Origin of the sequence: Caballeronia sp. BCC1704 (assembly GCF_902833455.1) — a bacterium.
Lineage (GTDB): Bacteria > Pseudomonadota > Gammaproteobacteria > Burkholderiales > Burkholderiaceae > Caballeronia.
Genome location: NZ_CADFFT010000001.1, coordinates 512,745 through 568,824, shown reverse-complemented (window position 1 = coordinate 568,824; position 56,080 = coordinate 512,745). Strand labels below are relative to the sequence as shown.

At 62.3% G+C, this 56,080-nt stretch carries 53 protein-coding genes and 2 pseudogenes (1 of these 55 running past the window's edge); 21 read left to right on the top strand and 34 right to left on the bottom strand.

Annotated features, from left to right (window positions below; genetic code table 11):
- Window positions 1–822: 822 nt before the first annotated feature.
- Window positions 823–2,082: a type II restriction endonuclease gene (locus HWX53_RS02645; protein ID WP_175939173.1), complete on the bottom strand. Its 1,260-nt coding sequence runs from the start codon at window positions 2,080–2,082 to the stop codon at window positions 823–825.
- Window positions 2,083–2,286: 204 nt separating this feature from the next.
- Between HWX53_RS02645 and HWX53_RS02640 the strand changes: the two genes are divergently transcribed.
- Window positions 2,287–4,728, top strand: a complete 2,442-nt coding sequence (locus tag HWX53_RS02640; protein ID WP_175939171.1) for a heavy metal translocating P-type ATPase — start codon at window positions 2,287–2,289, stop codon at window positions 4,726–4,728.
- Window positions 4,729–4,803: 75 nt separating this feature from the next.
- On the opposite strand, the gene HWX53_RS02635 is transcribed toward HWX53_RS02640, so the two are convergent.
- Window positions 4,804–5,460 (bottom strand): isoprenylcysteine carboxylmethyltransferase family protein, encoded by a 657-nt coding sequence (locus tag HWX53_RS02635; protein WP_175939169.1) that lies wholly within the window; start codon window positions 5,458–5,460, stop codon window positions 4,804–4,806.
- Entirely contained in the window at window positions 5,444–5,698 is a 255-nt protein-coding gene (locus tag HWX53_RS02630) for a DUF2933 domain-containing protein (protein ID WP_175939167.1), read from the bottom strand. Before HWX53_RS02630 ends, HWX53_RS02635 begins: the two co-directional genes overlap by 17 nt.
- Window positions 5,699–6,255: 557 nt before the next feature.
- Between HWX53_RS02630 and HWX53_RS02625 the strand changes: the two genes are divergently transcribed.
- The 6 genes from HWX53_RS02625 (at window position 6,256) to HWX53_RS02600 (ending at window position 12,980) form a co-directional block, all read left to right on the top strand.
- Entirely contained in the window at window positions 6,256–8,229 is a 1,974-nt protein-coding gene (locus tag HWX53_RS02625; protein WP_175939165.1) for a copper resistance system multicopper oxidase, read from the top strand.
- A gap of 443 nt (window positions 8,230–8,672) precedes the next feature.
- On the top strand, window positions 8,673–9,353 hold the full coding sequence (locus tag HWX53_RS02620) for a copper resistance protein B (protein ID WP_244139984.1): 681 nt from the start codon (window positions 8,673–8,675) through the stop codon (window positions 9,351–9,353).
- Between the two features lie 508 nt (window positions 9,354–9,861).
- Complete coding sequence (locus HWX53_RS02615; RefSeq protein ID WP_175939163.1) at window positions 9,862–10,134, top strand: metal/formaldehyde-sensitive transcriptional repressor; 273 nt, start codon at window positions 9,862–9,864, stop codon at window positions 10,132–10,134.
- A 13-nt stretch (window positions 10,135–10,147) separates the two neighbouring features.
- On the top strand, window positions 10,148–11,422 hold the full coding sequence (dmeF, locus tag HWX53_RS02610; protein ID WP_175939161.1) for a CDF family Co(II)/Ni(II) efflux transporter DmeF: 1,275 nt from the start codon (window positions 10,148–10,150) through the stop codon (window positions 11,420–11,422).
- A gap of 141 nt (window positions 11,423–11,563) precedes the next feature.
- Window positions 11,564–11,902 carry a response regulator gene (locus tag HWX53_RS02605; RefSeq protein WP_175939159.1) on the top strand — a complete coding sequence of 113 codons (339 nt, stop codon included), beginning with the start codon at window positions 11,564–11,566 and terminating at the stop codon, window positions 11,900–11,902.
- Window positions 11,903–12,689: 787 nt separating this feature from the next.
- Complete coding sequence (locus HWX53_RS02600) at window positions 12,690–12,980, top strand: RNA chaperone Hfq (protein ID WP_175939157.1); 291 nt, start codon at window positions 12,690–12,692, stop codon at window positions 12,978–12,980.
- A 167-nt stretch (window positions 12,981–13,147) separates the two neighbouring features.
- Here the strand turns inward: HWX53_RS02600 and HWX53_RS02595 are convergent, their stop codons facing one another.
- Window positions 13,148–13,819, bottom strand: a complete 672-nt coding sequence (locus tag HWX53_RS02595; RefSeq protein ID WP_175939155.1) for a hypothetical protein — start codon at window positions 13,817–13,819, stop codon at window positions 13,148–13,150.
- A gap of 767 nt (window positions 13,820–14,586) precedes the next feature.
- Here HWX53_RS02595 and HWX53_RS02590 point away from each other — a divergent pair.
- Complete coding sequence (locus HWX53_RS02590; protein ID WP_175939152.1) at window positions 14,587–15,327, top strand: hypothetical protein; 741 nt, start codon at window positions 14,587–14,589, stop codon at window positions 15,325–15,327.
- A gap of 296 nt (window positions 15,328–15,623) precedes the next feature.
- Here the strand turns inward: HWX53_RS02590 and HWX53_RS02585 are convergent, their stop codons facing one another.
- The 6 genes from HWX53_RS02585 to HWX53_RS02560 form a co-directional block, all read right to left on the bottom strand.
- Complete coding sequence (locus tag HWX53_RS02585) at window positions 15,624–17,399, bottom strand: reverse transcriptase domain-containing protein (protein WP_175939150.1); 1,776 nt, start codon at window positions 17,397–17,399, stop codon at window positions 15,624–15,626.
- A gap of 1,048 nt (window positions 17,400–18,447) precedes the next feature.
- Window positions 18,448–18,990, bottom strand: a complete 543-nt coding sequence (locus tag HWX53_RS02580; RefSeq protein ID WP_175939147.1) for a hypothetical protein — start codon at window positions 18,988–18,990, stop codon at window positions 18,448–18,450.
- A gap of 41 nt (window positions 18,991–19,031) precedes the next feature.
- Window positions 19,032–19,457 carry a putative phosphothreonine lyase domain-containg protein gene (locus HWX53_RS02575; protein ID WP_175939145.1) on the bottom strand — a complete coding sequence of 142 codons (426 nt, stop codon included), beginning with the start codon at window positions 19,455–19,457 and terminating at the stop codon, window positions 19,032–19,034.
- 33 nt (window positions 19,458–19,490) lie between these two features.
- Window positions 19,491–19,874 (bottom strand): hypothetical protein, encoded by a 384-nt coding sequence (locus tag HWX53_RS27535; protein ID WP_244139983.1) that lies wholly within the window; start codon window positions 19,872–19,874, stop codon window positions 19,491–19,493.
- Window positions 19,875–19,907: 33 nt separating this feature from the next.
- On the bottom strand, window positions 19,908–20,591 hold the full coding sequence (locus HWX53_RS02565) for a hypothetical protein (protein ID WP_208454772.1): 684 nt from the start codon (window positions 20,589–20,591) through the stop codon (window positions 19,908–19,910).
- Between the two features lie 147 nt (window positions 20,592–20,738).
- Window positions 20,739–21,095, bottom strand: a complete 357-nt coding sequence (locus tag HWX53_RS02560; protein WP_175939141.1) for a hypothetical protein — start codon at window positions 21,093–21,095, stop codon at window positions 20,739–20,741.
- A gap of 205 nt (window positions 21,096–21,300) precedes the next feature.
- Here HWX53_RS02560 and HWX53_RS02555 point away from each other — a divergent pair, with 205 nt between their 5' ends.
- Both HWX53_RS02555 and HWX53_RS02550 read left to right on the top strand, forming a co-directional pair.
- The gene (locus HWX53_RS02555) at window positions 21,301–21,612 is read left to right on the top strand and encodes a helix-turn-helix transcriptional regulator (protein ID WP_175939139.1); all 312 of its coding nucleotides are present in this window, start codon (window positions 21,301–21,303) and stop codon (window positions 21,610–21,612) included.
- A 320-nt stretch (window positions 21,613–21,932) separates the two neighbouring features.
- Window positions 21,933–22,532 (top strand): annotated as a pseudogene (locus tag HWX53_RS02550) (ATP-binding protein); the annotation flags it as partial.
- Between the two features lie 363 nt (window positions 22,533–22,895).
- On the opposite strand, the gene HWX53_RS02545 reads toward HWX53_RS02550, so the two are convergent.
- Window positions 22,896–23,480: a hypothetical protein gene (locus tag HWX53_RS02545; RefSeq protein ID WP_175939135.1), complete on the bottom strand. Its 585-nt coding sequence runs from the start codon at window positions 23,478–23,480 to the stop codon at window positions 22,896–22,898.
- A gap of 157 nt (window positions 23,481–23,637) precedes the next feature.
- On the opposite strand from HWX53_RS02545, the gene HWX53_RS02540 reads away from it, so the two are divergent.
- Window positions 23,638–24,177, top strand: coding sequence for a TlpA disulfide reductase family protein (locus HWX53_RS02540; protein ID WP_175939133.1), 540 nt, complete (start codon window positions 23,638–23,640; stop codon window positions 24,175–24,177).
- A gap of 48 nt (window positions 24,178–24,225) precedes the next feature.
- Here HWX53_RS02540 and HWX53_RS02535 read toward each other — a convergent pair whose 3' ends face one another.
- The 6 genes from HWX53_RS02535 to HWX53_RS02510 all read right to left on the bottom strand — a co-directional run bounded on the left by HWX53_RS02535 (window position 24,226) and on the right by HWX53_RS02510 (window position 31,515).
- Window positions 24,226–25,566 (bottom strand): sigma-54 dependent transcriptional regulator, encoded by a 1,341-nt coding sequence (locus HWX53_RS02535; protein ID WP_175939131.1) that lies wholly within the window; start codon window positions 25,564–25,566, stop codon window positions 24,226–24,228.
- 21 nt (window positions 25,567–25,587) lie between these two features.
- Window positions 25,588–27,489, bottom strand: a complete 1,902-nt coding sequence (locus HWX53_RS02530; RefSeq protein WP_244139982.1) for a sensor histidine kinase — start codon at window positions 27,487–27,489, stop codon at window positions 25,588–25,590.
- A 104-nt stretch (window positions 27,490–27,593) separates the two neighbouring features.
- Window positions 27,594–28,880: a dicarboxylate/amino acid:cation symporter gene (locus HWX53_RS02525; protein WP_175939127.1), complete on the bottom strand. Its 1,287-nt coding sequence runs from the start codon at window positions 28,878–28,880 to the stop codon at window positions 27,594–27,596.
- Window positions 28,881–29,312: 432 nt separating this feature from the next.
- Window positions 29,313–30,317, bottom strand: a complete 1,005-nt coding sequence (gene lipA / locus HWX53_RS02520; RefSeq protein WP_175939124.1) for a lipoyl synthase — start codon at window positions 30,315–30,317, stop codon at window positions 29,313–29,315.
- Window positions 30,314–31,117 (bottom strand): lipoyl(octanoyl) transferase LipB, encoded by an 804-nt coding sequence (gene lipB, locus HWX53_RS02515; protein WP_175939122.1) that lies wholly within the window; start codon window positions 31,115–31,117, stop codon window positions 30,314–30,316. Before lipB ends, lipA begins: the two co-directional genes overlap by 4 nt.
- Before the next feature lie 71 nt (window positions 31,118–31,188).
- Window positions 31,189–31,515: a DUF2917 domain-containing protein gene (locus tag HWX53_RS02510; RefSeq protein ID WP_175939120.1), complete on the bottom strand. Its 327-nt coding sequence runs from the start codon at window positions 31,513–31,515 to the stop codon at window positions 31,189–31,191.
- A gap of 123 nt (window positions 31,516–31,638) precedes the next feature.
- Between HWX53_RS02510 and HWX53_RS02505 the strand changes: the two genes are divergently transcribed.
- Window positions 31,639–32,598, top strand: coding sequence for a transcriptional regulator GcvA (locus tag HWX53_RS02505; RefSeq protein ID WP_175940574.1), 960 nt, complete (start codon window positions 31,639–31,641; stop codon window positions 32,596–32,598).
- Here HWX53_RS02505 and HWX53_RS02500 read toward each other — a convergent pair.
- The 10 genes from HWX53_RS02500 to HWX53_RS02455 all read right to left on the bottom strand — a co-directional run bounded on the left by HWX53_RS02500 (window position 32,582) and on the right by HWX53_RS02455 (window position 41,761).
- Window positions 32,582–32,896 carry a DUF493 family protein gene (locus tag HWX53_RS02500; RefSeq protein ID WP_175939118.1) on the bottom strand — a complete coding sequence of 105 codons (315 nt, stop codon included), beginning with the start codon at window positions 32,894–32,896 and terminating at the stop codon, window positions 32,582–32,584. The genes HWX53_RS02505 and HWX53_RS02500 overlap by 17 nt on opposite strands.
- 10 nt (window positions 32,897–32,906) lie before the next feature.
- Window positions 32,907–33,824, bottom strand: coding sequence for a D-amino acid aminotransferase (locus tag HWX53_RS02495; RefSeq protein ID WP_175939116.1), 918 nt, complete (start codon window positions 33,822–33,824; stop codon window positions 32,907–32,909).
- A gap of 31 nt (window positions 33,825–33,855) precedes the next feature.
- On the bottom strand, window positions 33,856–35,088 hold the full coding sequence (locus HWX53_RS02490) for a D-alanyl-D-alanine carboxypeptidase family protein (protein ID WP_175940573.1): 1,233 nt from the start codon (window positions 35,086–35,088) through the stop codon (window positions 33,856–33,858).
- Between the two features lie 460 nt (window positions 35,089–35,548).
- Complete coding sequence (locus tag HWX53_RS02485) at window positions 35,549–36,175, bottom strand: alpha/beta hydrolase (protein ID WP_175939114.1); 627 nt, start codon at window positions 36,173–36,175, stop codon at window positions 35,549–35,551.
- An 11-nt stretch (window positions 36,176–36,186) separates the two neighbouring features.
- Complete coding sequence (locus tag HWX53_RS02480; RefSeq protein WP_175939112.1) at window positions 36,187–36,516, bottom strand: NAD(P)H-dependent oxidoreductase subunit E; 330 nt, start codon at window positions 36,514–36,516, stop codon at window positions 36,187–36,189.
- A 358-nt stretch (window positions 36,517–36,874) separates the two neighbouring features.
- A complete protein-coding gene (locus HWX53_RS02475; protein ID WP_175939110.1) occupies window positions 36,875–38,053 on the bottom strand; it encodes a VanZ family protein in 1,179 nt (392 codons plus the stop codon).
- 49 nt (window positions 38,054–38,102) lie between these two features.
- Complete coding sequence (locus tag HWX53_RS02470) at window positions 38,103–38,729, bottom strand: ABC-type transport auxiliary lipoprotein family protein (RefSeq protein ID WP_175939108.1); 627 nt, start codon at window positions 38,727–38,729, stop codon at window positions 38,103–38,105.
- Window positions 38,730–38,763: 34 nt separating this feature from the next.
- Complete coding sequence (locus HWX53_RS02465; RefSeq protein WP_175939106.1) at window positions 38,764–39,723, bottom strand: MlaD family protein; 960 nt, start codon at window positions 39,721–39,723, stop codon at window positions 38,764–38,766.
- Window positions 39,724–39,753: 30 nt separating this feature from the next.
- Complete coding sequence (locus tag HWX53_RS02460; protein WP_175939104.1) at window positions 39,754–40,629, bottom strand: ATP-binding cassette domain-containing protein; 876 nt, start codon at window positions 40,627–40,629, stop codon at window positions 39,754–39,756.
- A gap of 4 nt (window positions 40,630–40,633) precedes the next feature.
- Entirely contained in the window at window positions 40,634–41,761 is a 1,128-nt protein-coding gene (locus HWX53_RS02455) for an ABC transporter permease (protein ID WP_175939102.1), read from the bottom strand.
- 116 nt (window positions 41,762–41,877) lie between these two features.
- Here HWX53_RS02455 and HWX53_RS02450 point away from each other — a divergent pair, with 116 nt between their 5' ends.
- From HWX53_RS02450 to HWX53_RS02440, 3 genes are read left to right on the top strand one after another with little or no spacing between them, the layout of a single operon-like run.
- Window positions 41,878–42,786 (top strand): biotin--[acetyl-CoA-carboxylase] ligase, encoded by a 909-nt coding sequence (locus tag HWX53_RS02450; protein WP_175939100.1) that lies wholly within the window; start codon window positions 41,878–41,880, stop codon window positions 42,784–42,786.
- An 11-nt stretch (window positions 42,787–42,797) separates the two neighbouring features.
- Entirely contained in the window at window positions 42,798–43,610 is an 813-nt protein-coding gene (locus tag HWX53_RS02445) for a type III pantothenate kinase (RefSeq protein WP_175940572.1), read from the top strand.
- Window positions 43,611–43,638: 28 nt separating this feature from the next.
- Window positions 43,639–43,881: a hypothetical protein gene (locus tag HWX53_RS02440; protein ID WP_175939098.1), complete on the top strand. Its 243-nt coding sequence runs from the start codon at window positions 43,639–43,641 to the stop codon at window positions 43,879–43,881.
- 12 nt (window positions 43,882–43,893) lie between these two features.
- Here the strand turns inward: HWX53_RS02440 and rfaE2 are convergent, their stop codons facing one another.
- The 7 genes from rfaE2 to HWX53_RS02405 form a co-directional block, all read right to left on the bottom strand.
- Window positions 43,894–44,376: a D-glycero-beta-D-manno-heptose 1-phosphate adenylyltransferase gene (rfaE2, locus tag HWX53_RS02435; protein WP_175939096.1), complete on the bottom strand. Its 483-nt coding sequence runs from the start codon at window positions 44,374–44,376 to the stop codon at window positions 43,894–43,896.
- Window positions 44,377–44,519: 143 nt separating this feature from the next.
- Entirely contained in the window at window positions 44,520–45,395 is an 876-nt protein-coding gene (locus tag HWX53_RS02430; RefSeq protein WP_175939095.1) for a ferritin-like domain-containing protein, read from the bottom strand.
- Between the two features lie 408 nt (window positions 45,396–45,803).
- Window positions 45,804–46,820, bottom strand: a complete 1,017-nt coding sequence (locus HWX53_RS02425) for a MerR family transcriptional regulator (protein ID WP_244139981.1) — start codon at window positions 46,818–46,820, stop codon at window positions 45,804–45,806.
- Between the two features lie 260 nt (window positions 46,821–47,080).
- Window positions 47,081–47,848, bottom strand: a complete 768-nt coding sequence (locus tag HWX53_RS02420) for a PhaM family polyhydroxyalkanoate granule multifunctional regulatory protein (RefSeq protein WP_175939091.1) — start codon at window positions 47,846–47,848, stop codon at window positions 47,081–47,083.
- A 52-nt stretch (window positions 47,849–47,900) separates the two neighbouring features.
- Window positions 47,901–48,728, bottom strand: coding sequence for an enoyl-CoA hydratase/isomerase family protein (locus HWX53_RS02415; protein ID WP_175939089.1), 828 nt, complete (start codon window positions 48,726–48,728; stop codon window positions 47,901–47,903).
- A gap of 16 nt (window positions 48,729–48,744) precedes the next feature.
- Window positions 48,745–49,905: an ABC transporter substrate-binding protein gene (locus HWX53_RS02410; RefSeq protein WP_175939087.1), complete on the bottom strand. Its 1,161-nt coding sequence runs from the start codon at window positions 49,903–49,905 to the stop codon at window positions 48,745–48,747.
- 126 nt (window positions 49,906–50,031) lie between these two features.
- Complete coding sequence (locus HWX53_RS02405; RefSeq protein WP_175939085.1) at window positions 50,032–51,018, bottom strand: fumarylacetoacetate hydrolase family protein; 987 nt, start codon at window positions 51,016–51,018, stop codon at window positions 50,032–50,034.
- A 75-nt stretch (window positions 51,019–51,093) separates the two neighbouring features.
- Between HWX53_RS02405 and HWX53_RS02400 the strand changes: the two genes are divergently transcribed.
- The 6 genes and pseudogenes from HWX53_RS02400 to metH all read left to right on the top strand — a co-directional run.
- The gene (locus HWX53_RS02400; protein WP_175939084.1) at window positions 51,094–51,909 is read left to right on the top strand and encodes an IclR family transcriptional regulator; all 816 of its coding nucleotides are present in this window, start codon (window positions 51,094–51,096) and stop codon (window positions 51,907–51,909) included.
- A gap of 86 nt (window positions 51,910–51,995) precedes the next feature.
- Window positions 51,996–53,222, top strand: coding sequence for a DUF3108 domain-containing protein (locus HWX53_RS02395; RefSeq protein WP_175939082.1), 1,227 nt, complete (start codon window positions 51,996–51,998; stop codon window positions 53,220–53,222).
- 64 nt (window positions 53,223–53,286) lie between these two features.
- Complete coding sequence (locus tag HWX53_RS02390) at window positions 53,287–54,075, top strand: alpha/beta fold hydrolase (RefSeq protein WP_175939080.1); 789 nt, start codon at window positions 53,287–53,289, stop codon at window positions 54,073–54,075.
- A gap of 123 nt (window positions 54,076–54,198) precedes the next feature.
- Window positions 54,199–54,456 carry a DUF3567 domain-containing protein gene (locus HWX53_RS02385; protein ID WP_175939078.1) on the top strand — a complete coding sequence of 86 codons (258 nt, stop codon included), beginning with the start codon at window positions 54,199–54,201 and terminating at the stop codon, window positions 54,454–54,456.
- Window positions 54,457–54,706: 250 nt separating this feature from the next.
- Window positions 54,707–55,774: a homocysteine S-methyltransferase family protein gene (locus HWX53_RS02380; protein WP_175939076.1), complete on the top strand. Its 1,068-nt coding sequence runs from the start codon at window positions 54,707–54,709 to the stop codon at window positions 55,772–55,774.
- A gap of 44 nt (window positions 55,775–55,818) precedes the next feature.
- A pseudogene (gene metH / locus HWX53_RS02375) lies at window positions 55,819–56,080 on the top strand (methionine synthase) (its annotated part continues 2,465 nt past the right edge of the window); the annotation flags it as partial.

The window sequence follows — 56,080 nt, the reverse complement described above, 5'->3', positions numbered from 1 at the left end:
GCTTCCAGAGTCTGCGCTTATTTTCTCTTTCGGGAGTGGTGGTCTGGACTAGCGGAGCGCATTTTTGGCGTGAGCGGTCCAACAGACCGCTGCTCTCCCAATGAAAACACTGCCATTTATGAGATGGCTTGGATGTCGAAAGTAGCTTCAGTAGGAAAGATGAAGCTAAAGAAATCTGTAGAGAAACGAGTTTATACATCGCACCTGTATCACGCCTGGCCAACATTGCATCGTCCGCGTCGGACTCGGGCTCAGTTGTTCCTGTCAAGGCGACCGGCTATTAGCGACAGTTAGTGCTGCCGGCGCTTGTGCTGTCGGGTTTGCCATCCGCAGGCGCATGTGACGAGAAGATGATGGAAACTTCATCTGCTCATCACTTTCATGTCGCCTTGGTCTCGTAAGAATGGACTTATAAGCAAGCAGTCGTGCGTCGGGAGGAACCATGCGGCGCCCAGCTATGATTTACGCAGTAGTGGTTGTTCTTTCGGGCTGCGTCTTAGCGCAGCCGGCGCTCTCGCAACCAGCGAAGTCCAAGGAAGACGCGAACAACGAACTCGAAAAGGCTTGGGAGGAAGGATGGCTACCGCATCGGCGCTACGAGTATCCGCCGACCGTGGCAACGCTTGAGCGCGCGAGGAAGCGGTATGCCGCCAACCATCGAAAGGACGCACCCGTGTCCGCAAGCGCAACAGCACCGTGGAAGCAATCCCCACGTGATGAAGCCGAAGGCGAGAGCGAGCCCGGCCAGCGACACTAACAGTTATCCAGGCTTACATCTTGCATCCGGGAACTGGGTACCAACGACTTGCAAGACCGCGCGATTCATAGTGATGTGGCGATGGCCTCGATGGGCTTCATGCCACTGCCAAAGCGGGCAATACTTTCCCTGTGTTCCTTGAGGGCGCCGTACGGGAGGTACCTGATGCCCAGTTCGCTCACACGAGAAAACGCGGGTCGCGCCAACTGGCTGCGCACGTCTTCTTGCCGGCTGTCGGGTGCAACCAGGTACAGGTGGCGCTGGGCTGCAGTCACGGAACCAAGCGCCAGGTCCAAGAGGCGAACGATGCCTGAGAAAATGGAGGTGGTGTGCTCAACTTCGAACGCCGCTGTCACGGACTGGTCGGGATTCAGCCAGATGACGTCAATCAGCGGTACGGTGTCCGCGCCACTGATTTTCAGCGAAGCGGGAAGTTCGCTCAGGCAACCGTCGGCCAGTTTCCCATCTCCGTATGGCCGCGAACGGTCATTGGTAGCAATCCAGACTTGATAGCCAAGGGACTTCCCAAGGTCGCGCAGCCATCCCTGAACTTCGGTGTGTGTCGCGTCCTGCTGGCGGCCGGCCTCAAGCTGTCGTGCGAGTGTCGCCGACTGCTCTCGAACTGCATCTAAGTCTTGGCGCCATGCTTCGTTGGACGCGGCATCGTCCATCGACGGAGGCAATGGGTATCGGTCCATGCCGACGTCGAAGAGGAAGCCAGCGACCGCGCCTAGGTCGTTGGACAGCAAAGCGCGGTGTTCATGATTTAGCTCAAGTATTCCTCTGCGCATTGCGAGATAGTGGTCCCAGCGGCCGAGCTTCACGTTGGCCTTGGTTATCGCGTTGAAACCCTTGACGATGGCTGTATTGAACGGAGAAACGAGAGTCGGGTGGATGAAGTAGAGCAAATTGGCCACCGCTGGCCCAAGGCCCTTCACCGCATGGGTGTCAAGCGTCCGGATAGCCGCTAGTACGGCCTCCGCGTCATCACAGCAATCGCAAGTATCAAGTAGTTTGCCGAACGCCCGCTGGTTTGCCGGATTCTCATAGATGTCGGGGATTCGGAGCTTGGGTTTCCACAAGAACGCGTGGTCGGCGCCTCGGAAGATTTGCCGCTGCTCGGCGATGGAACTCACAACCGTTTCGAGAGAAGAGCCACGGTAGGCATTTCCAAAGGTTCCGCCATTGATTTCCCTGACGACCTGCCGAATGCCCTGTCGGATAGACCGAAAGTTCTTGAGTCGCTCGGGCCATAGGAACCACGTCTGAAACGTGCCAGCCGGGTCTTCTTTCCAATGCTGGATAAGAGTGTGCAGGGTGTTCATTATTGTCTTACGTTTTATTGTTCGCGAGTCTATCACCTAGACAACCGGCACCGGCCACTGCGTTGACTTTCCCACTGCTGGAAGGTTGACAATGGAGTCTGCGCTGACGCTTGGCTGTCTGCGTGCACCATTTCCTCGATGGTGGAGCGGAACGACGCGTCGGCAAGAATTTTTGCAAGGCATGACCGAGAAAGGAGCGCTTAAATGAGGGTGCAACCTAGCGGTAAGGATGGCCTCCAGTCGTCGAAAGCAGATGGAGCGGAGCTCGGGCACCACCACGACGACGGGGCAGTCACCGGCCACAGCATCGAGCATCACCATGCATGCCAGCACGAGCGACACATTGGCGACGGGAGCGAATTCAATGCCGTCTCCCTGAAAGACCCAGTGTGCGGCATGTCTGTCGCTGCAGACTCCGAGTTCCAGCTTGAACACAACGGGCAACGATATCTCTTCTGCAGCCAATCCTGCGAGAGTAAGTTCGCAGCGGACCCAGCGAAGTACGTCAGCCCAAGGCCGCCGGAACAAGTGGGGCCGGCACCCGAAGGCGCCATCTACACGTGCCCGATGCATCCGCAAAATCGGCAAGACCATCCCGGCAATTGCCCGATATGCGGCATGGCTTTGGAGCCGTTGCTGCCAAGTCTCGAGGACGAGGAAAACCCCGAACTCGCGGACTTTCGTCGAAGATTGTGGTGGACCCTCCCGTTTACAGCCGTGGTGTTTGTCCTCGCTATGTTCGGCCATCGCCTTGGGTGGATGGAGGCCTCTACGCTGAACTGGGTCGAGTTCGTCCTTTCGACGCCCGTCGTCATCTGGGCGGGGTTACCCTTCTTCGAACGCTGTGTTCAGTCATTCAAGAATCGCAGCCCGAACATGTGGACGCTCATCGGTCTTGGGACCGGAGCGGCCTATGCCTACAGTGTGGTTGCCGTCGTTGCGCCAGGTGTCTTCCCCGCAACGTTCGTCGCCCACGGTCGGGTCGAAGTCTATTTTGAGGCAGCGGCTGTCATCATATCTCTCACGCTTCTCGGTCAACTGCTCGAGTTGAAGGCGCGCTCCCAGACTTCAGCTGCCATTAAGGCGCTCTTGGGTTTGGCGCCAAAAACTGCCAGAAGAATCAAGGCCGACGGCACAGAAGAGGACGTCCCGCTCACGCATGTGCATGTCGGTGACCTGCTGCGCGTGCGCCCAGGAGAAAAGGTGCCGACAGACGGTTTAGTCACTGAAGGAACCAGTTCTCTGGACGAATCGATGATTACAGGGGAGCCGATTCCTGTTACCAAGCGACCGGGCGACCGTGTAATCGGCGCCACCATGAACGCCGCTGGCACCCTCGTTATCCGGTCCGAGAAGGTCGGCTCCCAGACAGTATTGGCGCAAATCGTCCAGATGGTTGCGCAGGCTCAGCGCTCGCGTGCACCCATGCAGCGGATGGCCGACAAGGTAGCGGGTGTGTTCGTCCTCGCGGTCGTAGGCATTGCTCTGCTTACGTTCGTCGCCTGGGGCTTGCTCGGCCCACAACCCAGTTGGGTATTTGGCCTCATCAATGCCGTGGCTGTGCTCATCATTGCATGTCCCTGCGCGCTGGGCCTTGCAACGCCGATGTCTATCATGGTCGCGAGCGGTAAGGCTGCGTCGAACGGTGTGCTTTTCCGGGATGCGGCTGCTATCGAAAATCTGCGCAAGGTCAACGCCCTTATCGTTGATAAGACCGGCACCCTCACGGAGGGTCATCCGGCCTTTCAACGCTGCGTTGGCGTCAACGGCTTCGCCGAACAAGAGGTTCTCCGACTTGCAGCAAGCCTCGACCAAGGCAGCGAGCACCCGCTCGCCGCGACCATAGTCGATGCAGCTCGCGAACAAGCCCTTGCACTCGAGAAGACTGACGAGTTTGAATCGAGCACAGGAATTGGCGTTCGAGGCAGCGTGGGCGGTCGCAAGCTTGCCCTAGGCAACACTGCCTTAATGAAAGCCGAAGGCATTGACGTTGGATTGGTAGCAAGCGACGCCGACGCGTTAAGGACTCAAGGCGCGAGCGTCATGTACTTGGCCGTTGATGCGAAGCTAGCTGGACTCCTAGCCGTCTCGGACCCGATAAAGGCGACGACGCCAGAGGCGTTGGCGCGTCTGGCCCAGGACGGTGTTCACGTGGTGATGGCGACAGGCGACGGTGTCATAACCGCGAAGGCCGTGGCCGGCAAGCTTGGCATTGACGAGTTCTACGGCGAAGTTAAGCCTGCCGACAAGCTGGCGCTCGTCACCCGATTCCAAGAATCAGGCAAGGTGGTGGCGATGGCGGGCGACGGTATCAACGACGCGCCGGCGCTGGCCAAGGCCGACGTCGGCGTCGCGATGGGAACGGGCACCGACGTCGCAATGAGCAGCGCGCAAGTCACTTTGGTCAAAGGCGATTTGCGTGGCATCGCGCGAGCCCGAGAGCTCTCGGAGACCACGGTCCGGAACATGAAGCAAAATCTGGGCTTCGCTTTCGTCTACAACGCTCTGGGGATTCCATTGGCAGCAGGCGTGCTTTACCCGTTCACGGGATTACTGCTGTCGCCGATGATTGCAGCGCTCGCCATGAGCCTCAGTTCTGCCTCCGTTATAAGCAACGCGCTGCGCTTGCGCAACGCGAAGGTCTAGTCAGTGGCGCGTTATGGCCGTAGGGCGGTGCGGCTCAATCAGCGACACCGCCCTGGACGAACTGCGCGGCAGTGGCTAGTGGACCGGCGCCGTATCCGCCCCGGAAATCCCAGGCACAAAGCGCGGTGTTCGAGCAGCGTACTCAACCCACGCCTGCCCAAACTCCTTCTCGCTATCTCGTTCCTCGTGTCGTGCAAGTTGCACATACATCAGGACAAGTATGGGAAACATGACTAATGTGACTAGCGTTGGCCATTGCAGAAGGAAGCCGGCCATGATGAGCACGAACGCAACATACTGCGGGTGCCGGATGCGTGCGTATGGTCCCGTGGTTGCAAGTTGCCGGGCACGCTGTGCCGTGTATAACGTATGCCACGCCTTCGATAAGAGATAGAAGCCGCCGAAGATGAGTGCGATGCTCGCCAGATGCGGAAGGCCGAAATGGGGGTCCCCGTGCCGGCCTGTCAACATCCACCAAAGATGGCCTGCATCGTGCGAGTAGAGGTTTGTCTGCGGAAACCGTGTCTGCAGCCACCCAGCGAGCAAATAGATGGTTAGCGGGAAGCCGTACATCTCCGCGAAGAGGGCTACGACAAAGGCAGAGAAGGCCCCGAAGCTGCGCCAATCGCGAGCAGTGTTGGGCTTGAAAAAGCTGAAAGCGAACACAATGAAGATGAGGGAGTTGACCACAACAAGACCCCACAACCCATATGCGCTAGTTGGCTCGTTCATCTTGGCCTCCTTGGACATCAGCGGGGCGGGTACCGCCGCCGTTTTGGTGACCGTGCCCGTGATGCATGAACAAGTGCATGAGCGGACACGCCAGGAATAGCAGATACGGCAAGACACCCAGAAAATGAGCTCGGTGTTCGGAGAACATGAAGAACGCGGCAATCGCGCCAAAGCCAAGTAAGGCAATAGCGCCCCGCGATTTCCAGAAGGGTGACGCATCGTGAGACGTCGTGTTCATATCTGGCTCCCTGGCCTGTGGACGATTCGGTCCGTAATCCGTTCGTTCGGCGCTGAGGCGCGGGAGCGCACGGCGTTTGCCTTCCCCCGCCCAACATCGCCTTGATTCTGATTGACTCTAGGGAGCCAACGAAGAAAGGGGTTGATGTAGCGCAAGAAATCGTCGATTACTGTGCCCTTCACGGAGTCGGCCGAGTGACGGTCATACGGGATTTCAACCTCTCGATTAACGCGTTCGCGAGGCTTCGTTACTCGCGGCAGGCGAAGTGACTCGCTGGTTGCCCCTAGTCGCAGTGGGTTGCATGACAGCTTCGTCATGAGCCCGTCATGTTGCAGAAAAAAGCGCAACTCATGTTGCTCGCGAGGCGCTCGGGCAAGGTATCTTAGCGAGGCAGCAGCGCGATGCATCCCTTCTGCAGGCCCAACGAAAAGAGCCGCTCCCGTGGGTCGCAACCGGAGGTCTCGCAGCATGAGCAATTCGAGAGGTCTCGGAGGTGTCTATCCGCAGCAGCGGCTTCGCACGACACTCCTTAATATCTGCAAGAGGTGAAGAGCGTTATGTCGAAGAAGCAGAATGTAGCTCCCCGCCTAGCGAACCGCCGTCGCTTCATGCAAGGCGTGACCGCCGGCGGAATTGCTGCAGGACTCGGTGCTTGGCCGCTCTTGAGTCAAGCTAACGTATCTATCAGTCGTGGCCCTTCAGTCCTGACAGGTACCGAGTTCGACTTGACTATCGATGCGACTCCGGTCAATTACACCGGACGCGTTCGACCAAGCACGTCTGTGAACGGCTCCATTCCTGCGCCGGAATTGAGGTGGCGGCAAGGTACCGAGGTGACCATGCGTGTCACCAATCGCCTTGCAGTGCCGACTTCAATTCATTGGCACGGGATACTTGTCCCGTTCGAGATGGATGGCGTACCTGGCATCAGCTTTCCCGGAATCCAGCCGGGCGAGACGTTCACCTACAAGTTCCTGGTACGGCAGGCGGGCACGTTCTGGTATCACAGCCACAGCAGGTTTCAGGAGCAGACCGGGCTCTACGGTCCGCTGGTCATTGAGCCAGCCGATGGAGAAAGCGTCCGCACTGACCGAGACTATGTGGTCATGTTGAGCGACTGGACCGACGAAGACCCTGAGCGCATTATGCAGAAGCTGAAGGAGTCGAGTGACTACTACAACTACCAAATGCCCACGGCACCTGAGTTCTTCCGTGACGTCAGAACGATGGGTTTGAGCGCGGCGCTCAAGAAGCGGCAGATGTGGAATCAAATGCGCATGAATCCAACGGACTTCCATGACGTCTCGGGCGCCACGTACACATACCTCGCCAATGGTGCAACGCCTGCCGATAATTGGACAGCTCTTGCACGCGCGCGTGAAAAAGTAAGGCTCCGGTTCATCAACGGCTCATCTGAGACGCTCTTCGACGTCCGCATTCCCGGGTTGAAGATGACGGTGATAGCGGCCGATGGGCAGGAAGTCGAGCCAGTTTCGGTTGATGAATTCCGCATCTCTGTCGCCGAGACCTACGACGTCGTAGTGGACATGCCTGATGACAAGGCCTACACCATCTTCTGTCAGTCGATGGACCGGAGCGGCTTCGCTCGGGCGACGCTCGCTCCCCGCCAAGGCATGCAAGCCGAGGTCCCACCAATGGACCCTAAGACTTGGCTCTCGATGAACGATATGGGCATGGGCGGCATGTCTTCTATGAAGGCCCAAGGCGACATGATGGACAGCAATGGCATGGGTGATATGCGCGGCGCGGAGCATATGGGCGATATGGAGCATAAGCAAGGCACGGGCGATATGCGAAAAATGCCGAACATGCAGGGCATGGATGCCATGCAACACGCGAATGACATGCCGAACATGCAAGGGATGGAGGGGATGCAAGGTATGCAGGGCATGCAAGGTATGGAGGACATGCAGGGCATGCAGGGCATGCAGGGCATGGAGAAGCCGCAGAATAGCCCGAGCGTCGACGCAAAGCACACCATGAATTCTGGTGATATGAGTGAGATGGGGCGCGGTACCGGCCCTGAGGTAGACATGCGGCCAATGACCGTCTCACGGTCATTGAAGGACCCCGGACCGCGTCTGCGCGGAAATGGACGACAGGTACTTACTTATGCCGACCTGCACACGGTCGGCGGCACGCTTGATAGCCGACCGCCGTCGAGGGAGATAGCGATTCGGCTAACTGGAAACATGGAACGGTTCGTTTGGGGATTCGACGGCCAGAAATTCTCGGAAGCAACGCCAATCCTTTTCCACTATGGCGAAAGGTTACGGGTCACCCTTATCAACGACACGATGATGAATCACCCGATTCATCTTCATGGCATGTTCATGGAGCTCGAGAATGAGGACGGAAGCTTCCTTGTTCGCAAGCACACAATCAACGTGCAGCCGACGAAGCAGGTAACGTTCCGTGTGACGGCTGATGCACCGGGCCAGTGGGCCTTCCATTGCCATCTGCTTTATCACATGGAAGCGGGTATGTTCCGCAAGGTGGTGGTCGCATGAGCGCAAGAGAATTGTTTGCGCCCCTTGTGGGAGGGAGCCGACCTGGCGTTATTGCGGGTCTTGTCGTCGCCAGCTGCATGGCATCTCACTCTTTGACCGCCGCTGCTCAAAGCATGCCTATGGACACCATGCCCGAAGCCGGCGATATGCGCGGTTCTAACGCGGCTCCCGGGGCCCACTCTAACTTGCATCCCGCTCCCTCGCAGGATTCCACGCCAGTTGATGAAGCAGCGCCGAATCCGGGAATGGCAACAGAGACCGGCCGGGCGGACGGCGGTATGTCACCCGGGAGCTCGCATGGCGCCGAGCATGACTCGACCGACCGACCAGCGGCGCATGCACACGAAGCTGGGAACGTGGAAGTTAGTGGCACGCGAAGCCCCAAGGGCGGTCCTCGCAGCGGTCCCAACCGAATCTTACCGGTTGAGGAGCCACCGATTCCAATGGCGAATCCAAGCCAAGGCATCCCTGTCAAGGGCATGGACATGGCGGACGACGAGATGTACCACCAGATTCTCATCGACCAATTGGAGTACGTGAAGGCCGCCGGTGGACAAGGCTGGTCGTGGGACGGCGAAGCTTGGCTGGGTGGCGACATCAACAGGCTTTGGCTGAAGAGTTCCGGCGAGCGCCTATATGGAAAGACAGACGACGCACGTGTCGAGGCCCTGGTTTCCCATGCCTACTCGACCTATTGGAATGCACAGATAGGCGTACGCCACGACTTCGGCAACGGTCCATCGCGGGACTGGGCTGCGATTGGCGTCGAAGGACTGGCGCCCTGGTTCTTCAACGTTGAAGCCACCGCGTACATCGGAACGTCCGGCCGCACTGCATTCAGGGCCAAGACGTCTTATGACGTGTTGCTCTCGCAGAAGCTGTTCCTCACGCCCGAAGCCGAAATCAATGTATACGGGAAAGCCGACCCCGAACGGGAGATTGGTAGCGGCATCTCGGACATAAGGCTTGGCTTGCGCCTTCGGTATCAGTTGCGCCGTGAAGTTGCCCCCTACGTGGGCTTCGTCTGGGGACGACGTTTCGGCCGCACTGCGGATTTCTCCCGTGAAGATGGAGAGCCCGTGTCTGACAAGGAACTGGTAGTCGGTGTCACCCTTTGGTATTGACATTGGTTTTCCGGCCGCGTGCCCGGTCAGTTCGCGCCAACGGCCCAGCCGCGCTTCTTAGACGGCTGAGCCGTTGGTGTTGCCGAGACGCTAGCGCCAAGAGGTGGTTCCGACGCGCTCAGTTTCACGACCTCGACTTTCCTTGGTTCGAGTTGGGGTCCAGGAACAAGCCATTTGTCACATCACCGCTCCAAGCATCGAGCGGCCACGCCCTGAGGTGCCGACGGCCGTAGTTTTAGCGCTCCAACATTTGCTGGGAACGCCGTCGCCTTTCGCGCACCGAGTGCAGGCGCGGGCGACCGCCTTAACGAATCGCTGAAGTAGCTAGACCGAACGTAGGCGCATGGCCATCCGCCCCGGGGGAGACTCTTAAGACTGATGAGAGGGCCCACTCTCCTAACTAATGCCCAACGACGTTGACGCCGACGGCACGTGTGTCCGCATTGAACATATCCTACGCGACTCGGGCGGTGTTAGTATACCCCCCTAGGGTATACAGAGATTGCTTATGAGTCACACCATCCGCGACAAGCAGAAGCTGCTTAACCGTGTCCGCCGAATCAAGGGACAGGTAGAGGCCATCGAGCGTGCGCTCGAAGAGCAGCGCGATTGCAACGATGTACTGCAACGAATCACCAGTTGCCGAGGGGCGATGAACGGGTTACTGGCAGTTGTGCTGGAGGACCACATCCGTACGCATCTCGTAGATGCCGAACCCGCTGGTGAACACGGCAGCGGTACAGAACAGCTGGTTGAAGTCGTACGCAGTTATTTCAAGTAAGAGCAGAGTCGAAATGAGCAACTGGAAGGACGCCGGGTTCGGCGCAGGGCACAACCACGTCTTCCTCGGAGAAGCGCACGAGCAGAACGAGCGCAAAACGTGGATGGTTATCGCGCTTTGCAGCGCGATGATGGTGGCAGAAATAGCTGGCGGCAGCCTCTTTGGCTCTCTCGCACTTATCGCCGACGGCCTTCATATGTCGACGCACGCCGGGGCGATGCTCATTGCTGCTTTGGCTTATACGTATGCCCGCAAGCATGCAACGGATTCTCGTTTCGTCTTTGGCACCGGAAAGCTAGGTGACCTAGCAGGATTCACAAGCGCAGTCGTGCTCGCAATGATTGCGTTGCTGATTGCATATGAGGCGGTGTTGCGTTTCTTTTCGCCGGTGCCAATCCACTTCGGCGAAGCGATTCCCATCGCTGTCGTCGGGCTATTGGTGAACCTTGCGAGCGTCTGGCTGTTGAGCGGTGACCATCATGGGCATAGCCACGGTCACGGCCATGGCCATAGCGACGCCCACGGCCATGCAGACACCCACTCCCACGAGGACGAAGTCAAGCGCATACTTGCCCACACAGGCGGCTTCGAACTGTCTATTTACGAAGACGGCGTGCCACCTGTGTTCCGCGTCACGCCAGAAGCCGGAACACAGCCATTGAGCGCAGATGCTGTATCTGTCACGACAGTCCGGCCAGACGGCTCGCGTCAGACGTTCTCGTTTGTCGACAGAGGTGGTTATCTTGAATCTATACAGCAGGTCCCGGAACCGCATGCTTTCAGGACTATTGTCCGCCTACCGGGTGAGGAGCACAGCGTCGACTTCGTCGAACATGACCATGAGGCTCATGCAGGCACTGTGCGCGACCACAACATGCGGGCTGCGTATGTGCACGTGATGGCTGATGCTGCCGTCTCAGTGCTCGCAATAATCGGACTCGTTTTGGCTCGCGCATTCGGTTGGAACTGGATGGACCCGCTCGCAGGCGTTGTCGGTGCCCTCGTAATCGCGAACTGGTCATATGGTCTAATCCGCGATACAGGCGCCATCCTCCTGGACATGAACCGAGACGGACGGATGACCGTAAGAGTTCGACAGATAATAGAGGGCGCCGGCGACCGAGTCCTCGACCTTCACGTCTGGCGTGTCGGCCCAGGACACTTGAGCGCTATCATCTCTGTAGTGACCAACTCCGAGCGACGCCCCGATTACTATCGTTCTGCGCTGGCGCACATTGAGGGCCTCTCACACCTTACCGTTGAAGTTAATCCGTCGTCGAATAAGTAGTGGTGGACCGTGGCAACCGGTCGTTGCCCCGTTTGAGACAGTCTTCCCACCGTCGCATGACTGGTTGCCCTGTTGACGGCATGACAACCATGCACCGACCGCACTGCCATGCATTGCGTCCGGTTATATGGAGGAAATGTGATGAGCAGCGTTCTGTTTGTTGACGACTTAGAAGATACGGCTGATTCGCTCGCCGAGATTGCTTCTGCGTTGGGTCACCAGAGCGCGGTGGCGTACAGTGGTGCATCGGCCTTGGAAATCGCCACGCTCGACGTTTTCGACGTCATTTTCTTGGACCTTACTTTACCGGACGGTGATGGACGCGACGTGTGCCTTCAACTGCGGCGAGGCCGTTGTGCCGGTGCTCGTATTATCGCGCTGACTGGCCTCGCTGACTTGGCCGACGCGGACATGGAATGCTTTGACGGGCTGCTCCCAAAGCCTTGTCGCATTGACGACCTGGAACGGCTGCTGGCTTGAACCAAGTCTTGCTGCCGACTTCGCTCAGCGGCTGATGTGCGGACGTCGCGCTTGTCGCAGTCACGAGCGAGAAGTGGGTTTGCAATCGCTACGTCGCATCTGACTGCGGGCTCAATACGCGCTCGCAAGCCGCCTTGGCATCGCTATTTGCGGGCCAGTAGCGACTGCAGGCACCGGTGATATATCGCTCGAGTTCTAGCAGACGAGAAGTCGAGACGTAGATTGCTGTCAAAGATTGACGCTAGAGCGCTGCCGTTCAGCGTCAGGCCGGTCTCAGCTTCGATGGCGGCGGCGATTGGTCGTGCACGACTCGCCAGCATAACCCTGGCGACGACGTCTTCATCGCGCTGCATTGCCTTCGACCAGTAGGCGCAAGACTCGACAGTACTCCCCGTTGACATCCAAGCACCGGTCGCGAATTTCGTCGCAAGGTGGGAGATGACTAGGAAGGTCAGTATCTCTGCATCAACCGGCAAGTCGGACCGAACGGAAGACGCCATTGGCAGTCACCGGTGAAAGCACAATGCGTTGATTGTAGGACTTTGCCGCCCGAGTTCAAGTCTCCCGGGAGGAAGACGTCGCGCCAATCTTGGGCCATTCCGCGATGACTAGCAGGCGGCGATACCCGGCAGTTGGTTACAGCAGCCGGCATCCGAACAGATGCGCCGGTAAGGCTCGCACGACATCAAACCGCTGTGAGAGGCAATCCGCTACGACTATCGTCGAGTAACCGGTCAGCAGATTTTTCCTAAGATGTAGTGACCCGACCGAGAAAAGGATGTCCGCCATGGCTTCACAGAACGACAACATGCAAACAGCCTTCCTAGAGGCGCTTGTCAGTGAAAGGAAAACCGTGTGGATTTTCCTGGTGAACGGCATCAAACTGACGGGGCAAGTCATCACCTGCGACAGATTCACCCTTCTCCTAGAGTCGCAAACCGGCATCCAGGCGATTTTCAAAAGTTCAGTCTCGACGGTATGCGAGCCCCATTCGCCCGGGCCGAAGGGGTCCAGCGAACGCCCGTCGACAGCTCGGGCACAACGGCGAGTTCATAGCGGTGTTCAGAGGGGCATATGAAGCTGACCAGGTACTGGCGACGATTGAAGTCAGCAACCGGGCGGGCCACCGCCCGACGGATAAAGGACGCATGACCGGGGCGTGTTCGGAACCTTCGACGAACGCCGGGGCTCTTCGTCTTCCTTCCGCACGAACTCGACCGATGCCCACGGGGGTGCCCACAACTGTCAGGATGGGTTTTTCGACATGTCAGCGACGTACCACTGCTTATGGAACTCGTTGAAGTCGTCCATCTGCTTCCCGAACACGCCAAGCCAGCCGCCTTCCCACCTACTGAAGGCATGCGACCCGTCAAGGTTCATGACGTTTTCAGGCAGCGTCCTGATGGTGTAAATGGGATTTTGTGTGTCGAAATCGGCTCCGAGCTGATGGAAGTACTTTCCATCGAGCTTGAATTTCGACACGCCTGCGTGCGCAAGTGTCACATCGCTGTACTCCCGGTCTCGGAGCGTCGCCGAATACTGGAGCAACACCCGGGTTACGTCAGCCATCGAATTATTTGAACCCACGTCTTCAAGGTCAAAGACAATGGACGACGGCACGACGTAGTATTCGTAATGTGCGGTCGCCGAAATCCCGTGATTTCGACTGTCTCCAGCAATCACCACTTGGAGGGGCCTTGCGAGGCTGAGGTAGTTCGTGACCGCTATCGCCCCGAAAAGGGCGAGTACGACGCCGGGTACCGCCAATTTGTTTTTTTGCATCATCACGTTTGAAGTTGATTTTAGTCCGGCCGCGGGTCGCGCCTTGGCGACCGACTCTACATCGCCCTGGCTTGCCCGAGGCCGTCGGACCTTGTCGCTGCATTCAATCGCGCCACCTCTGTCCGATGTGACCATACCGCTGTTATATCGGCAGGACGGCAACGAACTTGAGCAAGTGCTTCCCCCAAGCGTCATGCGGGAAGTCGACACCACTACGTCGTGCGGTCCATGCGAAATGTGCTTCGGCACTTGCGTGAGCTCTTAAGAATGCCGAGAATGGGGCGACCAAAAGTAAGACGCGCGCGGACCGTATGGTTAGAAACGGGTTCGCTCCTATCTCATAACGTGAAAGCGACAGCAACGATAAGCTGCATAGGGGGCAGTTAAGTGACGCCACAGGAGTTAGTCGGGCATAAACGGGTGATGAAAGTATTGTCGACCTTTCCGACATTCAAACCAATGAAGCGGAATAAGTGGCCGAAACCCTTCCATCGCATGGGCGGTCCAAGGGTCCAAGCAACCGAAATAATCTCGGTCTCGGATACGCACCGAGTGATGTTTTTGTGGCGAGATGGGGAGCTACGCACTGACTCTTGCTTCTACGCATATCTGCTGTGTGAGCTTTCGGGCGGCGCTCTCGGGCCGGTCCTTGAGTTTCACTTGCACCCGAGCCATAAGGGAATCCACTGTAAGGTTCCGTGTGGGACGTCGGATGACTACACGAACCGACTGCTACCGGGGGCGCCCGAGCTCAGCATCGAGCGGTCGACCACGCTCGACCCCAGGAATGATAGCGACCGAACGAAACTTATCGCCGCCTTCTGCGATACATGCGGTATTAGCCTGCGCCCTCAGGCGGCAGATGAGCGTCAACACGAGCTCTGGGGAACCTGGAGCTGACGATGGACCTGAAGAAAGCAATATGTTCTCTTTTCGAGGTGTACCCCGAACCAAACGGCGTGCAGCGGGTCGTCACGCCGATTGAGTACGCTGGAACTGGCGACCGCATCGTTGTTCGCGTACGGCAACGCCATGAGGGCTTCACGGTCGATGAGAATGGCGAGGCTTGCTTTCATGCGAGCATGGCAGGTGGGGACGTCGAATCGGAAGTGGTCTCCCGATGGGCAGAAGACCTTGCAGCGGCTGGAAAAGTAAGGCTGCAGGAAGATGAGACCTTGTCCGCTGTCACCACCGACCCGCAAGCTATTGCCCCGCTGATTTTTCGTGTCGCAGAAGCAGCGCAACAGTTGCATGCCATTGCGACGGCCCGGACGGAACGGCAAGCGAGCGACTTCAAAGCTCGTCTGGCTGCGATAGTCAGCGCCGTAGCGGCCGACTTCCAATTGGGACACGAAACGGACGTTCAGTTGCCTATCGCTGGTGGGATGGTCGCAGACCATTTGTTGCGGAGCGCGACTCCGTTAATCGTCGTCGCGGCGACGAGCGCAACTCGGTTATTGGAGGCAGAGGTCATCCACATGCAGTATCGAATGGAACGGAAGGCTGGATTCGTTCTCGCTGTGGTCGAGAACCAGAATGTCGTGGGCAAGCGTCAGTTCGAACGGGCAAACTACTATACCGGCAAGACGGTCACTTTCAATGAGCACGATTTTGGCTCGTTGCTCTCGTCGACTCTCAACTGAACGCGGTGGTCGAGTAGACACTTGAGCCTGCCTCGCAGCGCCAATCCTCGTCCGGAGTCAGAGAGGGTGACGCTGAGAATCGCGATTGCGAAGTTTGGGAAACGTCGATAAAGACCTTCTTGCTAACTACCACCTCAACAACTACATTTCGCCACATTGAAAACTTCGCTCGATGTGGGACACAAACCCGACCTCTGTTCAAGTGAGAAGCGAAACCTCACGTCTTCCGCCCGACGAGCTGATGAATATGGTCGAGCACGCCGGGACCCTTCACCGTTGATGGTCCGCGGAGCCGCTTATAACAGGTCTGACGCTTCCGGCCTGTGGCCGCCGCCTAGGCTCCGAGAAAGCTCGCTGAGCGTATCAAAAATAGCTTCGAACCCTGCGAACGAGGGGGCGTGAAACGGTTCAACGCGCAAGTCGACAGCATCGGCGAATTGCTTCTTGCTCATGACAACGGGTTTGCCTCGCAAGCCGCCATACCCGACAACGTCGGAATCGACAATTAAGGTTCCGGCTTTTGGATGGCGATAGAGAACTTCCAGCCCCCCAATATGGTGGCCGTCCAGGTCAAAATCTTCACGGGGAAACAGCCGACGACCCTGAGCGTCTTTCTGCCATAGGAACTCATCTCTATAGAGATGCTCAATGCAAACTTGCTGTCGTCCGTGACGATGCTCGGGGATAGGCAAGACCAGCGAGTACACGTTGTTCCCGTGGTGTTTCAGCTTCCCGTACTTGTCCTCGGCCTTTTTTGCGAAGTCACTGTCTCGGTCGAACAAGTAGACCTGTATCTGGTGCCGAAATTCCTCTCGCCTCGAATCATTGACGCAGTTTTGCCACAGCTTACCCTCCCCGCGTGGTCGGTCCGAGTGGTCAGCCCAGTCGACGTTGAGGTCCACATATCGGCCGTCCCCCTTCATTCGTGACAGCGCATGTCGCAAATGGATGGTGTCTGTGACGCCCTCGGTATAGACCATCAATCGTGGCGACATGGCTTGGAGTTGCTCTGCTGCATCAAGCTGGAAGCCATCATCTAATTGCGCCAGCTTCTTAGCCAAGGTCAGATACGTCGTATCATCTCCGCCCTTGACGAAACGGACAAACGTCATCCTCCCTCGAATCACCTCGCGAAAATCCGCCGGTTGACTTTTCCAGTGAGGCCGGTTGCGTTTGTAATGGTTCGCGAAGAACCATGACGCCGCAGCTTCCTCTCCATGCTTCCTCCATGCGTGCAACACCGCTCGCAGTCCGCGGATGTACTCGCGACTGACGTTGACCTTCTCATTGACCGTTATGCCGGTCACCTGCTGGCGACTGCTCTTGCTGAAGATTCGGGTCTTGGCATCGTTGACAACAAAGCCCTGCCTCTCGACTACAGCGCGTAATCCATCACCAACGACCGCTTGGACAGAGATACCGTCAGCCGCCAAAGGGGAACATACTTGGGGGCTAAGCCGCTTTTGGCTCGTTGAAAAAACGAGGTCATCCGCGTACCGGGTGTAGAAGCATCGGTGCGCCTTTGCCATACGCTTAAGTTCGTAGTCTAGCGAGCGGCAAATGAAATTGGAGATGATTGGGGACGTCGGAGCGCCTTGCGGCAGTTCGTTCCCATCCATGACGAGCTGTGCAAGTAGGGTAGCTATCTCGTGGTTGAAATCGAACGGATGACCCCGAAATAGGCCTTTAACGCGCCCAAAGTTAACGGACGGGAAGAAGTCCTTCAAATCGACTCTGGCAACCCATTTCTGCGCGACATGTACGCGTGCCTTCTGAACAATGTTTTTGTTCTTCGTGTACCCGTACACGTGCTGCCGAGGACGATATTGCTTTGCTAACTCGCCTGCGATGATTTTCTGAATCTTCTTTAGCGGCGGAATCGGCTCTCGTATCCTTCTTTCCCCACCGTTACGCTTCTTGATTGCATGAGTCTTATAGCGCCGCTCACAGGGTAGTCCGTAGAGAAGGAAGTTCAGCCTCGTTGTCGTGATACCAAGAAACTGACAGAGCTGCACCTTGCTCGTCAAGCTGGTGAAGCTATTGAACATCGACTGTTGATTATCAGTGCCCATCCGGTTCAACCTATCGTACGCTGCCGCCATCGCTGGATGCAACCTGGCTGCCTGGTCGGCTCACCTTCTGGAGTCCACTGAGTAGTCTTGGGAGCAAGTTCAAGAACCGTGACGAATGCATCACAGAAAAACAACCGGATGGGCGCAGCGATTATACGGACTTTTTTTCAAGCCCGCGCCAAATTGTTGGCGAGCTGCTCTTAGAGCAGCCGCACTCGGAGCTGCGCTTGGGGCAGTTCGGAAAGTCATTATCTAGCAGCGTTGTAGCCGAAAGTTTATGCGAGCGCCGCGCTCGGCAGAGGGCGTCCTATCCTATCGACGCCGGGAACCCGGTCACACGCAAGCCGAGGGCTGGCCTAACCAATCTGACGACGGCCGAATGTGTCGCAAGAACTCTCTCAAACCATAACTACCGGACCAAACGCCGGGAGAAATCGCTGGAGAATTCGAAGGCCAGAAAGAGCGCGGCATGAGGGAGCACAGTACTAGGAACAATACGGGGCCTTTCGATGAGAGCCTTTTCCGCCGCCAAAATCTCGCCCTGCGAGCCCGCGTCGGCGGTACTGCCAATGCGGGGCCGCGCGACGATTAAAGCAAGGATTCGCGCACGGAACCTCCTGATTGTCGTGGTCGGCGACTCTGCTGACGTCATGGCGTGACTGTCGTGTCAGCCGCAGCCCCCGTGTCGATTTCGCTAGGTTGGCCATCCAACGAGGCGGAGCATCGAAAGCAATTCCTTCACTTCCGGGCACGACCGCTCATGCTTTCGTACGCCACAATTCTGGTACCAACCTGTACACGACGATTGATGCGACGTGTACCTGTCGTTACGGTCAGCTGAGCCGCAAGGTCTTAACAGGCGTCGTAACGCACCCACAGTTCCTCGTCGATTGGAGCGCTTCTGCAGCGACCATCCACTTCGCGAACCGAGAGCTTTGGTTGGACCCTGGTTATCGCACCTGGGTCCGGCTCGCTCGGAACATCGTCAGGCACACATCGGTCCGTCATTCCGTGCTCCATCGCTGCGGCAGATACTTGAATCGATTTTTCAAGTCGCATCTCCACTGGATGTAGCTGGGGCTCTTGCTGAGCGAGACTTGCGCTTGGAGCCTTGCGTTCGCCGCCGAACGGCCTCTGGTGGCACGATTTCGGTTTCCGGACAAGCCCTCACTAGTCCCTGCAATCTCGCAAGTTGCCGCTTGTACTCAACGTCATACATAGCGGCGACCGCTGGATACTCATCACGAAACACCTGGTCGTTTTCCATTTCCATGAGTCTGTCGGCGCCGACAGTAGCTTCGTGCACGACTGCTCGAGCCTCGATGAGGTGGAAGCCTGTGTGCCTGACCAATGACATCACCATGTCGAAAGTCAAGGTTTCCCATTCGTCGCGCGTTACGGAACACAACCACGAGACATACATTCCAATGATTATCTGCTTGAAGCCGCTATACCACGCCTTCTCGCCATCCATCTCCGTGTACGGCAAACGGTAGTATTCCCCGCAGATTTCAATTTCAACGGGATACTTCGTTACCGCAGCTTCCGCGCGAACGTAGGGCGGCACGTAATTACAGACCAAGGGTTCCATGCAAGCCCCATCGGCAGGTATGTGAAAATATTGTCGCCTGGCTACGCACGTAGGTACCACTCACCAGAGCCGTTAATCCTGTTCCGTGTATCAATGTCGCGCTTGTAGCCGAGTTCCTTCACGAAGCCCAGCGACTGCAGCACTTCGCGGACGCGCATGAGGTCCTGCCTATCGGCCCAGTCACGCGTGTAGAAACAGATGACGTGCCCATCGCGACCCATGCTGCGCAGAGCGGTGGATACCTTGGCGCACATTAGCTGGTTGCTCTCGATAGCGCCGCTGTTTTTGTTCCATTCTTGGTCAACGTCGGCGGGGCTCACGAAGATGCACCATTTCGCAGTCGCATCTGTAGACACGAAGTCGTTGTAGCTCGGGGACTTCTTGTAGTGCCAGTTGCAACTCAGGTCCTCGGAAGGCTTTTCCGATTTTCTGAACAGACGCTGTTCCACATCAATTCCTTCCTTCATTGAAGCCTCCTCGCGTCTGGCGCATCCCCCTCATCAAGCCCTTTTGCCAAGCCTCGCGCGACACTGCTCCAGCTCTTTGATGAGCGCGTCTATTCGCGCTTGCATCCCCTCCGCTCGTTTCAGTAGCTGTGCAACTTCGTACCAGTAGGCATATCCGAGGTCCCCATCCTCCAGGCCTAACTCTTGGAACTTGCGGAGCGCAATTTCTAGGTCGATATGGCTGTGCGAACTCACGTCTTCTTCCTCCGATGCCGCGCCTGGTGGCTCGCACTGCCGCGGAGGCATGCGCCTAAACAAAACGCCTTGATTCACATATCTGTTTTTGACGCGCAGCAAGACCAAGATGACTGCGAACGCGACGACCGGTCCGACAACAAGTATCAGGTTTTGAAGAGCGAAGTTCAGCAGTTCTTTCACGGCCAGCAGACGTTATAAAGTGATGTCTCATGCTTAGGAGAACAGCCGCGCGAATTGTTCTGCAAAGCTGCTAGCTTCTTTTACTACCAGCTCGACGTCTTCGGCCGCTAGTCGTTGAAGCGGTGTCGTCGAGCCAAGTGACTCAATCGGGGTTGTGAAGAAGTCGAACATGGCCCATCCGTCGGTTTTTCCGAGAGCGCGTATGACGTTTCTGAAGTCGTCGCGGAAAATCGAGGGCGATAGGAAGAATGCTGGATAGTACGCGTCCGGTCCAAAGAAGACGGGAAAGACTCGCTGTGACTTAACGAGCTTAGCCAGCTTCTTTTCCGTGACGCCGGCCGAGTTGCAGAAGTCATGCTTCCGCAGTACTTTCCCTTGAAGCACAAGAGGGTAACGCGCAACGTTCGCGTCACGGTATCTTGGGGAAGATTTGTGTTCCGGCATTCGCCTCGATTCAGGTCTGACGCGCTTGCGAAGCTTATCTTCCTCTTTGCGAATCGCAGCGAGGTCGATTCCGTACACCATGGCCTGACCGACGGCTTTGCAAAGATGATTCTTCAGCATGCGGCCAAGCGCTGCATCCGGTATTTCCAGCAGCGCTTCAGCGCCCTTTGGGTCGCAAAGAATGACCGCAACCGCGGCGCGATGAAAGATATGGTCCAGCCACTTTTCACTGAGCGCCGCCTGATTACCCGTATTATCTGCCGACCGCGGCATGGTCATTCCTTTCGTTAACCGGCGCGAGAGCCCCTTTTTGCGCCGAGCGAATGACGAGTAACTGAGTGACGACGTCCCTCGCTCACAGGCCTTCAGATTTTCAACGTGCCCTTCCAATGCTTCCCATCGATGCCGAACTTGTAAGCGCTAGGCGTCGCGGCAATCTTCAGGTCTCTTGCGCATCTCTTCTGTAACGTCTTTAACCGCGCCGCCCACTCCTCCGGTGATGGTGTCGAACCACGCGTCCCACGTGTCGACGACGTCCCAAAAGAATCCCGGCTCGCCGAGCAGTCGATAAGTCTGACCGTCGTTCGTCTGTGCGCGCAACGCTTTCTGGTCAAACGTGACGAGACTGGAACTCACGCGTCCTTGGTCGGCGCAGTCGTAACCAACGAGACGCATCAAACCGTCATCTGTCGCGAAGATTCGCCAGCGCGACAGAGGCATTTCGGGCTCTGAACTCACGGTAGAAACATTCCAGTTGAGAAGGAAGCGCAAAAACAAGGAGCATGCCTTCTGGGCCGCAAGGCGAACGTACTTCTGCCGTCCAACGGCTAGCTACTGCTGACCTTTTTTACGCTATACACGCTGCGACGACCCTCCCGTCACAGAACACGACACAAGCATCACGCGAGAAGTGTAGATGAAGGGTTTTGAATAGTAAACTATGTAGAATTATTTGCTGTAGAAATTTGTTCTTCACTGCCGGATGCTCCTGCTACATATGGCAGAGAACATCAACGAGCGCGCGGCCGAACTTCGTATGCGTCTCTCAATCAACTTGAAAGTCCTTCGCGGAAAGCTCGGCATGTCCCAAGAAGCTCTCGCGGAGCGTGCTGGTATCCATCGCACCCACATAAGCCAACTCGAGCGCAGGATTCTGAACCCGGGATTAGACACGCTGGTCGTAATAGCGGCCGCGCTCGGTGTCGAAGAAGTCGACCTTCTTGCGGTACCCACCGAAGCACCCGAGCCTGTCCACAGAGGACCCCCCAAAGCGGGTTCCGGAAGCCGAAAATAGACTCCGAAGACCAACTGAGCGTTCCGCGGGATGAGGTCTGGCGTAGCTGTGGCAGAAACAAATGCACGCTGGGCGCGACATGCGCATTCCAGAATCGGAAAACATGACCGACAGACCCAGTGCACTGGCGAATGATGTGTTCCCCGTGTGCACAACTTCGCTGCCCACACCGCAAGGGTGTGGACAGCCGCCTGGCGGCGGTTCCGAAGTTGAACACACTCGAGGCTGACGCGCCGGCAGAGCCGGCTTGCCCAAAAGAGAAGGACCTAACGACACGGTCGATTGACAAGTATCAGGGGAAAAATGCTGCAGAAAGCTAACTTCCCGAATTCGATCGCAAGGTGCTCGAAACGCTGCGCGAACCGCTCGAAGCCGGCCGCATCACCATTTCGCGGGCCGCGCAGCAGGCCGACTTCCCCGCCGCCTGCCAACTCGTCGCCGCGATGAACCCGTGTCCGTGCGGGTGGCGCGGCGACCCCTCTGGCCGTTGCCGATGCTCGCCGGAGATCGCCGCGCGTTACTTGCGCAAGCTGTCCGGGCCGCTCATGGACCGCATCGACATTCAGATCGAACTGCCCGCGCTCTCGCCAGCGGAATTGTCGGCGCGCAGCGCGAAGCGTGGCGAATCGAGCGCGCAGGTCGCGGCACGCGTGGCGGTCGCGCGCGAGACGCAGTTGCGCCGGCAGGGCAAGACGAATCGCGAGCTGGATGGCCGCGAAGCCGACGACGTTTGCCGCCCCGATTCTGCCGGCGAGGCGCTGCTGCGCTCGGCGGGAGAGCGGTTCGGCTGGTCGGCGCGGGCGTACTACCGCGTACTGAAAGTGGTGCGGACCATCGCGGACCTTGCCGGCGTGGACACGCCGGACGCGGCGCACGTCGCGGAGGCGGTCCAGTATCGGCGGGCGCTCGGCATCGCATGAGCCTGCGACGGTTCGCGTCAGCGCAAAAATGCTTGTCAAGTCTTGACTTATGCACACCGACGCGATCCACGCCGGACTTTCATCGGATTTGACGCTGGCTGAACGCCGATTCCGCAGGCCATTGATTTTATTGAATTAATTAAATTGCCGTGATCGCAGGCAAAGTAACGACAGCCGCTTGTTTCGGGCTTTTGGGGGCCAACGCACATTCTTCTCCACAAAGTTATCCACAGAACTTGTGGATAGCGGAAAAAGTCCTGACAAATCCGTGGATTACGGCTCAATTCTGCGAAGCGACTTGCATTCGATTTCAGTTCGGCACGGCGCTTTTAAGCCAGTACTTGCATGATTCGAGCGTCCCCTCTAAAAAAGTTTAAAGGACGTGAAGAATTGATCCGCTTGCTCGGCGGGCGGCGCTTTGTCAGAGACGATCGCCAGCTGATACACATGCATGCCGCGTGCGACGAAACGCGCGTGGATGGTCCGCGACTCGCGCTTTTCGCCGCTTTGCCCTTCGACCTGCATCTCGCTGCCGAGCACGCGCCCGCCCGCCGCCAGCTCGATTTGCGTCGCGCGCGCTGCCGGACGCGCATTCACGTTGCGCGCGAGGCCTTGCTCCAGGTAGTCGAGCGCCGCGCGTTGCAGCGCCGGGTCCGCGCTCGGCAGCACGACCGTGCCGACAGCGAACACGGCGTCGTTCGCTTCGGCGGTCTGCATGCGCATGGTCATCGGCTGGCCGGCGATCTCGATCTTGCGTTCGTCCGCGCGAGGCTTGGCGGGCAGCGTCACTTCGTAGCCGTCGTCGTTGTTCATGACGGTGCGCCAGTCGTAGGCGGGCGTGCAGGCCAGCAGCGCGCCACAGGCAACCGCCGCCATCGACGCGCGCCACGCGCCGAGCGCGGCAAAATGGCGCACTGCGGCTGTCACGGGGAAAAAAGCCTGCTTCATGTCGGATTCTTTGCGTGAGAAAGCATCATTATCGCGCCGCGATGCCGGGCCTTCGGCTCCGACATGATGCCGCCGGGCGTTTGGCGCTAAAATAACCGGCACTTTCCTATTGCGGTTGCGCCGCTCACGGCGCTGGACTCTGCAATCCGAGGTTCCCATGTCCCAAACCACGCAAGACACTTCCGGCCGCGTCAAAAGCCCGCTGCGCTATGTCGTCATGGCGCTCGTCGCGGGCGTGATCGCCTGTACCGGCTACTTCGCGTTCGGCGGCCAGCAGCGCGTGCCGGACGCCACTTTCACGCTGCTGTCGGGCCAGAAGATTTCGACATCGGCGGATCTGAAGGGCAAGGTCTATCTCGTCAACTTCTGGGCGACGAGCTGCGAGACCTGCATGAAGGAAATGCCCGAGATGATCAACACGTACAACAAGTACAAGGGGCGCGGCCTGGAGTTCGTCGCGGTCGCCATGAACTACGACGCGCCGATGTACGTCAGCAATTACGCGCAGACGCGCAATCTGCCGTTCAAGGTCGCGATGGACGACGGCAGCGCCGCCAAGCAGTTCGGCAACGTGCAACTGACGCCGACCACCTTCGTCGTCGACAAGAACGGCAAGATTCTGAAACGCTATGTCGGCGAGCCGACGTTCGCGGAACTCGACGCCCTGCTGGACAAGGCGCTCGGCTCCGCGGCGTGAGCGCAGCCCGTCTCGAGATGACGCCCGCTCAAGCGGGCGTTGTCGTTTCTAGCGGTCGGAATCTCCCCTTGCGGCCAGCCCGTAACGCTTGATCTTCTCGTAGAGCGTCGCCTTGCCGACCTGAAGGCGGTCCGCCGCCACCGCGACCGCGCCGCCGCACTGCTCCAGCGTTTCCGCGATGACCGCGCGCTCGAACTGCTCGGCGCGCTCCTTGAGCGATTGCGTCGCCGTGTCGAGCGACGCGCTCACGTCGTCCATCACGCCGAGCACCATGCGATCGGCCGCGTTGCGCAGTTCGCGCACGTTGCCGGGCCAGTCGCGCTGCATGAGTTCGGCGCGCTGCCGGTCCGTGATGAGCGGCGCGGGCCGGCCGTAGCGCACGGCGGCATCGAGCAGAAAGTGTTCGAAGAGCGGCACGATGTCCTCGCGGCGCTCGTTGAGCGGCGGCAGCGTGATGGTCACGACGTTCAGCCGATACAGCAGGTCGCGCCGGAACGTGCCGTCCGCGACGTGCTCGTTCATGTCGCCCTTGGCCGCGGCGACCACGCGCAGATTCGCCTGCACCGGCTGGTTCGACCCGAGCCGTTCCAGCACGCCGTCCTGCAACACGCGCAGCAGCTTCACTTGCAGCGAGAGCGGCATGCTTTCGATCTCGTCGAGAAACAGCGTGCCGCCCGATGCGTGCTCCAGCTTGCCGATGCGCCGCTTCTGCGCGCCCGTGAACGCGCCCGCTTCGAAGCCGAACATTTCGGACTCGAACATCGGCTCGGGCAGCGCGCCGCAGTTCACCGCGATAAACGGCTTGTCGCGGCGCGGCGACATCTCATGCAAGCTCCGCGCGATCAGTTCCTTGCCCGCGCCCGTGTCGCCGTTGATGAGCACTGAGGCGTCCGTCGGCGCGACGTTCGCGATCAGCCGACGCACCTGTTCGATGGCCGGACTGCGCCCGATGATGCGCGGCGCCACGCCGCTCTGATCGGCCAACTCGCGCCGCAGCGCCTGATTCTCCAGCACCAGCGTGCGCCGTTCGAGCGCCCGCCGCACCGCTTCCACGAGACGCTCGGAGGCGAACGGCTTTTCGATGAAGTCGTACGCGCCGTCGCGCATCGCCTGCACAGCCATCGAAATATCGCCGTGTCCGGTGACGAGAATCACGGGCACGTCCGGCGCGCGTTCGCGGCATTGCGCGAGCAAATCGAGACCGCTCGCGCCGGGCAACCGGATGTCGCTCACGATCACGCCGGGAAAATTCGCGTCGATGACGCGCGCCGCCGATTCGACACTGCCGTGGCCCGCCACCTCGAAGCCCGCGAGTTGCAGGCTCTGCACGCTCGCGCGGCGCACGAGCTCGTCGTCTTCAATAAAGATCACCTGCAAACCGGTGGTCATGTCTTGCCTCGATTCAAATGGCTACGCGCGTCGCAGCGTCAACACGAATTCTGCGCCGTGCGAGCGATCGGCGTCGGCTTGCGTGCCGCCTTCCGGGCCGTCCGCGACGATGGGCGCCACGCGATTGCGCGCGACGAGCGTGCCGCCGTAGTCCCGCGCGATCGCCGACGAAATCGCCAGCCCGAGTCCCAGTCCGTGTCCCGTCTCCTTCGTCGTGAAGAACGGCTCGAACAGGTGCGGCAACGCGTCGGCGGGAATGCCCGGCCCGTTGTCGCGCACGACGATTTCCACCGCATCCGCCCGCGCGTCCAGTTCGATCACGATGCGCGGGGCATCGCATGACGCGACGGCATCCAGCGCATTGCCGATCAAGTTGATGAACACCTGCTCCAGCCGCAAGTCCTCGCAGCGCACCATGATCGGCGGGCCGTCGCCTTCCAGTTCCGGCGCAATGTCCAGCACGACGTTCGAAAGACGCGGCCCGAGCATGCCGAGCACGTTGCGCAGCGCCCGGGCGACATCCGTGCGCGCGTTTTTCGGCCGCGCCTTGGCGACGAAGAGCTTCAGCTGATTCGTGATCTTGCCCATGCGCTCGGTCAGCGCGGCAATGGCTTCGAGATTTTCGCGCGCCGCCGCCTGATCGCCGCGCTCGATCAGCACGCGCGTGTTGTCCGAGAAACTGCGTAACGCGGCAAGCGGCTGATTCAGCTCGTGCGTGATGCCCGCCGCCATCTGCCCGAGCGCGGCTAGTTTGCTCGCCTGAATGAGTTCGTCGTGCGCGGCGCGCAGGTCCTGCTCGGCGCGCGTGCGTTCGTTCACTTCCTTCGTGAGTTGCGCGTTGGCCTGAGACAAGTCCGCCGTGCGCTCCGCCACGCGCTGATTCAGTTCCGCATACGCCGCCTGCAACAGCTCGCGGCTGCGGATCATCTCGCGCACGCGCGCGCGCCGCATGCGCCAGTAGAACGCGAGCAGACACAGCGAGACGAAGACGAGCGCCGTCACGACGACCGCCGTCTGCGCCGCGCTTTCGACGGGATCGAGCGGCGCCATCGTGATGAGTTGCCAGTCCGGCTCGCCGATGGAGCGGCGCGTCTCCAGAAAACTCGGCGCGTTGTGTCCGCCGCCGACGCGCACGATCTGCGCCCCGCCTTCCAGCGTTTCGACGACGGACAGGGGCAGCGGCGTGATCGGCTGCTGCGCGTACTGCCGCGTCTGATACACCGACGCCTCGACGCTCTGCGGCAGCGGCCGCACCGTGTGATATTTCCACGATGGGACCGAGGACAGAAAGATCACGCCGTGATCGTCGGTGACGAGCAGCGGCTCGGACGCATCCGCGCCTTGCAGCCATTCAAGATTCAGCTTGACGACCGCCACGCCGATCAGTTCGTGCCCGCCTTCCTGATACACCGGCTGCGAGATGTAGTAACCCGGTTCGAGCGAAATCGTCCCGAGTCCGAAGAATCGTCCGACGCCGCCTTTCACGGCATCGACGAAATACGGCCGGAAGTGATATTCCACGCCGATGAAGCTGTCCGGCCCGCGCCAGTTGCTTGCCGCGACACAGTAACCGTCGGCGCGAATCAGGTAAGTCGCGGTGGCGTGCGAGCGGCGGTTGAGATCTTCGAGATAGCGGTTCGCGCGATCGACATTGCGTGCATCGGGCGAGACGAGCACGTCCTGCACGAACGGATGGCGCGAGAGCAGATACGGCAGATATTCGTAGCGGTCGAGCGTGCTTTTGAGCGTGCTCGTGGTGCGATCGACGCGCGCCGCCGCGTTGCGCCGCAATTCGTCGATGCCGCGCTGCCGCTCGACGTGCCACGTGAGCGCGCAACACGCCGTGAGCAGCGCGGCGAGCGCAAAGAACACGAGGATGCGGCGCGTCACGTGATGAGATTCCCGCGATTGAGAATCCCTCATTGTGGCATAGGCGTTTTCGGGATAAGCCTGCCGAAACGCGCGCGGCGAAGCGTCCGCTGTCGGAGGCTTCGCCGCTCGCATGTTCGCGTCCGTCCCGAGTCGCTTCAGACCGTTTCGGCCTCTTCGGTCACGTCCACATTGCGATGCAAGGCCGCGCGCAGCTTGGCGCGATCGAGCTCGCGCTCCCACGCCGAGACGACCACCGTCGCCACGCCATTACCGACGATGTTCGTCAGCGCGCGGCATTCGCTCATGAAGCGGTCCACGCCGAGAATCAGCACCATGCCCGAGAGCGGAATGGTCGGCACCACCGCCAGCGTCGCGGCCAGCGTGATGAAGCCCGCGCCGGTCACGCCGCTCGCGCCCTTCGAGGTCAGCATCGTCACCGCAAGCAGCGTCAACTGCTGGCCCCACGACAGGTCGGTGTTGGTCGCCTGCGCGATGAAGAGCACCGCCATCGTCATATAAATGTTGGTGCCGTCCAGATTAAACGAATAGCCGGTCGGCACGACAAGGCCCACGACCGAGCGCGAGCAGCCGAGCTTTTCGAGCTTCAACATCAGTTGCGGCAGCGCGGCTTCCGACGAGCTCGTGCCGAGCACGATCAGCAGCTCTTCCTTGATGTATGCGACGAAGCGCAGCACCGAGAAGCCGACCATGCGCGCGATGATGCCGAGCACCACGACGACGAACACGACGGACGTCAGATAGAACGTGCCGATCAGCTTGAGCATGGGCAAGAGCGAGCCGATGCCGTATTTGCCGATGGTGAACGCCATCGCGCCGAACGCGCCGATGGGCGCGAGCTTCGTGATGATGCCGACCATGCCGAAGAGCACGCTCGACAGGCTTTCGATGAAGCTCGTCACCGGCCTGCCGCGCTCGCCGAGATGCGCGAGCACCGCGCCGAACAACAGCGCGATCAAGAGGATCTGAAGGATTTCGCCCTGCGCGAACGCGGACGACAGCGTGTCCGGGATGATGTGCAGGAAGAAATCGACCGCGCTCTGACCGTGCGCGGCCTTCGCGGCGTACGTGTCGATGGCCTTGTGATCGAGCGTCGCCGGATCGACGTTGAAGCCGACGCCCGGCCGCAGCAGGTGCGTGGCGACGAGGCCGAGAATCAGCGCGAACGTCGATACGACTTCGAAGTACAAGAGCGCCTTGCCGCCGACGCGCCCGACCTTCTTCATGTCCTCCATGCCGGCGATGCCGGTCACGACGGTGCAGAAAATGATCGGCCCGATGACCATCTTGATGAGCTTGATGAAGCCGTCGCCGAGCGGCTTCATGTCGGTGGCGAGCGAGGGATAGAAATGCCCGAGCGCGATACCGATGGCAATGGCCACGAGCACCTGCACGTACAGGACTTTGTAGAAAGGTTTCTTCACGATGGTTCCAGGCAATATCAGCAGTTGGCAATGAAAGCGCCAGCGGCGAGCCGCGAAGTGCGGGCAAAGCGGCGACGCGTGGCGGGAAACCGCGCGTGCCGGATCGCGTCGCGTTAGCGAGAGCCGCTACGTCGACGGATCAGGGTCGGTTGGGTGCGAAAGGGGGCATCGGCTTGTCTCCTTGGGTTTTATGGGCGGCTTCGCGGGCCTTGGGTCTTTTTATGCAAGGGTGATGCCAGTGCGCGGATAGCTCAAGCCGTTGAAACCAAAGGCGCCGCGCCGGACGCGGGCTATCGCGGCTCCGGGTTTCCGGAAAAGCGCTGCGCGGCTGTCCGATGATCTGGACGCCGCCCCGCTTCCTTGCCGATTCGTAAGCGCGAAAAAAAACCCACGTCACCGTGGGTTTTTTGCCAGCAGCAGAACACAGCGCAGTTAAACCACCCCCGCCCCGTGCGCCTGCAAATCCGCGTGATAACTCGACCGCACCATCGCGCCGACGGCCGCGTGCGTGAAGCCCATCTTGTACGCTTCTTCCTCGTACATCCTGAAGGTATCGGGATGCACGTACGCGCGCACCGGCAGATGGTGCTCCGACGGCTGCAAATACTGGCCGATGGTCAGCATATCGACGTCGTGCGCGCGCAGATCGCGCATCACCTGAAGAATCTCTTCTTCCGTTTCGCCGAGACCGACCATCAGGCCCGACTTCGTCGCCACTTCGGGATGCAGCGCCTTGAAGTCCTTCAGCAGCTTCAGCGAATGGTGATAATCCGAACCCGGACGCGCTTCCTTATAAAGACGCGGCACCGTTTCGAGATTGTGGTTCATCACGTCGGGCGGCGCGGCGGTGAGGATATTGATCGCGCGGTCCAGACGTCCGCGAAAATCCGGCGTCAGAATTTCGATGCGCGTTTCCGGCGAATGCTCGCGCACCTGCCGGATGCACTCGACAAAATGCGCCGCGCCGCCGTCGCGCAGATCGTCGCGGTCCACGCTCGTGATGACCACATACTTCAGCTTCAACGCGCCGATGGTGCGCGCGAGGTTCAGCGGCTCCTCTGGATCGAGCGGATCGGGGCGGCCGTGGCCGACATCGCAGAACGGGCAGCGGCGCGTGCACTTGTCGCCCATGATCATGAACGTCGCCGTGCCCTTGCCGAAGCATTCGCCGATATTCGGGCAGCTCGCTTCCTCGCAGACGGTGTGCAGGTTGTGCTCGCGCAGAATCTGCTTGATCTCGTTGAACCGCGAATTGCCGGTCGCCGTGCGCACGCGAATCCACTCGGGCTTCTTCAGCTTCTCGATCGGCACCACCTTGATCGGAATGCGCGATGTCTTCGCCTGCGCCTTCTGTTTCGCGGTGGCGTCGTAGGGCGCGGGGATCGTCGGGGAAGCGGGAGCGGTGTCGCCAGCCAGGTTTGCGGTTGCGTCAGTCATTCGGTTGATCCGGTAGATGCAGCGGGACGGCTCGCGCCGTCTTGCGGTTGAGCGGCGGCGCTCGGCGTGCCGTCGATCTGATGCGCCAGTCTTTCGGCGAGCGTGAGTGCGACATCGCGCCAGCCGGCCACGACGCCGAGCGTCGCCATGTCGACCGTTTCGAGTCCCGCGTAGCCGCACGGGTTGATCGCGAGGAACGGCCGAAGGTCCATCTTCACGTTCAGGCTGACGCCGTGATAGCTGCAGCCGTTGCGGATCTTGAGCCCGAGCGCGGCGATCTTCGCGCCCTCATGCAGTTCGTGCAAACGAACGTTCGCGCCGCGTTGCGCCTGAAGCGCGGACGGCGCGGCGACGTAGATACCCGGCGCGCCCGCCTTGCGGTCGGTCGCCAGATTATACGTTGCAAGCGTTTCGATCACGGCCTCTTCGATACGCCGCACCATCTCGCGCACCATGAGCTTGCGACGGCGCAAGTCGATGAGCAGATACGCGACGATCTGCCCCGGCCCGTGATACGTGATTTGCCCGCCGCGATCCACCTTGACGAGCGGAATGCCGCTGTCGGCGGAAAGCAGATGCGCGGGATCGCCCGCGAGACCGAGCGTGAAAACCTGCGGATGTTCGACGAGCCAGATCTCGTCCGGCGTGTCGAACGTGCGGGCGTCGGTGAACGCGCGCATCGCGTCGAAACTCTCGCCGTACGGTTCGAGGCCGCGCCAGCGCAAAATGACGTCGCCGGGCAAGTCGATGGCAGGCTCGGAGATAAGCTCGGTAGAAAATGCAAGCGGCGTGGCGGACATGATCCCGGTAGTTTACCGAAATCGCTTCATGCCCGCCCGCCGTGAACACGAAGATAGACGCACGCCCACCTTCAGACGGTGCGCCAGCCGGCGCGAAAACGCAGCGCGAGCCGCTCGATGCGCGCGGACAGCCAACGAATCGCGCGCTCGTCACGGCGCGGCACGATGGTGAACACGACGCGCGCGGGCTTCTCGCCTTCCGCCGAAAGCCATAGCCGTTCGCGCTCGCGCAGGTTCAGCCGGTCGCCGGGCGCAAGCCAGTAGTCTTCGATGTCGTTGCTGCGTGTCGCCCAGACCGGGCTGCCGTGCACGGTGAGCCGCGTGCCGCGCGCAATGCGCATGGGCACGGTTTCGCCGGGATTGATTTCGAACGTGACGCTTGTTGATATTTCTCGCATGATCGACTCCGCCAACGGAACGTTTCGATGACTACAATCGTAGGCGTAGCAAGGCATCAGACAAAACGATCAATTTTCACCGCTATGTGAGCCGTATTGACAAACGCATCCGCCAACATCCACATGGACCTGCGCCAGCTTCCCGCGCTGAACGCGCTGCGGGCCTTCGAAGCCGCCGCGCGTCACGAGAGCTTTTCGCGCGCCGCCGACGAGCTCTTCGTCACGCACGGCGCGGTCAGTCATCAGATACGCGCGCTGGAGGCCGAACTCGGCGTGGCGCTTTTCGCGCGCGACGGCAAGCGCGTGCGCCTCACCGACCGCGGCCGCCAGTACGCAGCCGACGTGCGCGCGGCGCTCGTCGCGCTCGCGGAATCGACGCGGCGCATGCGCTCGGGCGACCGGGACCGGCGGCTCGTCGTGTCCATGCTGTCGTCGTTTTCGGCGCGCTGGCTCACGTCGCGTGTGGGCGGTTTCATCGAAAAGCACCCGGAATTCGACCTGGAACTGCTGTCGACGAACGCGCTCACCGACTTCAGCCGCGACGACGTGGACGTGGCCATCCGCTTCGGCTATGGCAAATATGCGGGCGTGCACGCGGAGCCGTTGCTCGACGAAGTGTTTTTTCCAGCGTGCTCGCCGCGCTTCAATGGCGGCGCGTTGCCGCGCGTGCCGGCCGATCTCGCGAACATGCCGCTTCTGCGCTCCGGCGACGAGCTCTGGCGTCCGTGGTTCGACGCTGCCGGCCTGCCGGACATGCCGGAGCCCAAACGCGGCGTCTTGTTCGAGGATTCGTCGAATCTGCTGCAGGCGGCCATCGACGGCCAGGGGATCGCGCTCGTGCGGCGCTCGCTCGCGATGCAGGAAATCATCGACGGGCGGCTCGTGAGGCTCTTCAACGTGGATGGTCCGAGTCCGTGGACCTATTACTTCGTGTGTCCGCCGGAGTTGCTGGCGACCAAGCGCGTGCAGGCGTTTCGGGAGTGGATTTTCTCGGAAGCGGAGAAGTTCAGGCAGCTTTACGAGCGCACGCCCGCTGTGTGCGATGCGCCCGCCGCCGCAGGCAATCTCAGAGCACTACCTTGACCATCGGGTGGCCGGTGAGCGCGCGATAGATGTCGTCCAGATGCGCGCGGTTCTGCGCGCGCACCGTGCACGTCAGGCCCGTGTAGTTGCCGCCGGACGACGGCCGCGCTTCGACGCGCGTGACGTCGAACGCGTTGTCGAACTCGCGGATCACGGTGACGATGGTGTCCTGAAATTCGGGATGCGACTTGCCCATCACCTTGATCGGGAAATCGCAGGGGAAATTGAACAGCTCGTCGGTGCTGCTGGCCTGCGTCGGATCGGCCGACTGCGGCTTGGAATCGAATGAATCGGACATGGGTTTCTCCTTAACCGGCGCGGCTCGCCTGCTGCGCGAACTCGCGCGACTTGGCCCGCTGGTAGGCGTCATACAGCGCAGCATAGACCGGGCCGGGACGGCCGTCGCCGACGGCCTGGCCGTCGAGCGTGGTGATCGGCATGACTTCTTTCGTCGCCGAACTGATCATGATTTCGTCGGCGGCGCGCAGTTCGGCCTCGGTGATGTCGCGTTCCTCGAACCGGATGCCCGCCTCGGCCGCGAGTTCTTCGACGAGTCCGTAACGGATGCCTTCGAGAATGCGCGGGCCGCGCGGCACGCCCAGCAGCGCGCCGTCCTTCACTACCCACACATTTGAGGACGATCCTTCGGTAAGCAAGCCGTCGCGCAACTGGATGGTTTCGAGCGCGTCGTTTTCCGCCGCGTGCTGCGCCATCAGCACGTTGCCGAGCAGCGAGACCGATTTGATGTCGCAATGCAGCCAGCGCTTGTCCTCGGCCGTCACCGCGACCGCGCCTTGCGCGCGGCTCGCGGCGCTCGGCAGCACGAGCGGGCTCAACATCACGAAAACGGTCGGCGTGATGCCGGCCGGGAACGCGTGCCCGCGCTTTTTCGCGACGCCGCGCGTCACCTGAATGTAGACGAGGGCGTCGCCCGGACCGGCGTTCGCCTCGATTGCGCGGGCGATGAGCGCGCGCCAGCCCGCGTCGTCGAACGGATTCTCGATGCGGATCTTGCCGAGGCTGCGGTTCAGCCGCGCGAGATGCTGCGCGAGCCGAAACGGCAGGCGCACGCCGCCGTTCTGCGCGTAGAGCGGCACGACTTCATAGATGCCGTCGCCGAAGATGAAGCCGCGATCCAGCACCGGAATGCGTGCCTCGGAAAGCGGTCCCCACTCGCCGTTCAGATAGACCGTCGGGTTGAAGTCGTCGGCTTGGCTTTGGCTCATTCGAACCGCTCCGTTGGAACAGAAAACGCGATTACTTCTTCTTTTGCCACATCAGCAGCGCGGAATCCCACAGGCGGCCGAAGAGACCGGCTTGCGGCACGTCCTGCAACGCGACGAGCGGGAATTGCGCGACGTCCTTGCCGTCCGCCATCATGCGCACGGTGCCGATCTGCTGGCCCTTCTTGATCGGCGCGATCAGCAAGTCGTTGCGCGTGATAGTCGGCTTGACCTTGTCGCCCAGGCCCTTCGGCACGGTGATGTACTGATCCGTCTCGACGCCTGCCTGCACGTTGTCCGACGCACCCTTGTAGACGCGCGGCGATTCGATCACCTGATTCGCCTTGTAGAGGCGCAGCGCGTCATACGCGGTGTAGCCGTAGTTCAGCATCTTGAGGCTGTCCTGCACGCGCGCCGATTCCTTCGGCTCGCCCATCATGACGGCGACGAGACGCCGGCTCGCGTCCGGCATGCCCGGCAGTGAACGCTTGGCCGTGGCGATCAGGCAGTAGCCCGCCGCTTTCGTGTGACCGGTCTTGAGACCGTCGACGCTCGGATCGAGCCACAGCAGGCGGTTGCGGTTCGGCTGCTTGATCTTGTTGTACGTGAATTCCTTCTCCGAGAAGATGCTGTAGTACTCGGGGAAATCGCGGATCAGACGCGTCGACAGCACGGCGAGGTCGCCTGCCGTCGTGTAGTGCTGCGGATCGGGCATGCCGTTCACGTCGGCATAGTGCGTGTGCTTCATGCCGATGCGCTGCGCCGCGCCGTTCATCAGATTGACGAAGTTGGCCTCGCTGCCGCCGACGAGTTCCGCGAGCGCGATCGCCGCGTCGTTGCCCGACTGGATGATCATGCCGTACACGAGGTCATGCACCGTGACCGGCTTGTTCGCCTCGATGAACATGCGCGACTCGTCCGTCCTTACGCGGCGCACGGCCTCGGTCGGCATGACGGTCTGGTCCATGTTGATCTTCTTCGACTTGAGCGCGTCGAAGACGAGATACGCGGTCATGAGCTTGGTGAGCGACGCCGGCTCGACGCGTTCATCCGGATTGCCGGATGCGAGCACCTGATTGCTGGTGGCATCGACGAGCACCCACGAATGCGCGGTCACCGCGGGCGGCGGCACCTGCGCGAACGCGCTCGCGGCAGCGAGGACGGCCGGCAGCACGACGGCGGCCTTGAATGCGCGGCGGTGAATGGCGGTAGTGGGAACGAAAGCGGAGACGGGCGAGACAGAAAAGCCGGAAGGGAAAAAGCGCATAGGATCGGTCGGCAGAAAGAGCATCGGCGCTCCGCCCGGGATGATCCGAAAGGCGGCGAAGCGCGGGTTGAACAGGCAGACCGTTCATGCCGGTCGCGCTCTTCGCCTGCTGGCGGAAACGGACACGCGGGGTGCCGCGGCGAAGGAGCGCACATTCGACAGACGGCCGCGCCATCGGTTCTCAAACGATTGTTTTCGAACGTCGCGTAGGCCGGCAATGAGCCGGCGCTCTGGCGTCGGGCTTTTCGCCGCAGCGTCGCAACGTAGCGTTGTAGAGCAGCGTTGTGACACGGAGTCGCGGCGAAAAAATTCTGCGCCATTATACGCGCGGCCAAGAGCGCGATTACGGCGAATCTGCGTGAATCCAGCGCGAATCCGCGCTTTTTCAGGCGATGCCTTAAGCGAAATGTCGATTCGCTATGACCGCGTGAACCGACGCGCGACGAAAGCCTTCGGAAGCCTAACGCCAGGCGTCGACGATGACGCGCTTGAGAATATGCAGCTTGCGATGGAAGAAATGCTCGCCGCCCGGAATGACGACGACCGGCAGTTCCTGCGGCCGCGCCCAGTCGTAGACGGACGCGATGGGCACCGTATCGTCCACTTCGCCGTGAATCACGAGCGTGTTCTCGGGAACCGGCGCCACGTCCCAGCGGCTCGCCGCCGTGCCGACGAACACCATGCGCTCGATTGCCTGCCCGCTTTCCTGCATGCGCTTGGCGACATGCGACAGCACGAAGGTGCCGAAGGAAAAGCCCGCGAGCACGATCGGCACGTCGCGCTGGCCGGGCTGCGCGCGCATGTGCTCGATGACCGCGAGCAGGTCTTCGCGCTCGCCGATGCCGTTGTCGTGCTCGCCTTCGGTCTGCCCGACGCCGCGAAAATTGGAGCGATACGTCGTATAGGCGAGTTGCACGAAGGTGCGCGCGAGCGTTTGCGCGACCTTGTTGTCCATCGTCCCGCCGAAGAGCGGATGCGGATGCGCGACGAGCGCGATGCCGCGCGGCGCGGACTCCGTGCGATCGAGCGCGACCTCGATCTTGCCCGCCGGGCCGTCGATGAGAAATTTCTCTGTTTGCGCGTTCATGAAGGCGGGCGTCAGACGGGTTGATCGATCAGAAGACGCTCGACGATCTTGCCGTTGGCGAGATGCGAATCGACGATCTCGTCGATGTCGGCTTCATCGACATACGTGTACCACGTGCCTTCCGGATACACGACGACGACCGGCCCTTGTTCGCAGCGGTCGAGACACCCGGCCTTGTTGATGCGCACCTTGCCTTCGCCGGCGAGGCCGAGCTTCTTCACGCGCTTTTTCGCGTGTTCCTGCATGGCTTGCGCGTTGCAGTTGGCGCAACTGGGACGCGAGGCGTCGGCATCGCGCTGATTCAGGCAGAAGAACACGTGGTACTTGTAGAAGGAGTCCATGAGCGTCCGGCGATGGGGGTGTCGGTCGATTATAGCGAGCGATGTCGGGGGATGTGTCGGCGGGAGTTGGCGCTTTAGCGCCTTACTCCCGCCCCATGCAAGGCGGTCGGCGGGAGTTGGCGCTTTAGCGCCTACTCCCGCCCCATGCAAGGCGGTCGGCGGGAGTTGGCGCTTTAGCGCCTTACTCCCGCCCCATGCAGAGCGGTCGGCGGGAGTTGGCGCTTTAGCGCCTTACTTCCGCCCCATGCATAGCGGTCGGCGGGAGTTGGCGCTTTAGCGCTTACTCCCGCCCCATGCAAGGCGGTCGGCGGGAGTTGGCGCTTTAGCGCTTACTCCCGGCCCATGCAAGGCGGTCGCTCTAGCGATCCCCGCCCGCACCATCTCCCCCACCCCGCCTCCTCCCCATCCACGCCCTTTCCGCCGCCGACGCCAGCCACCCCAACGCCGCATACGGCCACACCCACGCGAGCCAGTGCAGCAGCCCGTTGAAATGCAGATACCGCCCCTGCCGCCAATCCGCGAGCACGATATCGAAGTACGGATTCACCGGCAGCAGATTCACGAGCGCGAGCCCCACGACGAGCGCCGCGCCAGCCAGCGCCGCCCGCAGCGCGCGCGGCAGCGACACGGCCAGCACGCCCGCCACCGCGCCGATCCCGATGCCTTCGAGCGCGCCGTCCGTCGCCCAGTCGAAGGTCAGCCCGGCGCGCGATTGCAGGAACGACGCGCCCGCCTTCGCCACCAGCGTCGCGACGATCAGCCCGATCATCAGCCGGATGCGCGGCGCCCGCTCGCGCGTGAGCAGCGTGACGAGCACGAGCGCCGCGAACAGATTCGACGACGTGATCATCGCTTCCCACGATTCGTCGGGCAACAGCGCGCTAAGGCGGTCCGGCCACGTCTCGACGTCCCACGCGGCGGGCGTCCACGCGAGAATCGCGTCCTGCATCGCCGGATCGAGCTGATCCCACAGCACGCGCGGCAAGTCGCCGCCGCCGAACAGATACGGCGCAGGAAACATCGACGCGAACGGCCACAGCGCCGACAGTCCGATCACGTAGGCCGCGTGCCGCTCGAACCACGTGAAGCGAATCCGCCGCAGCAAGCCGCGGTCGAGCAGAGCGCTGGTCGCGGGCGCGGCGAGCACGCCGCCGATCAGCGCGCCGAGCGCATTGGCGGCGAGATCGAGATTGGACGCGACGCGCGTCGGCAGATACGTCTGGAAGGATTCCATCGCGCCCGACAAGAGCGCGCCGCCCGCGAACGCCGCGCACACCGCGAGCGAGCCGCGCCAGCGCGGATAAAGCGCGAGCACGATCAGTGCGCCCAGCGGCATGTAACCGAGGACGTTGGTGACGACATCGAAGGCCGTCAGGTAACGCGGCAGCGGATCGGTCAGGAACGAGAACGGCCCGAGACCGAGCGAGCGCCAACCGGAAAACGGATACAGCGAGCCGTACACGACGAGCATCGCGTACGCGACGAGCGCCTGCCGCGAGAACGCCGACGGGCGGCGCTGCCATTGCTTGATCGTCATGAGCCGCCCAGGCGCGTCCGTTCGAGCGGAATGGCGATGAAACGCGCCGTCATCGCGATGCGGTGAGCGGCTGCGCGCCGAGCCACGCGCCCAGTTGCGCGATCAGATCGTCCGATGCGGCCGCCAGCGCTCGCGCGCCGCCCGATGCATCGGCGCTCGGCGCGGGCGCGCTCGCCGTGAACATGCGCTGCGCGATGACGCGGCCTTGCCGCGTGAGCGTCGCCCGCACCGATACGACGCCATGACTGCGTTCCGGCGCATCGAAGACCTGTTCGAAGCCGGTCAGCTCGATCTCCAGCAACGGCGCGCGCACCGTGTCCGCGCCCGTGAGCACCGGGCCGCGTTGCGAGAGCGTATCGCGCAGTCGTTGCGTGAGAAGCTGCGCCGGAGGCATCGTCCAGTGGCTCGTCGCATAGCTGCCGGTGCGCTGCGCATCGACGTAACTCAGGCGATAGACGAACGCGTCGGTTTCCAGATCACGCGACGCGCGCACCGCCAGCACTTTGACCGGCGGCATCGGCGGTTCGGTCGTGGCACTCGCAGGACTGGTGGCAGGCCGCGCGCCGAGGTCGTAGCGCGCGTCCGGCGTCGCGGGCGGGCTCGCCGCGCAGCCGGCGAGCATCGCGATGCAGGCGAGCGCAAGCGCCAACGGTCGTTTCAACTCAGCAAGTGACATAGGAATCCTTCGTTGTCCTGTTCTGTGGCCGCGTTCAGCGCGACGGATTCGCGGGCCACACGAAGCCCGGCTCGCCCGGCCCCGGGGGCATCGACGGCGCGCCGAACAGCACGCTGCGCGGACTCGCGCTGAACGTATCGGCGGCGCGATCGACCGAGCGCGCGGCGGCGCCGAGATCTTCGGTGAACGAATAGAGGCGCGGCAATGCCTCGAAGCTCACGCGCGCCGTCACGTCGCGCAGCGATTCGTTCATGTCCGCGAGGGCGGCTGCTGCCTGTTGCGCGGCGTCGCCCGCCTTGTTCAGGTTGGTCACGAACGGTCCATTCTCGCGATTCAGGTTCTGTATGAGCGCGTTCGTCGAAGCGAGCGTGCGATCGAGCTGATTCAGCGTCTGCGGCAGATGCGCGGTTGCGGGCGCGACCTGGCTCGCGAGCGACGCGATGCCGTCCGCCGCGCCCTTCAGGCTTTTGGTGGTGTCGAGAAGCTGATCGCGCACGTCGTCGGAGAGAAACTTGTCCGCGTCTTCCGAAAGACGCTCGAACTTGCGCAGGATCACATCGCCGCGTTCCTGCAACTGCTCGAAAAGACCCGGACGCATAGGCACTTCTGCGACGTGCTGCGGCGAGGACGCGAGCGCGGTCGGATCCTTGCCGCTGTCGTCGAGCTGCACGAACGCGATGCCCGTCACGCCCTGAAAGCCGAGCGTCGCGAAGGTGGAGTGCGTCATCGGCGCGTTGCGGTCGACGAGAATGCGGATGCGGATCTGCCCCGGATGCGCCCGGTCGAAGCGGATCGACTCGACCTTGCCGACGCCGAGCCCGCGATAACGCACGGCGGCATCGGTGAAGAGGCCCGTCACGTTTGTCCGCGCGATCAGGTCATACGGCACGCGCACCGTGCGGTCCACGTTGAAGAAAAACGCCGCGAACGCAATGGCCAGCACGAGCACGATGGTGAACAGTCCGGTCCAGAACGCGTGTGATTTGTTTTCCATCGGCAGGTTCCTTGTCGCTTTTGCGCCGGACTACTTCACGGTGATGGTGGCGTCGTCGAGCGCGGCGGCGGGCAGCTTCGCGCGGCGTTCGGGCGGCAGCGCCTGAAGCGCGCGCCGTCCGCGCCGCCCGAGAAAATACTCGCGGATGAACGGATGATCCACCGCCACCGCTTCTTCCACCGGCGCCGCGACGAGCACGCGCCGGTCCGCGAGCACGGCGACGCGCGTAGAAAGCGCGACCATCGTATCCAGATCGTGCGTGACCATGACGACGGTGAGACCGAGCGCGCGATGCAGCGTCGCGATCAGATCGACGAATTCGTCCGATGCCTTCGGATCGAGGCCGGCCGTCGGCTCGTCGAGAAACAGCAGTTCGGGTTCGAGCGCGATGGCCCGCGCGATGCCCACGCGCTTCACCATGCCGCCCGAGAGCGCGGCCGGCATCTTGGTCGCGTGCTTGCACGAAAGCCCGACCATTTCGAGCTTCAGCATCACGAATTCGCGGATCAGGTCTTCGGGAATCTTGCCGAGTTCGCGAAACGGCTGCGCGATGTTGTCGTACACCGACAGCGACGAAAACAGCGCGCCTTGCTGAAACATCATGCCGGAGCGCGTGCGCAGCATCTTCGCGGTTTCGGCGTCCATGCGCGCCCATTCTTCGCCGAGCACGCGAATTACGCCCGAGGTCGGCGATTCGAGCCCGAGAATCTGCCGCACGAGCGTCGTCTTGCCGGAGCCCGAGCCGCCCAGCAGCGCGACGATTTCGCCACGGCGCACCTCGAAGTTCAGATGCTCGTGAATCACCGTGCTGCCGTAGCGTTTGGTGACATCGCGCACTTCGATGACCGGCTCCGCGATCGCGGGCGGCGGCTGATGGCGCACGGCGGTGGCGAGCGTCGTCGACATGGCGTCAGAGCCCCACGTTCTGAAAGAGGATGGCGAACACCGCGTCCGCGAGAATCACGACGGTGATCGACGTGACCACGGACGTCGTCGTGCCTTCGCCGAGACTCTGCGAATTCGGCTTGATGCGAAAGCCGAAGTGGCACGCGGCGAGCGCGATTAGCATGCCGAACACGACGCCCTTGCCGAGCCCGATCCACAGATTCGCGATCGGCACGACGGACGGCAGCGAGCGGATGAAGAAAGAAATGTCGATGGACAGCACGAGCTTCGCCGCGAGCGCGCCGCCCGTCAGCGCGATGATGTTGGTCCACATGACGAGCAGCGGCATGGCGACGCCGAGCGCGAGCACGCGCGGTAGCACGAGGCGCAGGCCGTGCGGAATGCCCATGACCTGCATCGCGTCGAGTTCCTCGGTGACGCGCATGACGCCGATCTGTGCGGTGATCGCGGAGCCCGAGCGCCCGGCGACGAGAATCGCGGACAGCACCGGCCCGAGCTCGCGAATCACCGACAGCCCGAGAATATTCACGATGTACTGGTTCGCGCCGAACATGCGCAGTTGCTGCGCGGACAGATAACTGAGCACGATGCCGATCAGAAACGCGACGAGCGCCGTGATCGCGAGCGCCTGCGCGCCGGCGCTATAGATGTTCGCGGAAATCTCCGTCCACGGAGTCCGCTGTGGGCGACGGATCAATCCGAGCAGATCGAGCACAAAGCCGCCGAACATCGCGAGGCCGCCGTGCAGATGATCGAAGAACGCGAAAATCAGGTGTCCGAGCCGCGTGACCGGATCGGTGCGGTCGATGGCCTCGGGCTCCTCTCGCTCCGCGTCGAGCAGCGCGACGCGCTCGAAGATTTCGCGCTGTGTGTCCGAGAGCGCGACGGTCGCGGGCATCTTGCGGCCCCAGATGCGCCAGAGCGCCTGCCCGCCGACGTGATCGAGCCGTTCGATCGACAGAAGATCCCACTGCCCGATGGCCTCGCGCCCGATCGCGCGCAGCCGCCGCGTGACGCCGGATTTCGAGCGGTCACGCGCGAGCGCGAGCGCCGTCCACTGGCCCGAAAGACGGACCACCTTGCCTTGCTGACCGGCTTCCACTCGCAGGCGGGGCGGCGTGTCGAAGTTCAAGGATCGAAGGGGCGTTGGAACGCGGTTTGAGGGAGAGGGACATTGTAACGAAGGATCGTTGCGCGGCGGCGCGATCCGCCACGCGAAGCGCCGAGCCCGCCCGCTACAATATCCCGATGACCCCGACTCCCGCCTTCGCCCCCGACGCGCCCTGGCGCATCGACCGTAACCGGCTCGCCACGCTCGCCGAGCGTGCCGCGCGCGACTGGACCATCGAGATCGTCGACGAAACCGGCTCCACCAACGCCGATCTCGTCGAGCGCATGCGCGCGCTCGCCCGCGACGTCGCGCAACGCACGCCGCCCGCGCCGGTGGCGCGCATCGCGTATGCGCAGACCGCCGGGCGCGGGCGGCGCGGCCGCGCGTGGCTCGCCGAGCCGGGCAATGCGCTGCTGATGTCGGTGGGCTACGTGCTGCGGCGGCCCATCGAAGGGCTGTCGGGCTTGAGTCTCGCCATCGGCACCGCCGTGCTCGACGCGCTCGCGCGGCTGCCGCTCACGCCGTCCGCGCGGCCCGCGCTGAAGTGGCCGAACGACGTGCTGCTCGACGACGGCAAGCTCGCCGGCATCCTGATCGAGACGGCGTGGAATGCGCCGGGCGCGACGGCGGTGGTGATCGGCATCGGCGTGAATCTGCACGGCGCGGAGCAGCTCGCCGCGCAAGTGGACGACGCGAACCGCCACTCGCCGTCCGCCGCCGCCATTCCCGGCGCAGCGCCCGCCGCGCTCGCCCGCGCGTGGCCGGACGCGAATCTCACGGACACGCTCGCCGCGCTGCTGAATGCGCTCGACACGGCGCTGCCCCGCTTCGAAGCGGACGGCTTCCGGCCGTTCCGCCAGCGCTGGACCGACGCGCACGCCTACGCGGGCCGCGAAGTCGTGCTGATCGATCAGGGGCAGGAAGTGACGCGCGGCGTCGCCACCGGCGTCGACGACAGCGGCCACTTGCTGATCGACGCGCCCGAAGGACCGCGCGCCGTCGCGACGGGCGAACTGTCGCTGCGGCTCGCGAAGGAGCGTCCGTGAGCGACGCGCCGATGCTGCTGATCGACGCAGGCAACAGCCGCATCAAGTGGTCGCTCGTGGATGCGGACGGCGCGGCCATCGCGGGCGGCGCACTGGAGCACGAACGTGAATCCGCTAAGAGCGATGCCGCCGATCCGGCGCTCGCCGCATGGTCGGCGCTGCCTCGTCCCGACAGCGCGTGGATCTCGAACGTGGCCGGCGCGGCGGCGCAGGCGCGCATCGACCGCATGATCGACGCGCGCTGGCCGGCGCTGCCGCGCACCGTCGTGCGCGCGAAGGCCGCGCAATGCGGCGTGACGAACCGCTACGCCGAACCGGGCAAGCTCGGCAGCGACCGCTGGGCGGGCCTGATCGGCGCGCGCGCCGCGTTTCCCGGCGAGAACGTGCTGATCGCCACCTTCGGCACCGCGACGACGCTCGAAGCGTTGCGCGCCGACGGCGTCTTCACCGGCGGATTGATCGCGCCCGGCTGGTCGCTGATGATGCAATCGCTCGGCAGCCACACCGCGCAACTGCCGACACTCGATGCCGCCGCCGCCCGCCGCGCGCTCGGCCACGCGGAAGCGGCCCCGCGCAGCCGCTTCGCCACCGATACGGCCGCCGCGCTCTCGGCGGGCTGCCTGCTCGCGCAGGCGAGTCTGATCGAACGCGCGTGGCGCGATTTACGCGCGGACTGGCAGGCGGACGTGCGGCTCGTGCTGGGCGGCGGCGCGGCCAACGAGATTGCGGGCGCGCTCGCGGTGCCGCACACTCGCCACGATTCCCTCGTGCTTGCCGGCCTCGCGCTCATCGCGCGCGAATCGGCCGCACATCGAACTAACTGATTACCGACCGACTGACGGAGCCCTTAGCATGCTGCGCTGGCTCATTGCCTTTCTCATTCTGGCCAACGTGCTGGTGTTCGCGCTCGTGCACGGCATGCTCGGATCGTCGCTGCCGGCCGCGGGCGCGCGCGAGCCGCATCATCTGTTGCAACAGGTGCGGCCCGAAACGCTGACGACGCGGCCGCTACGCGCCGAGGAAGCAGCCGATCAGCCGCAGGTGGGCGGTCCCGCGCCCGCGGCGAACGTAGAGACGAAGCCGCTCGGCCAGTAACGCGCGGCCGGTTCAGGACTGCGCGCGGACCTTCTTCAAGAGCGCGGTGGTCGAGCGGTCATGCTCGAACGCAATCGCGAGCGCCTTGCCGCCCCAGCCGCGCACGAGCGCCGATTCGGCGAGCTTGTCCATGTCGTAGTCGCCGCCTTTGACGAGCACGTCCGGGCGCAGCGCGTCGATCAGTTGCAGCGGCGTCGATTCCTCGAACTTCACGACCCAATCGACGCTTTCGAGTGCCGCGAGCAGCGCCATGCGGTCGTCCTCGCGGTTGATCGGGCGATCGTCGCCCTTGCCGAGCGTGCGCACGGAGGCGTCGCTGTTCACGCCGACGATCAGCGTCGCGCCGAGCGCCTTCGCGTCGGCAAGATAGGTCACGTGTCCGCGATGCAGGATGTCGAACACGCCGTTGGTGAACACGACCGGCCCCGCGAGCGTCGGGCGGAGCGCGGCGAGCGCGTCGCGCGTGGTGATCTTGCGTTCGAAAGTGGCGGGCATGGCAATGCTCAACGGGTAGTTCGGAAAGCGCGCATTGTGCCACGGCGTCTCGCCGGCGAAGCACGCGGCCTGGAAAGCAAAACGGCCCGCCGATGCTAGCCGGCAGGCCGTTTGTTCATGCGCGCGACACGCTGTTACACCTGTCAGGCGGGCTGTCCGCTGGAGCCGCCGGACGCGGCTTGCAGACGCTGCACCACTTCCTTGCGATAGCGGTTCAGCTCCTGCGCGGTGACGAACGACCGCTCGAAGAGAATCGAGAGGTTGTGCAAGATGCGCTCGACGACCTTCTTCTCCCAGCTATCGTCGAAGCGGATCTGGTCGTCCAGCCAGCGTTCCAGCCATTCAGGATCGGGCAGACGCGACTGCACGGTATCGCGCGGAAAGAGCGCCTGATTGACGTGCAGGTTGGTCGGATGCAGCGGCTTCTCGGTGCGACGGGCGGAGGCCATCAGCACGCCGATCTTCGCGAACGCGGCGCGCGCCGAATCGCCTGCATTGGCGAGCGCCTTCTTCATGTAGCGCAGATACGCGCCGCCGTGACGCGCCTCGTCGCGCGAAATGGTTTCGTAGATATGCTTGATGACCGGCTCGGTGTGCCATTCGGCCGCGCGGCGATACCAGTGATTCAGGCGGATTTCGCCGCAGAAGTGCAGCATCAGCGTTTCGAGCGGCGGCGCCGGATCGAATTCGAAGCGCACGGCGTGCAGTTCTTCTTCCGTCGGCACGAGTTCGGGCCTGAAGCGGCGCAGATATTCCATCAATACCAGCGAATGCTTCTGCTCTTCGAAAAACCACACGCTCATGAACGCGGAAAAGTCGCTGTCATGGTGGTTGTCACGCAAAAACATTTCGGTTGCGGGAAGAGCGGACCATTCGGTGATCGCGTTCATCTTGATGGTCCGGGCCTGCTCGTCGGTGAGCAGGGACGCATCGAACTTGTCCCAGGGGATGTCCTTCTCCATATCCCAACGGACGGATTCCAGCGATTTATAAAGTTCCGGATAAAGCATGGTGTTCATAGTCCACCCCTGAAGCCACTTATGCGACGTTATATCTGTATGACGGTCGGCCGAACGTGCGCGACGACCGCTGCACGCAAGCAACCAAGCTTTCAATTTTACGCGGGATTCCGGCGGCCACAGGCGAAAAACGACAAGGAAGCACTCGATTCAGCGCCGAGGCAACGCGCCAGCCGCCCTCGACATGCGCGTTCTTGCGCGCGTGCCGCCTTGTGTGCGTCTTGTTCTACCTGGAGTAAGAAGCGAAACCTGTGCCCAGGTTCCGTCGAGGCTTTCGTCGCGTTGTCTGGGCTGCGCGTTTCGCTGCTCGACGCATGCGTGCGCCGGACACAGCGCGCGGCGAAGCGACTCAACGCCGGCGCGCGCGGACGTACGTTCAGTCGATGCCGCGACGTCCGCAGGCCCGCTCTAGCTCGCGCTAGTAAGCCCGCCCGATGATAGCACGGCGCTTTCGCGCCAAGCCGCCACGAACTCCTCGATCGGGGTCAAACCGGCGAGATGCTCCACGCCCTCGTTCAGCTTGCGGCGCAGCGCCGGGCTGCTGCCGCCGACCCAGATGCGTATATGCGGCGGCAATATGCTGCGCAACTCGGTCAGCCCATTCGCGATCACTTGCGCCGGAAGCACCGCCGTGAACGACAGTCCGACGACATCCACCTCGTGCGCCACCGCCGCGCTGACGATGTCGTGCAGCGGCGTCTGCAAGCCCAACTGCACGCATTCGCACTCGCAAAGGCTGAACATGGCTTCGGCCATCAGAATGCCGAGACCGTGGCCTTCGCCCGACAGCGTCGTCAACAGAACGCGGGGCCGGCCGCCGCGCCCGCGCAGTGCTTCGGAGAGCGGGCGCATCAGCGTGCGCAGCGTGAACTGGATCGACTCGCTGAACAAATGCTCGTGGTAGACCTGAAGCGTGCCTGCCGCCCATGCGTTGCCCACCCGGGCGGCAAGCGGCGCGGCCACATCGACCACGAAGCGCTCCAGCCCGTCGCGCGTCGCGCGTCGCAGCAGTCCGAAGCGGAAGTCCTCGTACGCGCCGTTGCGCAGCAGCGCGATGAAGTGGTCCAGTTCGGCGTCCGGCGCGTCCTGCCCGACGCCCGACGACTCCGCGAGTTGCTGCAACGCCTCGATCGGCTGCGCGAGGACCTTGCTCGGCCGATGCCCCGCGTCGAGCAGGCGTTTGACGAGCCGCAGCTTCGTCACCTGTTCCTGCGGATACAGCCGCTCGCCGCCGGGTGAGCGCATGGGCTGCGGAAAGCCGTAGCGCCGTTCCCAGACGCGCAGCGTGTCCTTCGTCAGACCAATCTCCTGAGCGATGGCGCCGATGCCCACGCCGGTCACGCCCGATCCCACCGAACGTAACAGCGGGGCCTCTGGAGGGAATTCGCTCTGTCCTGCGGGCTGCGCGTCAGAGTCGGATCTCAAGTTGTCTTCCGATGTGTTTGTCATGGACAAAAACGGTTGTTGAGCACGTTGACGGTCCTATGCAGAATGCGTGCCTAGCCGCGCAGGTGGACAAAACCGTTCTTGTTGCATAGTGAACCTTAGACAAAATATGTCAATGGGCAGCGACGCGGCGAAGCCACGCGGGAGCCGTCGCGGCACCCTAAAAGAAACGCCCGGCGACCGCGTGGCCGCCAGGCGTTTTTCCCAGCCGATGCCGCTCGCGCAAGACGGCGCGATGCCTATTCCGGTTTCTTTCGCGGCGGCGCTTTGCGCGCGGCCGCCTTTTTTGCCGCTGCTGCGGCGGCTGACGTGTCGTCGCCCGGTTGACTGCTGGGAGCCGGCGCGGTCGAACTTTCTTCGGCCGACGCCGAGGGCTGACCCGCCGGCGCGCCCGCCATGCCCGGCTGAATCATCGCCAGTTGCGCGAGCTGGTTGAACTGCGATTGCAGCGCGTTCCACCATCCGCTCGGATCGAAGCCCGGCGGCAGCGGCGCGTCGGACTTCGCGCCCGCTTCCGGGTTGTCGCTTTCCGTGGGCGCCGCGCGCTCGCCCGGCGCGGCCTTCGGCGCGTCGCTCGATGCGGCGCCGCCCATCGGCCAGCGGCCCGCCGCCTTCGATGTCTCCGCCGCCGCGTTCTGCGCATTTTCGACGGACGTCTGCGCGAACGCGCCGAACGCGCGCAGTGTGGCGAGCGTCGCGCGCTGCACTTCGAGCGCCTGAATCGCCGATTGCAGCATGTTCAGGTTGAGCTTGAGCCACTGCTCGACGGCGCGCATGTCCGTCACGCGCTTGTCCAGTTCCTCGATGTTGGTGAGCGGCGCGAGCATGTCCGACATCATGGAAAGCGAGGGATTCGCGGCCTGCGCGCCGCCCGACATGGCGGCCGCGAACGGATTCAGGCGCATCATTTCCCACATCTTGCCCATCATGTCCGCCTGGCCCAGGCCGGAGAAACCGGGGAAGCCGGGAATCGAAAACGGCGGGGTGCCGCCTGAGGTGTCCGTCATTCGTCGCTCCTCTTGATTGGTTGATCGCGCTTTTCCGCGAGCGCCGCGTTCGTCAGAACGGCGCGTCGCCGGGGAAGTCCGGCGCGCGGCGCTCCCGCAGCGAACGCATGCCCTCGTGCACGTCCGGTCCGGCAAAGCCCATGAATTCCAGCGCGAGCGATGTATCGAAAGTCGGCCCCGCCATGCGCAGCCAGTTGTTCAGCGCGTACTTGGTCCAGCGGATGGCCGTCTGCGATCCCTGCGCGAGCCGGTTCGCCACTTCGATCGCCTTCGGCATGAGTTCGTTCTCTTCCACCGCGAGCGATACCAGTCCGATGCGCTCCGCCTCTTCGCCGCTCACAGGCTCGCACAGGAGCAGATAGTACTTGGCCTTCGCCATCCCGCACAGCAGCGGCCAGATGATCGCCGCGTGGTCGCCCGCCGCGACGCCGAGCCGCGTATGTCCGTCGATGATGCGCGCCGACTTCGACGCAATGGAGATATCCGCGAGCAAGCCCGCGACCAGCCCCGCGCCGACCGCCGGGCCGTGCATGGCCGAGACGATCGGCTTGCTGCAATTGATCACGTTGTACACGAGATCGCGCGCCTCGCGCCAGACTCGCGCGCGCACGTCGAAGTCGTTCGCCATCTGCTCGACGAGCGCGAGGTCGCCACCCGCCGAGAAGCCCTTGCCCTCGCCGCGAATCAGCGCGACGCGCGTCTCGGGATCCCGGTCGATGTCGCGCCAGATATCCGCGAGTTCGCGGTGCATGTTGGCGTCGGCGGTTGAGAGGCCGCTCTTGTTGGCGCCCGCGCCCGGCATGACGACTTCCAGCACGCCATGCGCGTGACGGCGCAAGTGCAGCGACGTGTAGCGCGAATACAAGGAGAGATCGCTCATGTCGGTTCCATGTGGTCTAGCGCGGCTGATACACCCACTTGCCGTCGCGAATCTCGACCATCACGCGGGCGCGCTGGTCGAGGCCGATGTGATCGTTGGGCGTCATGTTGACGACGCCGTTCGTGTCCGCGAAGTTCTTCGTGCCTTCGAGCGCATCGCGCAGCGCGCCGCGAAACGCGGGCGTGCCGGGCGCGCCGGCCTTCATCGCGATCGGAACGGCGCGTTGCAGCAGCATGCCGGCGTCCCACGCATACGAGCCGAACGCCGAGACGGTGCCCGCGCCCTGCTTCGCTTCGTACAGTTTGATGTAGTCGAGCGCGAGGCGCTTGGCCGGATGATCGTCCGGCAACTGCGCCGCGACGAGCACCGGGCTCGTGGGCAGGAAAGTGCCGTTGCAATCCGCGCCGCACACGCGCAGGAAGTCGCGATTGCCCACGCCGTGATTGTGATACACCTTGCCCTTGTAGCCGCGCTGCGCGAGCGTCTTCGGCGGCAACGCGGCGGGCGTGCCGGCCGCGCCGACCACCACCGCGTCGGGCTTGGCCGCGAGAATCTTGAGAATCTGCCCGGTCACGCTCGGGTCCGTGCGATTGAACCGCTCGTTGGCGACCACGGTGATCTTGTGCAGTTGCGCGAACTTCGCGACTTCCGCGTAAAACGTCTCGCCGAGCGCGTCCGCCTGGCCGATGTAGGCGAGCGTCTTCACGCCGTGATTGCTCGCGTGCTCGGCAATCGCGGAGGCCATCATCGCGTCGGTTTGCGGCGTCTTGAACACCCAGCGGCGCTTCTCGTCGACAGGCTCGATGATCTTCGCCGACGAAGCCAGCGAGATCATCGGCGTCTGGCCTTGCGCGACGACATCGATCATCGCGAGCGAATTCGGCGTGATCGACGAGCCGATGATCGCATCGACCTGATTCTCGCTGATGAGCTTCTTCGTGGTCTGCACGGCTTGCGTGGTGTCGGAGGCGTCGTCGAGCACGATGTAGTCGACGCTCGCGCCGCCCATTTCCTTCGGCAGAAGCGCGACGGTATCGCGGGCGGGAATGCCGAGCGACGCGGCCGGTCCGGTCAGCGAAAGCACAAGGCCGATCTTGACGTGCGGCGTTTGCGCGAACGCCGCTGTCGTCGCGGCGAATGCGAACACGGCTGCGGCTACCCACTTGCTTCTGCGCATGGAAGTCTCCTTTTGTTTTTTGTCGTCGCGCGGCACGTGAGCCGCAACGCCCGGAGAGTGTACGGTGCCCCGTGCTCTCGACGCATCGGGCGAAACCCGTTGCGCCGTTTGTTTCATCGCGCGATATCAGTGTTCGAGCTGCACGACGGCCTGATCGATCGCGCCGAAGATGGACTTGCCCGCGTCGTCGAAGATTTCGATCTTCACGCTGTCGCCGAACTTCATGAACTCCGTCTGCGGCGCGCCGTGCTCGATGGTCTCCAGGCACCGCTTCTCCGCGATACAGCAGTAGCCGCGCTTCGCGTCCTTGTTCGAGATCGTGCCCGAGCCGACGATCGACCCCGCGCGCAGATTGCGCGTCTTCGCCGCGTGCGCGATCAACTGGCCGAAGTGGAACACCATGTCCACGCCGCAATCCGGCTGGCCGACCTTCTTGCCGTTCCAGTGCACGGTCATCGGCCGATGCACGCGGCCTTCGCGCCACGCGTCGCCGAGTTCGTCGGGCGTGACGGCCACGGGCGAGAACGCGGTGGCGGGCTTGCTCTGGAAGAAGCCGAAGCCCTTCGCGAGTTCGGCGGGGATGAGATTGCGCAGCGAGACATCGTTGACCAGCATCAGCAAGCGCACGCTTTTCAACGCTTCGTCGGGCGTGGGCGCCATTTGCACGTCGGAGGTGATGACGGCGACTTCCGCCTCGAAGTCGATGCCATACGATTCCGACGCGCACACGATGTCGTCCGTCGGCCCGAGAAAGTCGTCGCTGCCGCCCTGATACATGAGCGGATCGGTCCAGAATTCGGGCGGCATTTCGGCGCCGCGCGCGCGCCGCACGAGTTCGACGTGAGTCACGTAGGACGAGCCATCGGCCCATTGAAACGCACGCGGCAGCGGCGCCATGCACGACTTCGCATCGAACGAAAACGTGTGGCGGGCACGGCCCTGATTCAACGCTTCGTAAAGGTCAAAAAGCTGCGGCGCGTAGAACGTCCAGTCGTCGAGCGCGCGTTGCAGCGTGGAGACGATTCCATCGGGAATGACAGCCGTGCGCAGATCGCGCGATACGACGATGAGTTGGCCGTCGCGCGTGCCGTCCTTCAGCGTGGCGAGTTTCATAAGGCGGAGTCGGGCTGAGATGACGTTGAGGGAAATCTATTTTACGATGGTGAATCCATCGCCTTCCCGCTTTCCATGCCATCCAACGCGCCCGCCACCGGCGACGAACTCGACCTCGACGCATCCGAAGAAAAGCTGCGCTCGGGCATTCAGTCGATCGAAGTCGGCTTCCGATTGCTCGATGTGCTGACTCACGAGCCGCGCGCCATGATGCTGCGCGATCTCGCGCAGCGCGCGGGCATGAGCCCGGCGAAGGCGCATCGGTATCTGGTGAGCTTCGTGCGGCTGGGGCTCGCTTCGCAGGACGCGCTCACGGGCCGCTACGAACTCGGCGGCTTTGCCTTGCAGATGGGGCTGGCGCGCCTGGCACGCGTCGATGGCGTGAAGCTCGCGCGCATTGCGCTGGCCGAATTGCGCGAGCGCATCGACCAGACCGTGGGCATCGCGGTGTGGGGCAATCAGGGGCCGACGGTCGTGCACTGGATGGAGTCGAGCTACCCGGCGAAGGCATCGCTGAAGCTCGGCGACGTGATGCCGCTGCTGTCGTCGGCCACGGGACTGCTCTTTGCCGCGTACCTGCCGCGCAGCAAGACGCAGCCGATGCTTGAACGCGAACTCGCTGCGAGCAAGCAAACGCTCGCTGATGTCGAGCCGCTTCTCGCCGATGTCCGCGAACACGGCGCGGCGCGCGTCGAAGGCATGCTGCTGCCGTCGATCCACGCGTTCTGCATGCCCGTTTTCGATTCGACCGGCGAACTCGCGCTCGGGCTCATCGCGCTCGGACACGAAGGCGCGTTCGATACGCGCTGGGGCGGCGAGATCGACTCGGCGCTGCGGGAATGCGCGCGCAGCCTGTCGTATGAACTGGGGTACAAGGCGGGCGAACGGTGATCGCTTGTGCGCGCGGAACATCGCCGCGAGCGCGCGTGTCATAACCGCTTCTCGTCGCGCCATTCCTTCTCTTTCCGCTTCGTTCGATGCCCCTGTTTTCGTTTCATCGTCCGCCCGCTGCGCCGGGCGAGCCTTCCGCTGCGGCGTCCGCGCCGAATGCGCCTCGGCGCTGGGGGCGCTGGGTTGGGGCGGCGCTGATCGTCGCCGGGCTGCATTGGAGCGCGATGCGATGGATCGAACACGCGAAGCAGCCGGCGAACCGTACGCCCGAGCAGAAGCCGCCGGTTCAGGTGGAATTGCTGACGCCGAAGCCCGTCGCGCCGCCTGCGCCTGTCAAACCGGCCGCGTTTGCGCCTGTCGCGCGGCCTGCGCGGCCCAAGGCCGCGCCTGCTGCGAAGCCCGCTGCGCCCGCGCCCGTGTTGAGCGCGGCCACGCCGCAGCCCGGTGAACCCGCGACGGCATCGGGCGTGGCGGCTTCGGGCGCGAGTGCCGCGAGCGCGTCCGCACCAACCGGAACCGCAGCCGCAACCGCAACCGCAGCCGCAACCGCAACCGCAGCCTCGACCCCAACCGCTTCCGGCGACAAATTCAGCGTCCCGCCGACCGGCGACCTACGCTACGACACGCTCGTCAACGGCGTGATGAACCAGACCGGCACGATCCACTGGACGAACGACGGCCAGCACTACGAGATGGTCGTCTCCATTCCGCTGCCGTTCGTCGGTCCGTACGTGTATTCGAGCAAGGGCCATATCGATGCCTTCGGCATCGCGCCGGAACAGTATTCGGAGAAACGCGGCCGCCGCGCCGCCGATGTCGCCGTCTTCAATCGCGAAACGAAGCAGATTGTCTACACGCGCACGCCGAATAGCCAGCCGCTCGCGGACGGCGCGCAGGATCGCTTCAGCGTCGTCATGCAACTGACGAGCCTCGTGCGCGGCGCGCCCGATGTCTACAAACCCGGCGTCACGCGGCAGTTCAGCGTCGCGGATAACGACAGCAGCGAAATCTGGCCGATGGAAACCGTCGGCGATGAAACGGTGCAGACGCGCGACGGTTTCGTCACCGCGCGGCATTTCACGCGCCTGCCGCGCCGCGAAGGTGACCGGCGCAAGCTCGACATCTGGCTGGCTCCGGCGCTCGGCTGGCTGCCCGCGCGCATCCTCCAGACGGAGCCCAATGGCATGCAGATCGAAATGCTGTGGGCCGGCAAGCTGCAAGCGGCTTCCGCTGCCGAGAACAACGCGCCGGGCACGACGGATGCGTCAGAGGAAACCGCACCCGCCGCCGACGATGCAACCGTCAGGCCGTAGCGGCGGCGCGTCCCACGGTCTCACGGGACGCACGGATTCTCAAAGCGACCTCCACGGAGCGGATATGCAGGTGAACAACAAAGGCATCGAAACCCGATACGTTCTCGACAACGAAGGCGGCGGTCCCTGGCTGACCTTCATCCATCCACTCGCCGGCGATCTGTCCGCGTGGGACCAGATGGCCGGCTACTTCCGCAACGATTTCACCGTGCTGCGTTATGACTTGCGCGGCCACGGCTACACGGCGGTGTCGCCCGAGGCGTTCAGCGTGGACGATCTTGCCGATGACCTGTCCGAGTTGCTCGACAAGCTCGGTGCGCCGAGCACGCACGTCGTCGGCTTGTCGCTGGGCGGCATGGTCGCGCAGAAGTTCGCGATCAACCATGCGGACAAAGTGGATTCGCTGACGGTCGTGGGCGCGCCCGCGTTCATCCGCGAGGAAGCGCGCTCGACGTTTTTGCAACGCGCGGCTTCCGTGCGTCAGAACGGCATAGGGAGTATGGTGGAATCGACGCTGGAACGCTGGTTCACGGAGGGTTTTCGTAAAGCGCACCCCGAAGTGATCGAGCAGGTCGGCGAAACGATTGCGCGCACGCCCGACGAAGGTTTCGCGAAGGCCGCGGAAGCCTTGAGCCGTTTCGATGCAAAGGACCAACTGGCGTCGATTCAAAAGCGCACGCTCGTCGTGGCCGGTGAACACGACAATGGCACGCCGCATGCTGAATCCAAGGTAATCGCCGACACGGTGCCGGGCGCGCAATTCGAACTTCTGGATGCGGCACACATGTCTCCGATCGAGGCGTCGCAACGCTTTTGCGCATTGCTCGATGCGTTCTTGCGTGAGGCCGCCTGACCACGTTTCACAGAAAAAAGCCTCGATAACACGGCATCACGTCGAGGCCACCCCTTGAATTCCCACCCAGTCGCTCCAACTACGATGCAGGTTGCGGGAGCAACAGGAATAAGGAGTGTCGCCATGCAAATGATCTACAACAGCCCTAACTATTGCGTCGTTGAATTTCCACCCCAGGCCAATCATCTCGCGATGATGTCGGGCGGGTACGAAATCGTCGACAAGAACACGCAACGGGAGATCTTCATCGACGGCGAGCTTGCGGCAAAATTCCGCGAGCATGTGCAAAAGCTGATCGAAGAAGAACCATCGCTCGAGGATGTCGATGAATTCCTCGGCCAGTTCGATGTCTTGATGACCCAGCCCGTGGTGCTGCACTAACGCCACGTTTCGCGCGGGCGCTCCGAGTCTCAGGCCCGCGCCGCCATGCTCGCCGGCGGATCGGCGAATGAGGCGAGCCACGCAATACGGCAAACGAGCGACACGCCAGAGAAGACCCCGCCGAAGTCTCGGCGGGGTTCTTTTTTTCGCCCGTCCACTTCGCCATGAAGCAAACCGCGCCGGGAGCGACCGCATCGCGCTGCGGCTACAATGACGGACTATTTCCTATCCGGTGCAGGGCCTGTCCGTCATGAACCAGAACGCCACTCCGAGTCTCTCGATTCCCGCGCGCGATTACACGCGCGGCGCCGCGCTTCCCGCGCTGTTGCAGCAGCGCATTCTGATCCTCGATGGCGCGATGGGCACCATGATTCAGCGTTACAAACTGGACGAAGCCGCTTATCGCGGTGATCGCTTCAAGGACTATGGCCGCGATATCAAGGGCAACAACGAGTTGCTCTCCATCACGCAGCCGCAGATCATCCGCGAGATTCACGATCAATATCTAGCGGCGGGCGCGGATATCATCGAGACGAACACGTTCGGCGCCACGCGCGTCGCGCAGGCCGATTACGGCATGGAAGACCTGGCCGCCGAGATGAACTTCGCGTCGGCGAAACTCGCCCGCGAAGCCTGCGATGCGTTCTCGACGCCCGACAAGCCGCGCTTCGTCGCGGGCGCGATCGGCCCGACGCCGAAGACCGCGAGCATCTCGCCGGACGTGAACGATCCCGGCGCGCGCAACGTGAGCTTCGATGAACTGCGCGACGCGTACTACGAGCAAGCGAAGGCGCTACTCGATGCGGGCTGCGATCTCTTTCTCGTCGAAACCATCTTCGACACCCTCAACGCGAAGGCGGCGCTCTTCGCGCTGGACGAGCTCTTCGAGAACACGGGCGAACGCCTGCCGATCATGATCTCCGGCACGGTCACGGACGCCTCGGGCCGCATTCTGTCGGGCCAGACCGTCGAGGCGTTCTGGAACTCGCTGCGTCACGCGAAGCCGCTGACGTTCGGGCTCAACTGCGCGCTCGGCGCGGCGCTCATGCGTCCGTATATCGCCGAGTTGGCGAAGCTCTGCGATACGTACGTCTCGTGCTATCCGAACGCCGGCCTGCCGAATCCGATGAGCGACACCGGCTTCGACGAAACGCCCGACGTGACATCGGGGCTGCTTAAAGAGTTCGCGCAAGCGGGACTGGTCAATCTCGCGGGCGGGTGCTGCGGAACGACGCCTGAGCATATCGCCGAGATCGCGAAGGCGCTCGCGCAAGTCAAGCCGCGCGCCTTCCCTTCGCAATACCGCGACGCCGCTTAAGTACTTAGTACTGCCCGAATCGACCAAGAGAAACAGAAGAGAAGCGAACGACCATGACCGATCACACGATGCGTCTTTCCGGCCTCGAGCCGTTCAACGTCACCGAAGGCTCGCTCTTCATCAACGTCGGCGAACGCACGAACGTGACGGGCTCGAAGGCGTTCGCGCGCATGATCCTGAACGGCCAGTTCGACGAGGCGCTCGCCGTCGCGCGGCAACAGGTCGAAAACGGCGCGCAGGTGATCGACGTGAACATGGACGAAGCCATGCTCGATTCGAAAGCGGCGATGGTGCGCTTTCTGAATC

Bases quoted from the DNA above. Each gene is read 5' to 3' on its own strand.
- HWX53_RS02605 (WP_175939159.1), top strand. From the start codon at position 11,564: ATGAGCAGCGTTCTGTTTGTTGACGACTTAGAAGATACGGCTGATTCG.
- HWX53_RS02580 (WP_175939147.1), bottom strand. From the start codon at position 18,990: ATGGAACCCTTGGTCTGTAATTACGTGCCGCCCTACGTTCGCGCGGAA.
- HWX53_RS02540 (WP_175939133.1), top strand. From the start codon at position 23,638: ATGTCCCAAACCACGCAAGACACTTCCGGCCGCGTCAAAAGCCCGCTG.
- HWX53_RS02620 (WP_244139984.1), top strand. From the start codon at position 8,673: ATGGCGAATCCAAGCCAAGGCATCCCTGTCAAGGGCATGGACATGGCG.
- HWX53_RS02380 (WP_175939076.1), top strand. From the start codon at position 54,707: ATGAACCAGAACGCCACTCCGAGTCTCTCGATTCCCGCGCGCGATTAC.
- HWX53_RS02420 (WP_175939091.1), bottom strand. From the start codon at position 47,848: ATGACGGACACCTCAGGCGGCACCCCGCCGTTTTCGATTCCCGGCTTC.
- HWX53_RS02645 (WP_175939173.1), bottom strand. From the start codon at position 2,082: ATGAACACCCTGCACACTCTTATCCAGCATTGGAAAGAAGACCCGGCT.
- HWX53_RS02440 (WP_175939098.1), top strand. From the start codon at position 43,639: ATGCTGCGCTGGCTCATTGCCTTTCTCATTCTGGCCAACGTGCTGGTG.
- HWX53_RS02490 (WP_175940573.1), bottom strand. From the start codon at position 35,088: ATGCGCTTTTTCCCTTCCGGCTTTTCTGTCTCGCCCGTCTCCGCTTTC.
- HWX53_RS02625 (WP_175939165.1), top strand. From the start codon at position 6,256: ATGTCGAAGAAGCAGAATGTAGCTCCCCGCCTAGCGAACCGCCGTCGC.
- HWX53_RS02635 (WP_175939169.1), bottom strand. From the start codon at position 5,460: ATGAACGAGCCAACTAGCGCATATGGGTTGTGGGGTCTTGTTGTGGTC.
- HWX53_RS02600 (WP_175939157.1), top strand. From the start codon at position 12,690: ATGGCTTCACAGAACGACAACATGCAAACAGCCTTCCTAGAGGCGCTT.
- HWX53_RS02545 (WP_175939135.1), bottom strand. From the start codon at position 23,480: ATGAAGCAGGCTTTTTTCCCCGTGACAGCCGCAGTGCGCCATTTTGCC.
- HWX53_RS02555 (WP_175939139.1), top strand. From the start codon at position 21,301: ATGCTCCTGCTACATATGGCAGAGAACATCAACGAGCGCGCGGCCGAA.
- HWX53_RS02445 (WP_175940572.1), top strand. From the start codon at position 42,798: ATGCTGCTGATCGACGCAGGCAACAGCCGCATCAAGTGGTCGCTCGTG.
- rfaE2 (WP_175939096.1), bottom strand. From the start codon at position 44,376: ATGCCCGCCACTTTCGAACGCAAGATCACCACGCGCGACGCGCTCGCC.
- HWX53_RS02385 (WP_175939078.1), top strand. From the start codon at position 54,199: ATGCAAATGATCTACAACAGCCCTAACTATTGCGTCGTTGAATTTCCA.
- HWX53_RS02480 (WP_175939112.1), bottom strand. From the start codon at position 36,516: ATGGACTCCTTCTACAAGTACCACGTGTTCTTCTGCCTGAATCAGCGC.
- lipB (WP_175939122.1), bottom strand. From the start codon at position 31,117: ATGTCCGCCACGCCGCTTGCATTTTCTACCGAGCTTATCTCCGAGCCT.
- HWX53_RS02395 (WP_175939082.1), top strand. From the start codon at position 51,996: ATGCCCCTGTTTTCGTTTCATCGTCCGCCCGCTGCGCCGGGCGAGCCT.
- HWX53_RS02565 (WP_208454772.1), bottom strand. From the start codon at position 20,591: ATGCCGCGGTCGGCAGATAATACGGGTAATCAGGCGGCGCTCAGTGAA.
- HWX53_RS02465 (WP_175939106.1), bottom strand. From the start codon at position 39,723: ATGGAAAACAAATCACACGCGTTCTGGACCGGACTGTTCACCATCGTG.
- HWX53_RS02575 (WP_175939145.1), bottom strand. From the start codon at position 19,457: ATGAAGGAAGGAATTGATGTGGAACAGCGTCTGTTCAGAAAATCGGAA.
- HWX53_RS02595 (WP_175939155.1), bottom strand. From the start codon at position 13,819: ATGGTCACATCGGACAGAGGTGGCGCGATTGAATGCAGCGACAAGGTC.
- HWX53_RS02400 (WP_175939084.1), top strand. From the start codon at position 51,094: ATGCCATCCAACGCGCCCGCCACCGGCGACGAACTCGACCTCGACGCA.
- HWX53_RS02615 (WP_175939163.1), top strand. From the start codon at position 9,862: ATGAGTCACACCATCCGCGACAAGCAGAAGCTGCTTAACCGTGTCCGC.
- HWX53_RS02530 (WP_244139982.1), bottom strand. From the start codon at position 27,489: ATGAGGGATTCTCAATCGCGGGAATCTCATCACGTGACGCGCCGCATC.
- HWX53_RS02510 (WP_175939120.1), bottom strand. From the start codon at position 31,515: ATGCGAGAAATATCAACAAGCGTCACGTTCGAAATCAATCCCGGCGAA.
- HWX53_RS02495 (WP_175939116.1), bottom strand. From the start codon at position 33,824: ATGAGCCAAAGCCAAGCCGACGACTTCAACCCGACGGTCTATCTGAAC.
- HWX53_RS02460 (WP_175939104.1), bottom strand. From the start codon at position 40,629: ATGTCGACGACGCTCGCCACCGCCGTGCGCCATCAGCCGCCGCCCGCG.
- HWX53_RS02415 (WP_175939089.1), bottom strand. From the start codon at position 48,728: ATGAGCGATCTCTCCTTGTATTCGCGCTACACGTCGCTGCACTTGCGC.
- HWX53_RS02485 (WP_175939114.1), bottom strand. From the start codon at position 36,175: ATGAACGCGCAAACAGAGAAATTTCTCATCGACGGCCCGGCGGGCAAG.
- dmeF (WP_175939161.1), top strand. From the start codon at position 10,148: ATGAGCAACTGGAAGGACGCCGGGTTCGGCGCAGGGCACAACCACGTC.
- HWX53_RS02410 (WP_175939087.1), bottom strand. From the start codon at position 49,905: ATGCGCAGAAGCAAGTGGGTAGCCGCAGCCGTGTTCGCATTCGCCGCG.
- HWX53_RS02535 (WP_175939131.1), bottom strand. From the start codon at position 25,566: ATGACCACCGGTTTGCAGGTGATCTTTATTGAAGACGACGAGCTCGTG.
- HWX53_RS02475 (WP_175939110.1), bottom strand. From the start codon at position 38,053: ATGACGATCAAGCAATGGCAGCGCCGCCCGTCGGCGTTCTCGCGGCAG.
- HWX53_RS02470 (WP_175939108.1), bottom strand. From the start codon at position 38,729: ATGTCACTTGCTGAGTTGAAACGACCGTTGGCGCTTGCGCTCGCCTGC.
- lipA (WP_175939124.1), bottom strand. From the start codon at position 30,317: ATGACTGACGCAACCGCAAACCTGGCTGGCGACACCGCTCCCGCTTCC.
- HWX53_RS02590 (WP_175939152.1), top strand. From the start codon at position 14,587: ATGGACCTGAAGAAAGCAATATGTTCTCTTTTCGAGGTGTACCCCGAA.
- HWX53_RS02450 (WP_175939100.1), top strand. From the start codon at position 41,878: ATGACCCCGACTCCCGCCTTCGCCCCCGACGCGCCCTGGCGCATCGAC.
- HWX53_RS02640 (WP_175939171.1), top strand. From the start codon at position 2,287: ATGAGGGTGCAACCTAGCGGTAAGGATGGCCTCCAGTCGTCGAAAGCA.
- HWX53_RS02430 (WP_175939095.1), bottom strand. From the start codon at position 45,395: ATGAACACCATGCTTTATCCGGAACTTTATAAATCGCTGGAATCCGTC.
- HWX53_RS02500 (WP_175939118.1), bottom strand. From the start codon at position 32,896: ATGTCCGATTCATTCGATTCCAAGCCGCAGTCGGCCGATCCGACGCAG.
- HWX53_RS02505 (WP_175940574.1), top strand. From the start codon at position 31,639: ATGGACCTGCGCCAGCTTCCCGCGCTGAACGCGCTGCGGGCCTTCGAA.
- HWX53_RS02390 (WP_175939080.1), top strand. From the start codon at position 53,287: ATGCAGGTGAACAACAAAGGCATCGAAACCCGATACGTTCTCGACAAC.
- HWX53_RS02630 (WP_175939167.1), bottom strand. From the start codon at position 5,698: ATGAACACGACGTCTCACGATGCGTCACCCTTCTGGAAATCGCGGGGC.
- HWX53_RS02585 (WP_175939150.1), bottom strand. From the start codon at position 17,399: ATGGGCACTGATAATCAACAGTCGATGTTCAATAGCTTCACCAGCTTG.
- HWX53_RS02405 (WP_175939085.1), bottom strand. From the start codon at position 51,018: ATGAAACTCGCCACGCTGAAGGACGGCACGCGCGACGGCCAACTCATC.